The organism is Mycolicibacillus koreensis, assembly GCF_002104795.1.
Taxonomy (GTDB): Bacteria; Actinomycetota; Actinomycetes; order Mycobacteriales; family Mycobacteriaceae; genus Mycobacterium; species Mycobacterium koreense.
The window spans coordinates 1-55,374 of the sequence record NZ_NCXO01000023.1 but is presented as its reverse complement, the minus strand read 5'-3'; the positions used below and the strand labels follow the sequence as shown (position 1 = coordinate 55,374).

Annotated in this window: 59 protein-coding genes (1 of these 59 only partly in view); 27 read left to right on the top strand and 32 right to left on the bottom strand. The window is 71.1% G+C overall.

The genetic code is table 11. The annotated features are described in order from the left end of the window. Positions 1–794, bottom strand: partial view of a serine hydrolase gene (locus tag B8W67_RS11500; RefSeq protein WP_069393227.1) — the 5' portion only. Its footprint begins 523 nt before the window's first position; only the first 794 of its 1,317 coding nucleotides appear in the window; its start codon is at positions 792–794; the stop codon falls past the left edge of the window. A gap of 70 nt (positions 795–864) precedes the next feature. After that, positions 865–1,179: an antibiotic biosynthesis monooxygenase family protein gene (locus B8W67_RS11495; RefSeq protein WP_085304078.1), complete on the bottom strand. Its 315-nt coding sequence runs from the start codon at positions 1,177–1,179 to the stop codon at positions 865–867. Positions 1,180–1,236: 57 nt separating this feature from the next. Between B8W67_RS11495 and B8W67_RS11490 the strand changes: the two genes are divergently transcribed. Further along, on the top strand, positions 1,237–2,010 hold the full coding sequence (locus tag B8W67_RS11490) for an alpha/beta fold hydrolase (RefSeq protein WP_069393168.1): 774 nt from the start codon (positions 1,237–1,239) through the stop codon (positions 2,008–2,010). Positions 2,011–2,014: 4 nt separating this feature from the next. Here the strand turns inward: B8W67_RS11490 and B8W67_RS11485 are convergent, their stop codons facing one another. Continuing rightward, the gene (locus tag B8W67_RS11485) at positions 2,015–2,887 is read right to left on the bottom strand and encodes an iron-sulfur binding domain-containing protein (protein ID WP_109470171.1); all 873 of its coding nucleotides are present in this window, start codon (positions 2,885–2,887) and stop codon (positions 2,015–2,017) included. Between the two features lie 52 nt (positions 2,888–2,939). On the opposite strand from B8W67_RS11485, the gene B8W67_RS11480 reads away from it, so the two are divergent. Together B8W67_RS11480 and B8W67_RS11475 are read left to right on the top strand one after the other, a co-directional pair. After that, positions 2,940–3,557 carry a carbonic anhydrase gene (locus tag B8W67_RS11480; RefSeq protein WP_069393170.1) on the top strand — a complete coding sequence of 206 codons (618 nt, stop codon included), beginning with the start codon at positions 2,940–2,942 and terminating at the stop codon, positions 3,555–3,557. 167 nt (positions 3,558–3,724) lie between these two features. Then, complete coding sequence (locus B8W67_RS11475) at positions 3,725–4,534, top strand: hypothetical protein (protein ID WP_234793971.1); 810 nt, start codon at positions 3,725–3,727, stop codon at positions 4,532–4,534. On the opposite strand, the gene disA is transcribed toward B8W67_RS11475, so the two are convergent. The 3 genes from disA to B8W67_RS11460 are packed head-to-tail and all read right to left on the bottom strand — an operon-like array spanning position 4,531 to position 7,668. Next, complete coding sequence (gene disA, locus B8W67_RS11470; RefSeq protein ID WP_069393171.1) at positions 4,531–5,613, bottom strand: DNA integrity scanning diadenylate cyclase DisA; 1,083 nt, start codon at positions 5,611–5,613, stop codon at positions 4,531–4,533. The genes B8W67_RS11475 and disA overlap by 4 nt on opposite strands. Next, on the bottom strand, positions 5,610–7,064 hold the full coding sequence (radA, locus tag B8W67_RS11465; RefSeq protein WP_069393172.1) for a DNA repair protein RadA: 1,455 nt from the start codon (positions 7,062–7,064) through the stop codon (positions 5,610–5,612). Before radA ends, disA begins: the two co-directional genes overlap by 4 nt. A 49-nt stretch (positions 7,065–7,113) precedes the next feature. Further along, positions 7,114–7,668, bottom strand: coding sequence for a copper chaperone PCu(A)C domain-containing protein (locus B8W67_RS11460; RefSeq protein WP_234793972.1), 555 nt, complete (start codon positions 7,666–7,668; stop codon positions 7,114–7,116). 276 nt (positions 7,669–7,944) lie between these two features. Between B8W67_RS11460 and carD the strand changes: the two genes are divergently transcribed. Genes carD through B8W67_RS11430 form a run of 6 tightly spaced genes read left to right on the top strand, consistent with a single transcriptional unit; the run spans position 7,945 to position 12,974 of the window. Then, on the top strand, positions 7,945–8,433 hold the full coding sequence (carD, locus tag B8W67_RS11455) for an RNA polymerase-binding transcription factor CarD (protein ID WP_003921720.1): 489 nt from the start codon (positions 7,945–7,947) through the stop codon (positions 8,431–8,433). A 4-nt stretch (positions 8,434–8,437) separates the two neighbouring features. Then, positions 8,438–9,106: a 2-C-methyl-D-erythritol 4-phosphate cytidylyltransferase gene (gene ispD, locus B8W67_RS11450; protein ID WP_069393173.1), complete on the top strand. Its 669-nt coding sequence runs from the start codon at positions 8,438–8,440 to the stop codon at positions 9,104–9,106. A 5-nt stretch (positions 9,107–9,111) separates the two neighbouring features. Continuing rightward, positions 9,112–9,591, top strand: a complete 480-nt coding sequence (ispF, locus tag B8W67_RS11445) for a 2-C-methyl-D-erythritol 2,4-cyclodiphosphate synthase (RefSeq protein WP_069393230.1) — start codon at positions 9,112–9,114, stop codon at positions 9,589–9,591. 29 nt (positions 9,592–9,620) lie between these two features. Then, positions 9,621–11,039, top strand: coding sequence for a cysteine--tRNA ligase (cysS, locus tag B8W67_RS11440; protein WP_069393174.1), 1,419 nt, complete (start codon positions 9,621–9,623; stop codon positions 11,037–11,039). A 4-nt stretch (positions 11,040–11,043) separates the two neighbouring features. Continuing rightward, the gene (gene rlmB, locus B8W67_RS11435; RefSeq protein ID WP_069393175.1) at positions 11,044–11,988 is read left to right on the top strand and encodes a 23S rRNA (guanosine(2251)-2'-O)-methyltransferase RlmB; all 945 of its coding nucleotides are present in this window, start codon (positions 11,044–11,046) and stop codon (positions 11,986–11,988) included. A 35-nt stretch (positions 11,989–12,023) separates the two neighbouring features. Then, positions 12,024–12,974 carry a glycerophosphodiester phosphodiesterase family protein gene (locus tag B8W67_RS11430; RefSeq protein ID WP_372507504.1) on the top strand — a complete coding sequence of 317 codons (951 nt, stop codon included), beginning with the start codon at positions 12,024–12,026 and terminating at the stop codon, positions 12,972–12,974. A 7-nt stretch (positions 12,975–12,981) separates the two neighbouring features. On the opposite strand, the gene B8W67_RS11425 is transcribed toward B8W67_RS11430, so the two are convergent. Continuing rightward, positions 12,982–13,902 carry an MBL fold metallo-hydrolase gene (locus B8W67_RS11425; protein ID WP_069393177.1) on the bottom strand — a complete coding sequence of 307 codons (921 nt, stop codon included), beginning with the start codon at positions 13,900–13,902 and terminating at the stop codon, positions 12,982–12,984. Between the two features lie 21 nt (positions 13,903–13,923). After that, complete coding sequence (gene kstR / locus B8W67_RS11420) at positions 13,924–14,529, bottom strand: cholesterol catabolism transcriptional regulator KstR (RefSeq protein WP_174254795.1); 606 nt, start codon at positions 14,527–14,529, stop codon at positions 13,924–13,926. A gap of 259 nt (positions 14,530–14,788) precedes the next feature. Here kstR and B8W67_RS11415 point away from each other — a divergent pair, with 259 nt between their 5' ends. Continuing rightward, positions 14,789–16,897, top strand: coding sequence for an acyl-CoA dehydrogenase family protein (locus tag B8W67_RS11415; protein ID WP_069393179.1), 2,109 nt, complete (start codon positions 14,789–14,791; stop codon positions 16,895–16,897). Positions 16,898–16,910: 13 nt separating this feature from the next. Here the strand turns inward: B8W67_RS11415 and B8W67_RS11410 are convergent, their stop codons facing one another. Beyond that, positions 16,911–17,486 (bottom strand): hypothetical protein, encoded by a 576-nt coding sequence (locus B8W67_RS11410; protein WP_069393180.1) that lies wholly within the window; start codon positions 17,484–17,486, stop codon positions 16,911–16,913. A 51-nt stretch (positions 17,487–17,537) separates the two neighbouring features. Next, positions 17,538–18,632, bottom strand: a complete 1,095-nt coding sequence (locus B8W67_RS11405; RefSeq protein ID WP_069393181.1) for a ferredoxin--NADP reductase — start codon at positions 18,630–18,632, stop codon at positions 17,538–17,540. Between the two features lie 153 nt (positions 18,633–18,785). On the opposite strand from B8W67_RS11405, the gene hsaA reads away from it, so the two are divergent. The 7 genes from hsaA (at position 18,786) to B8W67_RS11370 (ending at position 24,472) form a co-directional block, all read left to right on the top strand. Beyond that, positions 18,786–19,976 carry a 3-hydroxy-9,10-secoandrosta-1,3,5(10)-triene-9,17-dione monooxygenase oxygenase subunit gene (gene hsaA, locus B8W67_RS11400; RefSeq protein WP_069393182.1) on the top strand — a complete coding sequence of 397 codons (1,191 nt, stop codon included), beginning with the start codon at positions 18,786–18,788 and terminating at the stop codon, positions 19,974–19,976. A 78-nt stretch (positions 19,977–20,054) separates the two neighbouring features. Then, positions 20,055–20,960, top strand: coding sequence for an iron-dependent extradiol dioxygenase HsaC (hsaC, locus tag B8W67_RS11395; protein WP_069393231.1), 906 nt, complete (start codon positions 20,055–20,057; stop codon positions 20,958–20,960). Then, complete coding sequence (hsaB, locus tag B8W67_RS11390) at positions 20,957–21,523, top strand: 3-hydroxy-9,10-secoandrosta-1,3,5(10)-triene-9,17-dione monooxygenase reductase subunit (RefSeq protein ID WP_069393183.1); 567 nt, start codon at positions 20,957–20,959, stop codon at positions 21,521–21,523. The genes hsaC and hsaB overlap by 4 nt, the downstream gene beginning before the upstream one ends. 160 nt (positions 21,524–21,683) lie before the next feature. Next, on the top strand, positions 21,684–22,910 hold the full coding sequence (locus tag B8W67_RS11385; RefSeq protein ID WP_069393184.1) for an alkane 1-monooxygenase: 1,227 nt from the start codon (positions 21,684–21,686) through the stop codon (positions 22,908–22,910). Next, on the top strand, positions 22,907–23,080 hold the full coding sequence (locus B8W67_RS11380; RefSeq protein WP_069393185.1) for a rubredoxin: 174 nt from the start codon (positions 22,907–22,909) through the stop codon (positions 23,078–23,080). Before B8W67_RS11385 ends, B8W67_RS11380 begins: the two co-directional genes overlap by 4 nt. A gap of 25 nt (positions 23,081–23,105) precedes the next feature. Continuing rightward, positions 23,106–23,288, top strand: coding sequence for a rubredoxin (locus B8W67_RS11375; protein ID WP_069393186.1), 183 nt, complete (start codon positions 23,106–23,108; stop codon positions 23,286–23,288). Further along, entirely contained in the window at positions 23,285–24,472 is a 1,188-nt protein-coding gene (locus B8W67_RS11370) for an NAD(P)/FAD-dependent oxidoreductase (protein ID WP_234806728.1), read from the top strand. The genes B8W67_RS11375 and B8W67_RS11370 overlap by 4 nt, the downstream gene beginning before the upstream one ends. Positions 24,473–24,493: 21 nt before the next feature. On the opposite strand, the gene B8W67_RS11365 is transcribed toward B8W67_RS11370, so the two are convergent. The 9 genes from B8W67_RS11365 to fadD3 are packed head-to-tail and all read right to left on the bottom strand — an operon-like array spanning position 24,494 to position 34,168. Next, positions 24,494–25,762 (bottom strand): hypothetical protein, encoded by a 1,269-nt coding sequence (locus tag B8W67_RS11365; RefSeq protein WP_069393188.1) that lies wholly within the window; start codon positions 25,760–25,762, stop codon positions 24,494–24,496. A 5-nt stretch (positions 25,763–25,767) separates the two neighbouring features. Continuing rightward, positions 25,768–26,154 carry a heme-binding protein gene (locus B8W67_RS11360; protein ID WP_069393189.1) on the bottom strand — a complete coding sequence of 129 codons (387 nt, stop codon included), beginning with the start codon at positions 26,152–26,154 and terminating at the stop codon, positions 25,768–25,770. Positions 26,155–26,194: 40 nt separating this feature from the next. Beyond that, on the bottom strand, positions 26,195–27,331 hold the full coding sequence (locus B8W67_RS11355; RefSeq protein ID WP_069393232.1) for a pyridoxal phosphate-dependent aminotransferase: 1,137 nt from the start codon (positions 27,329–27,331) through the stop codon (positions 26,195–26,197). A gap of 53 nt (positions 27,332–27,384) precedes the next feature. Continuing rightward, complete coding sequence (locus tag B8W67_RS11350) at positions 27,385–28,536, bottom strand: alpha/beta hydrolase family protein (RefSeq protein WP_069393233.1); 1,152 nt, start codon at positions 28,534–28,536, stop codon at positions 27,385–27,387. 29 nt (positions 28,537–28,565) lie between these two features. Then, entirely contained in the window at positions 28,566–29,552 is a 987-nt protein-coding gene (locus B8W67_RS11345; RefSeq protein WP_069393190.1) for a bile salt hydrolase, read from the bottom strand. A gap of 5 nt (positions 29,553–29,557) precedes the next feature. Then, entirely contained in the window at positions 29,558–30,523 is a 966-nt protein-coding gene (gene ipdE2 / locus B8W67_RS11340) for an acyl-CoA dehydrogenase IpdE2 (protein WP_085304076.1), read from the bottom strand. Between the two features lie 2 nt (positions 30,524–30,525). Then, positions 30,526–31,494: an acyl-CoA dehydrogenase family protein gene (locus B8W67_RS11335; RefSeq protein WP_069393192.1), complete on the bottom strand. Its 969-nt coding sequence runs from the start codon at positions 31,492–31,494 to the stop codon at positions 30,526–30,528. Further along, positions 31,491–32,639 carry an acyl-CoA dehydrogenase family protein gene (locus B8W67_RS11330; RefSeq protein WP_069393193.1) on the bottom strand — a complete coding sequence of 383 codons (1,149 nt, stop codon included), beginning with the start codon at positions 32,637–32,639 and terminating at the stop codon, positions 31,491–31,493. The genes B8W67_RS11335 and B8W67_RS11330 overlap by 4 nt, the downstream gene beginning before the upstream one ends. Further along, a complete protein-coding gene (fadD3, locus tag B8W67_RS11325; protein ID WP_085304074.1) occupies positions 32,639–34,168 on the bottom strand; it encodes a 3-((3aS,4S,7aS)-7a-methyl-1,5-dioxo-octahydro-1H-inden-4-yl)propanoate--CoA ligase FadD3 in 1,530 nt (509 codons plus the stop codon). The genes B8W67_RS11330 and fadD3 overlap by 1 nt, the downstream gene beginning before the upstream one ends. Before the next feature lie 86 nt (positions 34,169–34,254). Between fadD3 and ipdE1 the strand changes: the two genes are divergently transcribed. Genes ipdE1 through fadA6 form a run of 4 tightly spaced genes read left to right on the top strand, consistent with a single transcriptional unit; the run spans position 34,255 to position 38,012 of the window. Then, on the top strand, positions 34,255–35,418 hold the full coding sequence (gene ipdE1 / locus B8W67_RS11320; RefSeq protein ID WP_085304072.1) for an acyl-CoA dehydrogenase IpdE1: 1,164 nt from the start codon (positions 34,255–34,257) through the stop codon (positions 35,416–35,418). Further along, entirely contained in the window at positions 35,415–36,209 is a 795-nt protein-coding gene (gene ipdF, locus B8W67_RS11315) for a (5R,7aS)-5-hydroxy-7a-methyl-1-oxo-2,3,5,6,7,7a-hexahydro-1H-indene-carboxyl-CoA reductase (protein WP_069393196.1), read from the top strand. The genes ipdE1 and ipdF overlap by 4 nt, the downstream gene beginning before the upstream one ends. A gap of 7 nt (positions 36,210–36,216) precedes the next feature. After that, positions 36,217–36,831 (top strand): TetR family transcriptional regulator KstR2, encoded by a 615-nt coding sequence (gene kstR2 / locus B8W67_RS11310; RefSeq protein ID WP_069393197.1) that lies wholly within the window; start codon positions 36,217–36,219, stop codon positions 36,829–36,831. Positions 36,832–36,851: 20 nt separating this feature from the next. Beyond that, the gene (gene fadA6 / locus B8W67_RS11305; RefSeq protein WP_109561775.1) at positions 36,852–38,012 is read left to right on the top strand and encodes a steroid 3-ketoacyl-CoA thiolase FadA6; all 1,161 of its coding nucleotides are present in this window, start codon (positions 36,852–36,854) and stop codon (positions 38,010–38,012) included. On the opposite strand, the gene B8W67_RS20855 is transcribed toward fadA6, so the two are convergent. After that, complete coding sequence (locus tag B8W67_RS20855; RefSeq protein WP_163797280.1) at positions 37,996–38,166, bottom strand: hypothetical protein; 171 nt, start codon at positions 38,164–38,166, stop codon at positions 37,996–37,998. The two genes, fadA6 and B8W67_RS20855, sit on opposite strands and share 17 nt — an antisense overlap. A gap of 200 nt (positions 38,167–38,366) precedes the next feature. Here B8W67_RS20855 and B8W67_RS11300 point away from each other — a divergent pair, with 200 nt between their 5' ends. After that, positions 38,367–39,659: a PucR family transcriptional regulator gene (locus tag B8W67_RS11300; RefSeq protein WP_085304068.1), complete on the top strand. Its 1,293-nt coding sequence runs from the start codon at positions 38,367–38,369 to the stop codon at positions 39,657–39,659. Between the two features lie 6 nt (positions 39,660–39,665). On the opposite strand, the gene B8W67_RS11295 is transcribed toward B8W67_RS11300, so the two are convergent. From B8W67_RS11295 to echA20, 7 genes are all read right to left on the bottom strand, one after another. Beyond that, positions 39,666–40,268 carry a PepSY domain-containing protein gene (locus B8W67_RS11295; RefSeq protein ID WP_084228983.1) on the bottom strand — a complete coding sequence of 201 codons (603 nt, stop codon included), beginning with the start codon at positions 40,266–40,268 and terminating at the stop codon, positions 39,666–39,668. Positions 40,269–40,333: 65 nt separating this feature from the next. Beyond that, a complete protein-coding gene (locus tag B8W67_RS11290) occupies positions 40,334–41,485 on the bottom strand; it encodes an NAD-dependent formate dehydrogenase (protein WP_085304066.1) in 1,152 nt (383 codons plus the stop codon). Between the two features lie 101 nt (positions 41,486–41,586). Continuing rightward, entirely contained in the window at positions 41,587–42,510 is a 924-nt protein-coding gene (locus B8W67_RS11285; protein WP_085304064.1) for a LysR family transcriptional regulator, read from the bottom strand. A gap of 36 nt (positions 42,511–42,546) precedes the next feature. Beyond that, positions 42,547–43,614, bottom strand: a complete 1,068-nt coding sequence (ipdC, locus tag B8W67_RS11280; RefSeq protein WP_234806727.1) for a (3aS,4S,5R,7aS)-5-hydroxy-7a-methyl-1-oxo-octahydro-1H-indene-4-carboxyl-CoA dehydrogenase — start codon at positions 43,612–43,614, stop codon at positions 42,547–42,549. Then, positions 43,611–44,360, bottom strand: coding sequence for a cholesterol ring-cleaving hydrolase subunit IpdB (gene ipdB, locus B8W67_RS11275; RefSeq protein ID WP_069393202.1), 750 nt, complete (start codon positions 44,358–44,360; stop codon positions 43,611–43,613). Before ipdB ends, ipdC begins: the two co-directional genes overlap by 4 nt. After that, complete coding sequence (gene ipdA, locus B8W67_RS11270; protein ID WP_264033578.1) at positions 44,357–45,262, bottom strand: cholesterol ring-cleaving hydrolase subunit IpdA; 906 nt, start codon at positions 45,260–45,262, stop codon at positions 44,357–44,359. The genes ipdB and ipdA overlap by 4 nt, the downstream gene beginning before the upstream one ends. After that, positions 45,262–46,017 carry a (7aS)-7a-methyl-1,5-dioxo-2,3,5,6,7,7a-hexahydro-1H-indene-carboxyl-CoA hydrolase gene (gene echA20 / locus B8W67_RS11265; RefSeq protein ID WP_085304060.1) on the bottom strand — a complete coding sequence of 252 codons (756 nt, stop codon included), beginning with the start codon at positions 46,015–46,017 and terminating at the stop codon, positions 45,262–45,264. Before echA20 ends, ipdA begins: the two co-directional genes overlap by 1 nt. A 68-nt stretch (positions 46,018–46,085) precedes the next feature. Here echA20 and B8W67_RS11260 point away from each other — a divergent pair, with 68 nt between their 5' ends. Continuing rightward, the gene (locus B8W67_RS11260; RefSeq protein ID WP_084228985.1) at positions 46,086–46,862 is read left to right on the top strand and encodes an SDR family oxidoreductase; all 777 of its coding nucleotides are present in this window, start codon (positions 46,086–46,088) and stop codon (positions 46,860–46,862) included. A 44-nt stretch (positions 46,863–46,906) separates the two neighbouring features. Continuing rightward, positions 46,907–47,815, top strand: coding sequence for an SDR family oxidoreductase (locus tag B8W67_RS11255; RefSeq protein ID WP_069393205.1), 909 nt, complete (start codon positions 46,907–46,909; stop codon positions 47,813–47,815). Positions 47,816–47,837: 22 nt separating this feature from the next. Here the strand turns inward: B8W67_RS11255 and B8W67_RS11250 are convergent, their stop codons facing one another. Then, positions 47,838–49,736 (bottom strand): hypothetical protein, encoded by a 1,899-nt coding sequence (locus B8W67_RS11250; RefSeq protein WP_085304058.1) that lies wholly within the window; start codon positions 49,734–49,736, stop codon positions 47,838–47,840. A 93-nt stretch (positions 49,737–49,829) separates the two neighbouring features. Then, on the bottom strand, positions 49,830–50,420 hold the full coding sequence (locus B8W67_RS11245) for a hypothetical protein (protein ID WP_085304056.1): 591 nt from the start codon (positions 50,418–50,420) through the stop codon (positions 49,830–49,832). A 103-nt stretch (positions 50,421–50,523) separates the two neighbouring features. Between B8W67_RS11245 and B8W67_RS20550 the strand changes: the two genes are divergently transcribed. Then, positions 50,524–50,838, top strand: coding sequence for a hypothetical protein (locus tag B8W67_RS20550; protein WP_131814693.1), 315 nt, complete (start codon positions 50,524–50,526; stop codon positions 50,836–50,838). Here B8W67_RS20550 and B8W67_RS11240 read toward each other — a convergent pair. Genes B8W67_RS11240 through B8W67_RS11230 form a run of 3 tightly spaced genes read right to left on the bottom strand, consistent with a single transcriptional unit; the run spans position 50,825 to position 52,861 of the window. Then, positions 50,825–51,304: a nitroreductase family deazaflavin-dependent oxidoreductase gene (locus tag B8W67_RS11240; protein WP_069393208.1), complete on the bottom strand. Its 480-nt coding sequence runs from the start codon at positions 51,302–51,304 to the stop codon at positions 50,825–50,827. The genes B8W67_RS20550 and B8W67_RS11240 overlap by 14 nt on opposite strands. Positions 51,305–51,314: 10 nt before the next feature. Further along, positions 51,315–51,707: a DUF8021 domain-containing protein gene (locus B8W67_RS11235; protein WP_069393209.1), complete on the bottom strand. Its 393-nt coding sequence runs from the start codon at positions 51,705–51,707 to the stop codon at positions 51,315–51,317. A gap of 2 nt (positions 51,708–51,709) precedes the next feature. Next, positions 51,710–52,861, bottom strand: a complete 1,152-nt coding sequence (locus B8W67_RS11230) for a steroid 3-ketoacyl-CoA thiolase (protein WP_069393210.1) — start codon at positions 52,859–52,861, stop codon at positions 51,710–51,712. A gap of 119 nt (positions 52,862–52,980) precedes the next feature. Between B8W67_RS11230 and B8W67_RS11225 the strand changes: the two genes are divergently transcribed. Both B8W67_RS11225 and B8W67_RS11220 read left to right on the top strand, forming a co-directional pair. Beyond that, positions 52,981–54,237 (top strand): cytochrome P450, encoded by a 1,257-nt coding sequence (locus B8W67_RS11225; protein ID WP_069393211.1) that lies wholly within the window; start codon positions 52,981–52,983, stop codon positions 54,235–54,237. A 28-nt stretch (positions 54,238–54,265) separates the two neighbouring features. Next, the coding region (locus B8W67_RS11220; protein WP_085304054.1) for a cytochrome P450 at positions 54,266–55,374 on the top strand (1,109 nt) is incomplete at its 3' end.

The following is a 55,374-nucleotide window of genomic DNA, read 5'->3' as shown; positions in this document are numbered from 1 at the left end:
CCGGTGTCGACAAGCGCCTGCTCGACGGCGTGGGTGCCGACCCGGTCGATGAGCAGGTCGGTGGCCATGTTGTCGCTGGTGGCGATCATCTTCTCGGCGGCGGTGCGCACCGTCACCTGCGCCCCGGCGGGCAAGTCCTGAAAACCCGAGGACCCCACCGCCTTGGACCGGTGGGTGATGGTCAACGGGTCGTCCCAGCTCACGGTGCCGGCCTTCACCGCCGAGGCCACCGCGTAGAGCACGTACAGTTTGAAAATCGATGCCAGCGGCAGGGATTCGGTCGTGTTGGCGCCGGCGACCGGCTCACAGCGACCGTCGACGACCTTGGCCGCCTGATAGGAGTAGCGCGCCCCGGTGCCGGCGAGCACCGCGTCGACGTCGGCGAAGGAACCCACCTGCGGCTTATGGGTGGTGACCTCGAACTGGCGCACCAACCCGTCGTCGCCGACCCGCAGTTCGACGTCCTGGCGGGCACCGTAGGAAGCCCGCAGGTGCAACGTGGCGCTGCTGGCGCGCACCTCCACGTCGTCGACGGTGTAGGGGCGGTCCCACCACAGCGAGTCGAGTCGTTCGACGACCTCGTCGACCTTCTTCGGAGTGGCCAGGGTGGCCACCGACTGGGGCCCGATCGGCCAGTCGGAGTTGAGCATGTCCAGGGTCTGCTGGGCCCGCAGCCCCGGCGGGGTGCCGGTGTTGACCTGGGTCACCCGCGCACCGGGTTGGTTCGCGCCCGGCGACGGGGCGGCCGGTGAGGTGCATCCACCGACCAGCGCCGCGCTCACCGCGACAACCAGTGCCGCCGCCCCCGAGCGTCCGGCGCCGACCCGCCCGCAATGCCCGAAGGGCCAGGAACGGCTGAAACGGCTAAGCCTGGGCACCGGCTGGCGTGACGTCGAGGACCACCTCGAATTCCAGCAGGGAAGCACCGGTCGCCACCGCGGAGCGGTCGCTGCTGTGGGCGTCGGCGGCCCGGCCGGTCGCCCAGGCCTGAAACGCCTCATCGGACTCCCACTGGGTGACCACGAAGTAGCGGTCGTCCCCCGCGGTGGGGCGCAGCAGCTGAAACCCGAGGAAACCCGGCGAGGTCTCCACCGTGTGGGCGCGCTGGGCGAACCGCTTCTCCAACTCGGGACCCGCACCGGGCGGCACATCGATAGCGTTGATCTTCACCACTGGCATGCCCGCCAGGCTACCGTGCCTGCCGGGACGCTCCGGTGGGCACGCAAGACTGGCCACATGGGTATCACCGCATCGGAGCTGTTGACCTACCGCGGCGGGCAGGGCGCTCCGCTGGTGCTGGTGCACGGTCTGATGGGCCGGGGCGCCACCTGGTCGCGGCAGTGGCCGTGGCTGGCCGGTTTCGGGGCGGTCTACACCTACGACGCGCCCTGGCACCGGGGCCGCGACGTCGACGACCCGCATCCGATCGACACCGACCGGTTCGTCGCCGACCTCGCCGACGCGCTCACCCCGCTGCGCCGACCCGCCACCCTGGTCGGTCACTCGATGGGGGCGCTGCACTCGTGGTGTCTGGCCGCCGCCCGGCCCGAGTTGGTCACCGCGCTGGTCGTCGAGGACATGGCGCCGGACTTCCGGGGGCGCAGCACTGGACCGTGGGAGCCGTGGCTGCGTGCCCTGCCGGTGGAATTTCCCACCGCAGACCAGGTTTACGACGAGTTCGGCCCGGTCGCCGGGCGGTACTTCCTGGAGGCCTTCGACCGCACCGAAACCGGGTGGCGGCTGCACGGTCATCCGCAACGCTGGATCGAGATCGCCGCGCAGTGGGAGCGGCGCGACTACTGGCAGCAGTGGCGGGCGGTCACCGCCCCGGCGCTGCTGCTGGAGGCGGGCAACTCGGTCACCCCGCCGGGGCAGATGCGCACCATGGCCGAGATCGGGGCGCACTGCAGCTATCTGGCGGTTGCCGACGTCGGTCACCTGATCCACGATGAGGCGCCGCGGCGCTACGGCGAGGCGGTGACGGCGTTCCTGCACGCCCACCACCGGTGAGGCCTCAGCCCTCCCCGGGCAGAGCGAACCGGCCGTCGCCGGTGCGGCGCACCAGCCCGTCGGCCAGAAGTGACGCCAACGCCCGCTGCCGTTGCTCGTCGTCGGCCGGCCACGCCAGGTCCAGGTCGTGTTGGCCCACCGGGGATGTGGCGGCCCGCAACACGTCGAGCAAGCGACCCCGGACCTGACGGTCGGTGCCGGCGTAGCGCTGGGCGGGCCGCGGCGGCGTCGTCGACGCCGGGTAGTCGCGTTCGCGCCACGCGCAGCGCGACAGCGGGCAGACCGTGCAGCGCGGCTTGCGGGCGGTGCACACGATCGCGCCGAGCTCCATCAACGCCGCCGAGTACACCGGGGCACGGCCGTCGTCGGGCAGCAGGGCGGCGACCTCGGCGTGGTCGCGTCCCGGCGCGGGGGACGCCGCGTCGGCCACGCCGCGCACCGCACGCGCGATCACCCGGCGCACGTTGGTGTCGACCACCGGAACGGACTGGCCGTAGGCGAAACACGCCACCGCCCGCGCGGTGTAGGCGCCCACCCCGGGCAGCGTGAGCAACGTGTCCACCGCCCGCGGCACCTCGTCACCGTGATCCTCGGCGATGACCCGCGCGCATGCGTGCAGTCGGGTGGCGCGGCGCGGATAGCCCAGCTTGCCCCAGGCGCGCAGCACGTCGGCGGGGCTGGCCGCCGCGGTCGCCGACGGTGTCGGCCAGCGGGTCACCCACTGCGTCCACACCGGAAGCACCCGTGCCACCGGGGTCTGCTGCAGCATGAACTCGCTGACCAGGATCTTCCACGGGCTCACCGCGGGATCGCGCCACGGCAGATCCCGGCGCGACCGGCCGTACCAGTCGCACAGTTCGGTGGCCGGGATCGTCATTGGGGGGCACTGGTGTGTGGGCGCCGCCGGGCGGCGGTGCAGAATGTCGACCATGCCGAATTCGAATCCGAGGTCCGCGTGGAAGGCACTCGCCGAGGGTAACCAGCGCTTCGTCGCCGGCACCCCCGAGCACCCCAGTCAGAGCATCGAGCGCCGCGCCAGCCTCGCCGGCGGGCAGGCCCCGATCGCGGTGGTGTTCGGCTGCGGCGACAGTCGGGTGGCCGCCGAGATCATCTTCGATCAGGGCCTCGGCGACATGTTCGTGGTGCGCACCGCCGGCCACGTCATCGACTCCGCGGTGCTCGGCTCGATCGAATTCGCGGTGACCGTGCTCGACGTGCCGCTGGTCGTGGTGCTCGGCCATGACCGCTGCGGTGCGGTCAAGGCCGCCCGCTCCGCGCTCGATGACGGCGTCATTCCGGGCGGCTACCTGCGCGATGTCGTCGAGCCGGTGACCAGCTCGATCCTGCTGGGCCGCCGCGAAGGCCTCGAGAGCATCGACGACCTGGAGGCCCGCCACGTCAACGAGACCGTGGTGCAGCTGCGGGAGCGCTGCCCGGTCATCGCCGAACGGCTCGACGCGGGCGCGCTGGCGATCGTCGGGGCGACCTACCATCTCGCCGACGGGGCGGTGGAGCTGCGCGACTATCTCGGCGACATTGGAGTCTAGAGGAGTCTAGAGGCCGCCTAGAGGCCGTCTGAGGCCGTCTGGGGCCGCCTGAGGCCGCCTGAGGCCGTCTGAGGGGCGGGCGCGTTAGCGCGCCGAGGTCACGGTGAGGTTGCGACACGCCGAGAGCGATCGGACGTGTTGTGCTGACCTGGGCTTACCGTGATGAGGTGTTGGATTTGGAACCGCAAGGCCCGCTACCACCGAAGATCTATTGGCGGCGCCGGGGGCTGGCGCTCGGCATCGTGGCGGCGGTTCTCGCCGTGGTGGTCGCGATCGTGTTCGCGATCATGCACGGCGGCTCCGACTCCTCGGATAACCCCGACGCCGCCGGCACCGAGCAACCGGAGGCCGTGCCGCCGGAGGGCAAGACCCCGGTGGTGCCGCCCGCCTCCGAGAGCGCCCCGCCCCAACCGACCCCGACCGAGGCGGTGACACCGCCGCCGGTGCTCAAAGACGGCGACGACTGCCCGGATTCGGCGCTGGCGGTCAAGGGGCTGACCAGTCAGCCGGGTTACACCGTCGGCGAGCAACCGAAGTTCACCATGGTGGTCACCAACATCGGGCTGGCCACCTGTAAACGCGACGTCGGCGCGGCGGTGCTGGCCGCCTACGTGTACTCGCTGGACAACCAGCGACTCTGGTCCAACCTCGACTGTGCCCCCTCCAACGAGACCCTGGTGAAGGATTTCACCCCCGGCGAGCAGGTGGTCACCAACGTCACCTGGACCGGCACCGGGTCCAAGCCCCAGTGCCCGCTGCCGCGGGAGCCGATCGGCCCGGGCACCTACAACCTGGTGGTGCAGTTGGGCAATCTCCGGTCGGCGGCGGTGCCGTTCGTGTTGGCCGAGCCCGGCGCGGAGAACCCGCCCGCCCAACCCGAGCAGCCGCAACAACCCGGCGAGCAGCAGCCCGGCGAGCAGCCGACCGGCCCCCCGCCGGGGCCGGTGCCGGAGGTGCCGCACATGCCCGGCGGTTAGCCGGGCCGGTCGACGATCGTCGACTCCGCGAGCTGGGAGAGCCCCTCGCGGACGTGGCGGGCCCACATGGCCCCGATCCCCTCCACCGACTGCAGGTCGGTGGCGCTGGCCGCCAGCAGGCCCTGCAGCGAACCGAACGCGCGCACCAGCAGATCGGCGTGGGCGAACTGCAGCCGGGGGATCCCGGCCATCGCCCGGTAGCCGCGCGGGCTCACTGCGGAATCCTGGGCGGCGTCGGTGGAGGGGTAGCCGAACACCCGCGCCAGCACCGTGAAGTCCAGCAGTTCGGTGTCGGTGAGCGCGTCGAGCTCATCGAGCACGCAGGTCAGCTGCGCCTCGCTCAGCGGTTGCGGGTTGGCGTGGTAGTCGCGGACGATCAGCGCCCGCGCGGAGTCGTTGTCGCCCATCAGCTCCTCGAGCTGTAGGCGCAGCTGCCGCCCGTCGGTGCCCAGCTCGACCACGTCGTAGTCGATCTCCAGGCCGATGCGCCGGACCAGCTCCAGGCGCTGCACCACGGTCATCGCGTCGCGCAGCGTCGCGAAGTCCTCGATCTCGGCGCCGGAGAGCTGCCGGCTCACCTCGTCGAGGCGGGCCCGGAACCGCTCCAGGGTGGCGATGGCCTGGTTCGCGCGGGACAGGATCGTCGCCGAGTCGGTCAACACGTGGCGCTCCCCGCCGGCGTAGACGGTGACGATGTTCATCGAATGGCTCACCGACACCACCGGCAGGCCGGTCTGCACGGCGGTGCGCTCCGCCGACCGGTGTCGGGTCCCGGACTCGTCGGTGGGAATCGACGGGTCCGGCACCAGCTGCACGTTGGCGCGCAGGATCCGGCTACCGTCGGTGGACAGCACCACCGCGCCGTCCATCTTCGCCAGCTCCCGCAGCCGGGTCGGTGCGTAGCGCACGTCCAGCGAGAAGCCACCGTCGCAGATCGCCTCGACCCCGTCGTCGTGGCCGAGCACGATGATCGCCCCGGTGCGCCCGCGCAGGATGCGTTCCAGCCCGTCGCGCAGGGCGGTGCCCGGGGCCAGCCGGGCCACCACCTCCCGCAGCGGGGATGCACTCTCAGCGGTCACAGCAGACCATTGTGCTCGTCGTGCCCGTCGCCGATGTGCGGTGGCGGCGCATCCACCAGACGCAGCGGCGCCGGCCGGGGCCGGCGGGGCCGGGCGAGGTCGCTCAGGTGGCGCAGCGCGGTGACGATGTCGGCGGCCTCACGCACCCGCAGCCCGGCCGGGACCTTGCCGGCGCCGCGCCCCGGCGGGGCCAGCGCGGTGTGAAAACCCAGCCGAGCGGCCTCGGCGAGGCGCCGATCCATCCCGGCCACCGGCCGCAGGTCACCGGCGAGCCCGACCTCGCCGATCATCACCACGCTCGACGGCAGCGGCAGGTCGGCGTGCGCGGAGGCCAACGCCGTCGCGACCGCCAGATCGGTCGACGGGTCGGTCAGCCGCATCCCGCCGACCGTGGACAGATAGATGTCGCTGGCCGCGACCGGCAGGCCGGCGTGCTTGTCGAGCACCGCGGCGATCATCGCGGTGCGGGCCGGGTCGATGCCGCTGACCGCGCGCCGCGGCGGCCCGCCGGCCGGCGTGGTCAACAACGCCTGCACCTCGCCGACCAGGGGGCGCTTGCCGTCGAGTTTCACCGTGATCGCGGTGCCGGGCACCGGGTCGCCGCGCTGGTCGAGGAAGAGCCCCGACGGGTCGGCCACCCCTTCGATGCCGTCCTCGAGCAGCAGAAAGCAGCCCACCTCGTCGGCGCCGCCGAACCGGTTCTTGATGCCGCGCACCATCCGCAGCGACCCGTTGCGGTCCCCCTCGAAGTGCAGCACCACGTCGACGAGATGCTCCAGCGAGCGCGGGCCGGCGATCGCGCCGTCCTTGGTGACGTGGCCGACCAGGATCAGCGCCGTACCGGAGGATTTCGCCGCGGCGGTCAGCGCCGCGGTCGCCGCGCGCACCTGGGTGACCCCACCGATCACCCCGTCGGTGCCGGCGTCGGCGACGGTCTGCACCGAGTCGACGATCGCCAGGCTCGGCGCCACCGCGTCGAAATGCCCGAGGATGGTCTGCAGATCCGATTCGGCGGCCAGGAACACCTCGGGGTGGGTGCAGCCGGTGCGTTCGGCGCGCATCCGGATCTGACCGCCGGTCTCCTCACCGGAGACGTAGAGCGCGCGCCGTCCCGCCGCCGCCCACCGGTGGGCGGCCTGCAGCAGCAGTGTGGACTTGCCGACGCCGGGATCACCGGCGAGCAGGGTCACCGACCCGGGCACCACACCCCCGCCGAGCACCCGGTCCAACTCGTCGACGCCGGTCGGCTGATGCCAGGTCGGGTCGGGTTCGATCGTGCTGATCGAGACCGCCGGGCGAACCGGCGGGGCCGCGGCGCGGGCTCCGCCGGTGGTGAGCACGGCCACCTCCTCGACGCTGCCCCAGCTGCCGCAGTCCGGGCAGCGTCCCACCCACTTGGCGGTGACGTGCTGACACCGCGAACAGCGGAATTGCGAGCGTGCCTTGGCCACCCGATGACCGTATCGGCCGGCTCCGACAGGGCTGTAGCCGACGCGGCGCTTAGTCGGCGGGGACCTGCTGCGGTTCCAGCCCGGCCGAGACCGGCACCGCCAGCTTGATCGTGCCGACCTTCTCGAACTCGAATGTGAAGTCGTAGTTGATGCCGTTGGTGATCGGCTTTTTCAGCTCGAGCATGGCGGTGGCGTTGGTGACGTTGTCCTGCTTGGGGGTGCGGGTCTGGCCGGCCGGGGTGCCGATCAGCAGCCGTCCCGCCACCGGCACCTCCGGTTTCTTCGGCGACAGCGTCACCTTGCCGATCGGGGTGGTGACGTCGACGAGGTGTTCGACGGTCTCCAGCGAGTCGTTGGCGACGACCAGCACCAACTCCACCGTGGTGCCCGGCTGCAGGAAGTCGCCGCTCTGCTGGGCCTGGATGCGCACGTCGCGCAGCGCGATGTTCTTCGTCGTGGCCTCCGAGCCGTCCACCGCGGGCGCCTGGTCGGCGGTCTGGGAATGCTGCCCGGTCCCACAGCCGGACAACAGGGTGGCCAGCGCCAGGGCGCAGGCGGCCAGCCCGGCGGAGACGGCCGACGGGCGAGTGGTGGTCGATTTCACGGGATGGCCTCCTGCTCGGCGCTGCAGATCGCGCGGTGGCGTATCTGAACTCTCTCGAGAGTGCAGCGTAGTTGGTGGGCTCACCGGCACCCAAGAGGAGGTCGACAACCCGGTGTTCGCGGGCGGTCCCCTCGGCCGCCCGCGGGGTGCTGTGTACATGTATTTGCCGAGTTGTCAAGCCCCTTGAACCGACCGCCGTGCCCCTGACCTGCACCGTTGTTCAACGTGTGTCAGAACACCGTGTTAGCATGGAGGGGCGAAAGGGGCTCAATTCAGATGATTTTTAAGGTCGGAGACACGGTTGTCTATCCACACCACGGTGCCGCGCTGATCGAGGCGATTGAAACCCGGACCATCAAGGGCGAGCAGAAAGAGTATCTCGTCCTCAAGGTGGCGCAGGGCGACCTCACCGTTCGCGTGCCCGCCGAGAACGCCGAATACGTCGGTGTTCGCGATGTGGTCGGGCAGGAGGGTCTGGACAAGGTCTTCCAGGTGCTGCGGGCCCCCCACACCGAGGAGCCGACCAACTGGTCGCGCCGGTACAAGGCGAACCTGGAGAAGTTGGCGTCCGGTGATGTGAACAAGGTCGCCGAGGTGGTGCGCGACCTGTGGCGGCGTGACCAGGAGCGTGGTCTGTCCGCCGGCGAGAAGCGGATGCTGGCCAAGGCGCGCCAGATCCTGGTCGGGGAGTTGGCGTTGGCGGAGAACACCGACGACGCCAAGGCCGAGACCATTCTCGACGAGGTGCTCGCCGCCGCATCCTGACACGATGAGCACGGTTGCGGTGATCCCGGCCGCCGGGGCGGGCAAACGCCTCAAGGCCGGTGTTCCCAAGGCGTTCTTTCAGTTGGCCGGGCACACCCTGGTCGAGCGCGCGGTGGTCGGCATGCAGAAGTCCGGGGTGATCGACCGGGTGGTGATCGCGGTGCCCGCCGGGCGCACCGACGAGGCGAAGCTGATCCTCGGCGGTGCCGACGTGCCGGTCGAGGTCGTCGCCGGCGGCGCCACCCGCACCGAGTCGGTGCGCCTGGCCCTCGCGGCGGCCGGTGACCCGCGGTTCGTGCTGGTGCACGACGCCGCCCGCCCGCTGACCCCGCCGGAGCTGATCGTGCGGGTGGTCGAGGCGCTGCAGGCCGGCCACGAGGCGGTCATCCCGGGAATGGCGGTGGTCGACACGATCAAGGCCGTCGACGCCAACGGGGTGGTGCTGGGCACCCCGGAACGCTCCGGGCTGCGGGCCGTGCAGACCCCGCAGGGCTTCACCGCCGAGCTGCTGGCCCGCGCCTACGAGCGGGCCGGGGACACCGCGTTCAGCGACGACGCCGCGATGGTGGAGACCGTCGGCGGGCAGGTGCAGGTGGTCGACGGCGATCCGCTGGCGTTCAAGATCACCAACCCGTGGGACCTGAAACTGGCCCGCGCCCTGCTGGAGCGGTGAACCCGGTGGCGCCGCTGCCGCGGGTCGGACTGGCCAGCGATGTGCACCCGATCGAACCCGGTCGGCCCTGCGCCCTGCTCGGGCTGCTGTTCGACGACGCCGACGGCTGCAGCGGGCACTCCGACGGCGACGTCGCCGCCCACGCCCTCTGCGACGCGCTGCTGTCGGCGGCCGGGCTCGGCGACATCGGCGCGGTGTTCGGTGTCGACGACCCCCGCTGGCGCGGGGTGTCCGGGGCGCAGATGCTGCGCCACGTGCGCGGGCTGCTCGCCGACGCCGGGTTCACCGTCGGCAACGCCGCGGTCCAGGTGATCGGCAACCGGCCCAAGATCGGGCCGCGCCGCGAGGAGGCCCAGCGGCTGCTCTCCGGGCTGCTGGACGCCCCGGTGTCGGTCTCGGCGACCACCACCGACGGGCTCGGGCTCACCGGTCGCGGTGAGGGGATGGCCGCGATCGCGACCGCGTTGGTGGTGGGCAGCCGATAGCGCACGCCAGCCCGGTAAGCTGGCACGTCGTGACCGATCCCGCCCGTCTCCGGCTCCATGACACCGCGGCCGGTGCCGTGCGCGATTTCCAGCCGCTGCGGCCCGGGCACGTCTCGATCTACCTGTGCGGGGCGACCGTGCAGGATGTGCCCCACATCGGGCACGTCCGCAGCGGGGTGGCCTTCGACATCCTGCGCCGCTGGCTGACCGCGCGCGGCTACGACGTCGCGTTCATCCGCAACGTCACCGACATCGACGACAAGATCCTCACCAAGGCCGCCGCCGCGGGCCGGCCCTGGTGGGAGTGGGCGGCCACCCATGAGCGGGCCTTCACCGCCGCCTACGACGCCCTCGGGGTGGCACCCCCGTCGGCCGAACCGCGCGCCACCGGCCACATCACCGAGATGGTCGAGCTGATCGAGCGGCTCATCGCCGGCGGGCACGCCTACCGGGATCTGCGCGAAGGCGGCGGGGACGTCTACTTCGACGTGACGAGCTTCCCCGACTACGGGCAGCTGTCCGGGCACCGCATCGACGACGTGCACCAGGGCGAGGGCGTGGCCACCGGTAAACGCGACCAGCGTGACTTCACCCTGTGGAAGGGCGCCAAGCCCGGCGAGCCGTCCTGGCCGACGCCGTGGGGGCGCGGCCGGCCCGGCTGGCATCTGGAGTGTTCGGCGATGGCCAGGGCCTACCTCGGTCCGCAATTCGACATCCATTGCGGCGGCATGGATCTGATTTTCCCGCACCACGAGAACGAAATCGCCCAGAGTCGCGCCGCCGGTGACGGCTTCGCCGCATACTGGCTGCACAACGGCTGGGTCACCATGGGCGGGGAGAAGATGAGCAAATCGCTGGGCAACGTGCTGTCGATGCCGGCGGTGCTCTCCCGGGTGCGCGCCGCCGAACTGCGCTACTACCTCGGCAGCGCCCACTACCGGTCGATGCTGGAGTTCTCCGAGACCGCGCTGACCGACGCGGCGAAGGCCTACAGCGGCCTGGAGGACTTCCTGCACCGGGTGCACCGGCGGGCCGGATCGGTGCCGGTCGGCCAGTGGACCCCGCAGTTCGCCGCGGCCCTCGACGACGACCTGTCGGTGCCGGTCGCGCTGGCCGAGATCCACCACGCCCGCGCCGAAGGCAACCGGGCCCTCGACGCCGGGGACACCGACACCGCGCTGGCGCACGCCGGTGCGATCCGGGCGATGATGGGCATCCTGGGCTGCGATCCGCTCGACCAGCGGTGGGAGTCCCGCAGCGAATCGGCGGCGGCGCTGACCGCCGTGGACGTGCTGGCCCGCGCCGAGTTGGAACGGCGCGAGAGCGCTCGCGCCGACCGGGACTGGGCGCTGGCCGACGAGATCCGCGACCGGCTCAACGCGGCCGGCATCGAGGTCACCGACACCGGCGACGGCCCGCAGTGGTCGCTGGCCGAGCAGGGCGGATAGCGCGATGGCCGGCAACTCCCGACGTCGCGGCGCGGTCCGCAAACCCGGCACCAAAAAGGGGCCCACCGTCGGCTCCGGCGGGGTGCGCCGGCGCGGGCTGGAGGGCCGCGGCCCCACCCCGCCGGCCCACGAGCGGGCCTATCACCCGGCCGCCAAACGGGCGAAAAAGGCCGCCGCGGCGCAGGCGTCGCGGGCCGGGCGTCGCGGTGGTGACACCGAGACGGTGCTGGGCCGCAACCCGGTGCTGGAATGCCTGCGCGCCGGGGTGCCGGCGACCGCGCTGTATGTCGCGCTGGGCGCCGACGCCGACGAACGGCTCACCGAGGCCGTGCGCCGGGCCGCCGACTCCGGCATCGCGATCCTGGAGGTGCCCCGCACCGACCTGGACAAGCTCACCACCAACGGGCTGCACCAGGGGGTGGCGCTGCAGGTGCCGCCGTATGACTACGCCCACCCCGATGATCTGCTCGCCGTCTCCGCCCGGGCCGGCACCGCGCCGCTGATCGTGACGCTGGACAACATCTCCGATCCCCGCAACCTGGGGGCGATCGTGCGCTCGACCGCCGCGTTCGGCGGCGACGGGGTGGTGATCCCGCAGCGCCGCTCGGCGGCGGTCACCGCGGTGGCCTGGCGGACCAGCGCCGGTGCGGCCGCCCGGATCCCGGTGGCGCGGGCCACCAACCTCACCCGCACGCTGGTCGGCTACGCCCAGGCCGGTCTGCAGGTGGTCGGCCTCGACGCCGACGGTGACACCGCCGTCGACGACCTCGACGCCACCGGTCCGCTGGTGGTGGTGGTCGGCTCCGAGGGCAAGGGGCTCTCCCGTCTGGTGCGCCAGACCTGCGATCAGGTGGTGTCGATCCCGATGGTCGGTGCGACCGAGTCGCTCAACGCGTCGGTGGCCGCCGGGGTGGTGCTCGCCGAGGTGGCCCGGCAGCGCCGCCGGTGAACCCCGGGCGCTGGCGCGGCGCCGTCGCGACGCTGCTGGTGGGGCTGGTCGGGCTGGTCGGGCTGACCCTGCCGGCGGCTCCCCCCGCCGGAGCGGACCCGGGCGCCTTCGATCTGCAGGCCCACCGCGGCGGTCGCGGCGAAACCACCGAGGAGTCGCTGCCGGCGTTCGCCCACGCCCTGCAGGTCGGCGTCGACACCCTCGAGCTGGATGTGGTGCTCACCGCCGATGATCGGCCGCTGGTCTGGCACGACCCGGTGATCGAGGCGACGAAATGCCGCGACACCGCCCCGGCGGTCCCCGCCGACCCGCAGTTCCCCTACGTGGGCCGGGCCGTCGCGGAGCTGACGCTGAGCCAACTGCGCACCCTGGACTGCGGGCTGCCCCAGGCGCAGTTCCCGCAGGCGCGGGTCATCGCCCCCAACCGGCTGGCCACCCTGCCCGAGGTGTTCGCGCTGGCCGAGGGATACCGGGCGGCGGTGCGGTTCAACATCGAGACCAAGGTGTCCCCCGACGATCCGGCCGGTGCCCCGCAGGCGTCCGTCGCGGCGATCCTGGCGGCGGTGCGCGCCGCCGGTGTCGGCGACCGGGTGAGCATCCAAAGCTTCGACTGGCGGACCCTGCCACTGGTGCGCGCCGCCGACCCGGCGATCCCGCTGGTGGCGCTCTGGGAACCGCAGACCTGGCGACCCGGCTCGCCGTGGCTGGCCGGCATCGACCCGGCGGCGGTGCCCGATCCGCTGGCGGCGGTGAACCTTCTCGGCGCCGAGGTCGCCGCCCCGCCCTATCAGCTGGTCGACGCCGATTTCGTCGCCCGCGCCCACCGGATGGGGTTGACGGTGGTGCCGTGGACGGTCAACGACCCCGCCGCACTGCACACCCTGATCGACGCCGGCGTCGACGGGGTCATCACCGACTACCCGACGATGGCGCGCGGTGTGCTCGCCGAGCGCGGCATGCCGCTGCCACGTCCCTATGGTCAGTGAACCCCGGTCAGCCCCAAGGGTTTTCGCGTTGCCACAGGGTGGGGAAATGCATGGTCACCCCGTCGCGGCGGGCCAGCACGTCGAGCACCCGCAGGGTCGCGTCGAGGTCGTCGACGGCGTAGGGCAGCGCGCGCAGCCCGGCGGTGAGCGGACGGAAGAAATCGTCCCAGTGGGTGAGCACCACGGTGTGCGCGCCGACCGCGCCGACCGTCTCGTCCCAGTAGTCGCGCACATAGTGCTGCGGTTGCACGCCGAGCTGGCCGACGCCGAGATACACCACCTCGGCGCGGATCCCGTGCAGTGCCCCGCGGCGAAACCCGGCGCTGCCGGCCACCAGCAGCCGTCGCCCCGACGGCCGGTGGGCGATGAGCACCGACCACGCCTCCCCGCACCGGTACGCCGAGGCCCGCACCGGCGGGACCACCGGCGCGGCGATCACCCCGGGAAACCGGTCCGGCGGGCAGTGCGCCGACTCGATCAGCGTCACGGTGTAGCCGTCGAGGTCGATCGGCTCACCGGGCACCGCCACCGTCACGCGCTCGGCGGGTAGCCCGGCGCCGGCGCCGAGCTGGGCGGCCGATGAGCCCCCGACCAGCCGGGCGCCGGTGCGTGCGGCCACCACCGCCGAATCCAGCGCATGGTCGAGGTGGGTGTGCACCGGGATCACCGCGGCGAGCCGGTGGGCGCCGAGGCGGGCCAGGGCGCCGTCGATGCGGGCCGGTGCCGGGGCCACCGTCCCCAGCGCCACCCGGGCGAGTCCCGGGCGGCTGAAATAACCGTCGGTGAGCAGCATCGTCGCCCCGTCGTCGACGAGCAGCGTCGTCACCCCCGCCCAGGTGACCGCGAGCGGATCGTCGGGGCGCGCGGGCTCCACGGTGAACCGGCCCCGCAGGCGGGCCAGATCGGGACGACCGGGTTTCAGTCGCATCGGCGGGTGCGGTGAACCGGCTCAGACCTTGGGCACATCGCCGTCGCCGACCAACAGACGCACCGCCAGGTCCAGGCGCTTGGCCACGTCGGTCGCCGAAGCGCGGCGGGTCAGCCAGGCCAGCAGGTTCGACAACCACACATCGGAGATGACCCGGGCGATGTGGTACTGGTCCTCGGTCGGGTCGCCGTCGGCCATCGCCCGGGCGAACATCGAGTCGATGATCTTCTCGACGTGGTCGACCTCGGCGGCCGCCGAGGCGTCGGCGAACACATAGGCGCGGGTCATCGCCTCGGTCAGCAGCGGGTTGCGCTGGTTGGCGCGGTTGAGGCTGTTGATCAGCGAGCTGAGCCGCTCGAACGGGGTGTCCCCGCCGAGGGCGGCGCGGTCGGTGCGCTCGTCGATGCGCTCGAATTCCCGGCCGAGCGCGGAGACCAGCAGGTGCACCTTGGACGGGAAGTAGCGGTACAAGGTGCCCACCGCCACGTCGGCGCGGTCGGCCACCGCCCGCATCTGCACCGCCTCGTAGCCGCCCTTGGACGCGATCGCCATGGTGGCGTCGAGGATGCGTTTACGGCGTTCCCGCTGCGCCTCGGAGCCCAGCGCCGCTTCGGTGGGGGCGGCCACGTCAGCGCCCGCCCGGGACGTCGGCGCGGCGGTGCCGACGGTGGCGAACACGGGTCATCGGACACCTCCTCGTCTGCGCTGGCCGGCGGCGGCCCCGGCGACCGCCGATTTGACGGTCGACTCCTCACGCTATTAGAACACGTTCTAGTCTGGAGGTGATCCGGGTTGCGCGCAACCCGCCGACGCACCGCAGAATACAACCCGGTGGGCCGCAACCGACCGCCCGCCGCCGGTCCCGTGACCTACAGAGGAGCCCGCCGTGACCCCAACCACCCCCGACGAGCAGACCGCGGCCCGGGAGCTGGTGCGTGACTGGGCCGCCGCGGCGACACCGGGCGACGTCATCCGGCAGGTCGAGGCCGGCCAGCCCGACGCGTGGCGTCCGCTGTTTACCGGGCTGACCGAGCTGGGGCTGTTCGGCGTGGCGGTGTCCGAGGAGCACGGCGGCGCCGACGGCACCGTCGCCGACCTGTGCGCGATGGTCGACGAGGCGGCCGCGGCGCTGGTGCCCGGACCGGTGGCCACCACCGCGCTGGCCACCCTGGTCGCCACCGAGGAGGCGACGCTGACCGCGCTCGCGTCCGGGGACCGCACCGCGGGGGTGGCGCTCGCCGCGGATCTGGAGTTCGCCGACGGGGCGGTCTCCGGTGTCGCGCCCTACGTGCTCGGCGCCGAGGAGGGCCAGCTGCTGGTGCTGCCGGCCGGCGCGCACTGGGTGCTCGTCGACGCCGCCGCCGACGGGGTGCAGGTCACCCCGCTGACCGCCACCGACTTCTCCCGGCCGCTGGCGCGGGTCACCCTGCGCGACGCCGCGGCGGTCGAGCTGGCGGTCGCACCGCAGCGGCTGGTCGATCTGGCGGCCACGATCGCCGCCGCCGAGGCCGCCGGGCTGGCGCGCTGGGCGCTGCGCACCGCGGTGGACTACGCCAAGGTGCGCGAACAGTTCGGCAAACCGATCGGCAGCTTCCAGGCGATCAAGCACCTCTGCGCCGAGATGCTGCTGCGCACCGAGCAGTCCGCGGTGGCCGCCGCCGACGCGGCCACCGCGGCCGACGCCGGCGACGACCCGCAGCTGTCGATCGCCGCGGCGGTGGCCGCGGCCACCGGGATCGAGGCGGCCGAGGCCAACGTCAAGGCCTGCATCCAGGTCCTCGGCGGCATCGGCATCACCTGGGAACACGACGCGCACCTGTACCTGCGCCGCGCCCTGGGCATCGCGCAGTTCCTCGGTGGGCGGCGGCGCTGGCTGCGCCGGATCGCCGAGCTCACCGGCGCGGGGGTGCGCCGGCGGCTGCGCATCGACCTGGAGTCGGTGGCCGACCTGCGTCCGCAGATCGCCGAGGCGGTCGCCGCGGTGGCCGCGGTGCCCGCCGAGCAGCGCCAGGTCGCCCTGGCCGACGCCGGCCTGCAGGCGCCGCACTGGCCGGCCCCCTACGGGCGCAACGCCTCAGCCGCCGAGCAGCTGCTCATCGACGAGGAACTCGCCGCGGCCGGGGTGGAGCGTCCCGACCTGGTGATCGGCTGGTGGGCGGCGCCGACCATCCTCGAGCACGGCACCCCGGAGCAGATCGAACGGTTCATCCCGGCCACCCTGCGCGGGGAGATCTTCTGGTGCCAGATGTTCTCCGAGCCGGGGGCCGGCTCGGATCTGGCGGCGCTGCGCACCAAGGCGGTGAAGGTCGACGGCGGCTGGCGGCTCACCGGGCAGAAGGTGTGGACCTCGGCGGCCCACCGCGCCCAGTGGGGGGTGTGCCTGGCCCGCACCGACCCGGACGCCCCCAAACACAAGGGCATCAGCTACTTCCTGATCGACATGGCCGCCCCCGGCATCGAGATCCGGCCGCTGCGCGAGATCACCGGCGACGACCTGTTCAACGAGGTGTTCCTCGACGACGTGTTCGTGCCCGACGACATGGTGGTCGGTGCGGTCAACGACGGTTGGCGGCTGGCCCGCACCACGCTGGCCAACGAGCGGGTCGCGATGGCCGGCGGCACCGCGCTGGACAATCCGATGGAGGAGCTGCTCGCGACGGTCGCCGAACGTGACCTCGACGGCGCCGACGCCGACCGGCTCGGCATGCTGATCGTCTCCGCCCAGGTGGGGGCGCTGCTCGACCAGCGCATCGCCCAGCTGGCGGTCGGCGGGGCGGACCCGGGTGCGCAGTCCTCGGCCCGCAAACTCATCGGGGTGCGCTACCGCCAGGCGCTCTCGCAGTTCCGCATGGAGCTCTCCGAGGGCGCCGGGGTGGTGGTCAACTCGACCGTGTTCGACTTCCTCAACACCCGCTGCCTGACCATCGCCGGCGGCACCGAGCAGATCCTGCTCACCGTGGCCGCCGAGCGGCTGCTGGGGCTGCCCCGCGGGTAGACCGCCCGGGCGGCTACTCGTAGACGGTCTGCGCGCAGGTGGCCGGGCCGGTGATGTTGACACCGGTGTAGACCACCTGGATGTGGGTGCACAGGATCACGCTGGCGCCGACCTTGGGTTGGCCGGTGGCCAGGTCGCTGACCACGATCGTGCCGTGGGTCTGGTACTTCTCCGGCGGTCCCGCACCGCCGTAGAGGCTGGTGATCTCCGACGGCCCGCCGTCTTTGAACACCTTGGTGCCCGGCCCGCCGCGGTCCCCCCACGGACCCTCCCCGCCGGCGGTGTGCACATCCATGTAGGCGGTGCGCTGCAGCGAGCGGATGACCGTGCTCTGGCGCGCCCACAGGTCGGCGGGGAACCCGGTCAGCCCGTCGGGGGTCTGCAGTGCGGCCCCGACGGTGAAGTTGCACAGCCCGGCGGAGGCCTGGCAGTCCAGCCACGCGTGGGTCTGCAACTGGGTGGCCGGATCGATCGGGAACAGTTTGCTCGCGTCGGCGGTGCCGGCGGCGGCCACCGCCGGTTGCCCGCCGATCATCAGCGCCCCCACGGCCGCCAGAACCCACCCTGCTGACCAGGCCCGCCGCTTCATCGCGCTCCCTTACCCGTGCCGAACCACTCCCGGATGAACCTAGCCGCCGGGCTAATCGTCGTAGGTGACTTCCACCGAATCGGTCTCTGGGTGCGACTGGCAGGCCAGGATCAGACCCTCGGCCAGGTCCTGCTCGTCGAGCACGTCGTTGACCTCCATCGACACCTTGCCGCTCTTCATCGTGCAGGCACATGCCGCGCAGTGCCCCTCCCGGCAGGAGAACGGTGCGTCCAGGCCGGCGTCGAGCAGCAGATCGAGCAGCTTGACGTGCCGCGGCCACGGCAGCGTGGTGGTCTGACCGTCGAGTTCGACGGTGACGCTGGCCGGCGGCGCGGCGTCCTCGGGGGCCTCCTCGATGGTCACCGCGGCGAACGGGTCGCTCGCCAGCGACTTGAACACCTCGATGTTGATCTGGGTCTCGGGCACCGACAGCTGCGCCAGCGCGTCGCTGGCGGCCTGCATGAACGGGCCCGGCCCGCAGATGAACACCTGCCGGTCGGTGTGGGCGGCGGCCAGCCGGGCCAGCGCCGACGCGGTGGGCCGGCCCTGCACCGACTCCAGCCAGTGCACGACGGTGAACCGGTCGGGGTGCTCGGCGGCCAGCGTCCGCAGCGCCTCGGCGAAGATCACCGAGTTCTCGTTGCGGTTGGCGTAGAGCAGCGTCACCTGCCCGCCGCCCTGCGACAGCGCCGACTTCGCGATCGCCATCATCGGGGTGATGCCGCTGCCGGCGGCGATCAGCAGGAAATCGTCGTCGAGGTTTCTGGGCACGAAGGTGCCCGACGGTGCGAGCACGTGCACCCGCATGCCGGGGTGGGCATGATCACACAACCAGTTCGACGCGTAGCCCTGCCCGTCGCGTTTGACGGTGACGGTCAGGTTCTCCTCGGAGAACGGCGAGCTGCACAGCGAGTAGCAGCGGGCCACCGAGCCGGTCTGCTCGCTGGGCACCCGCAGGGTCAAAAACTGCCCCGGGGAGTACCGCAGCCGCTCGGCGGGGATGGGGGTGTCGTCGGGCCCGTCGGGGGCGGTGAACACCAGCGATCGCGCGTCATCGGTCTCGTCGATGACGTCGGCGATCTGCAACTCCAGCACGTGGTCGCCCAGCGGTTCGTCGGGCGCAGATTCGGTTACGGAGTCCGACACGGCGTGATCCTCTTTCCGGTCATAACTAGAACAGGTTACAGAAACCCGGCCACCCATCGCTACCAGCCGCAGGGATACCCCACTCGACACGAATCAGAACGTGTTCTAATCTCTGTCTGTATCCGAGTGCCCGACTCCCGGGAGGCAATAGCAGTGACGTCCATTCAACAGCGCGACGCGCAGGCGGTTCTAGCCGGTATCGATGAGTTGCTGCCGCAGTTGCGGGAGCGCGCTCAGGAGACCGAGGACCTGCGCCGTGTCCACGACGACAACATCAAGGCGCTCCAGGACGTCGGATTCTTCACCTTGCTGCAGCCCGAACAGTGGGGCGGGCTGCAGTGCGACCCGGCGATCTTCTTCGAGGCGGTGCGCCGGCTGGCCTCGGCGTGCGGTTCCACCGGCTGGGTCGCCTCGATCATCGGGGTGCACAACTGGCACCTGGCGCTGTTCGACCAGAAAGCCCAGGAAGAGGTGTGGGGCACCGACCCGAACACCCGGGTGTCCTCGTCGTACGCCCCGATGGGGGCGGGCACCGTGGTCGAGGGCAAGGACGGCTACCTGGTCAGCGGCGCCTGGAATTGGTCGTCCGGCTGCGACCACGCCACCTGGGCGTTCCTCGGCGGTCCGGTCATCAAGGACGGCCGGCCGGTCGACTTCGGCAGCTTCTTGATCCCGATCAGCGACTACGAGATCGACGACGTCTGGCATGTGGTCGGGCTGCGCGGCACCGGCTCCAACACCATCCACGTCAAGGACGTGTTCGTGCCCAAGCACCGGTTCTTGTCCTACAAGGCGATGAACGACCACACCGCCGGCGGGTATGAGACCAACACCGCGCCGCTGTACAAGATGCCGTGGGGCACGGTGCACCCCACCACGATCTCCGCGCCGATCGTCGGGATGGCCTACGGCGCCTACGACGCCCACGTCGAGCACCAGGGCAAGCGGGTCCGCGCCGCCTTCGCCGGGGAGAAGACCAAAGACGACCCGTTCGCCAAGGTCCGCATCGCCGAGGCGGCCAGCGACATCGACGCCGCGTGGCGTCAGCTCATCGGCAACGTCTCCGAGGAGTACGCGCTGCTCGTCGCCGGCGAGGAGATCCCGTTCGCGCTGCGGGCTCGGGCCCGCCGCGACCAGGTGCGCGCCACCGGCCGCGCGATCGCCTCGATCGACCGGCTCTTCGAGGCGTCCGGGGCGACCGCGTTGGCCAACGACGCTCCCGTGCAGCGGTTCTGGCGTGACGCCCACGCCGGTCGGGTGCACGCCGCCAACGACCCCGAGCGCGCCTACGTGATCTTCGGCAACGACGAGTTCGGGTTGCCGCCCGGCGACACCATGGTCTAACCCCCGGTTTTCGGGCAGGCTGGACACCAGCGCCCGCCGACGGCGGGTTTCAACAGGAGTTTCAACAGGAGGCGCGTGATGGGCATCCGGTCGCTGGGGTACATGCGCATCGAGGCCACCGACATGGCGGCCTGGCGTGAGTACGGGCTCAAGGTGCTCGGCATGGTCGAGGGCAAGGGCACCACCGAGGGGGCGCTGTACCTGCGGATGGACGAGTTCCCGGCCCGGCTGGTGATCGTGCCCGGCGAGCACGACCGGCTGCTGGTCTCCGGGTGGGAGTGCGCCAACGCCGCCGAACTCCAGGACGTCCGCGACCGGCTCGACGGGGCCGGCACCCCGTACAAGGAGGCCACCGCCGCGCAACTCGCCGAGCGGCGCGTCGACGAGATGATCGCCTTCGAGGACCCCTCGGGCAACTGTCTGGAGGCCTTCCACGGCGCGGCGCTGGAGCATCGCCGACTGGTCAGTCCGTACGGCCACCGGTTCGTCACCGAGGAGCAGGGCCTGGGCCACGTGGTGCTGTCGACCAAGGACGACGCCGAGGCGCTGCGCTTCTACCGCGACGTGCTCGGCTTCCGGCTGCGCGACTCGATGCGGCTGCCCCCGCAGTTCGTCGGGCGCCCCGCCGACGGCGACCCCGCCTGGCTGCGGTTCTTCGGGTGCAACCCGCGCCACCACAGCCTGGCGTTCTTGCCGATGCCCACCCCCACCGGCATCGTGCACCTGATGGTGGAGGTGGAAAACGCCGACGACGTGGGGCTGTGCCTGGACCGCGCGCTGCGCCGCAAGGTGCCGATGTCGGCGACGCTGGGACGCCACGTCAACGACAAGATGCTGTCGTTCTACATGAAAACCCCCAGTGGCTTCGACGTCGAATTCGGTTGCGAGGGACTCGAAGTCGACGACACCGACTGGATCGCCCGGGAATCCACCGCGGTGAGTCTGTGGGGCCACGACTTCACCGTCGGTGCGCAGAACCCGTGAGTGACGCAGCGATCGATCCCCGCGCGTTCCGGAACGTGCTGGGCCAGTTCTGCACCGGGATCACCATCATCACCACCGTCCACGACGATGTGCCGATCGGGTTCGCCTGCCAGTCGTTCGCCGCGCTGTCGCTGGACCCGCCGCTGGTGCTGTTCTGCCCCACCAAGGTGTCCCGGTCCTGGCAGGCGATCGAGGCCAGCGGACGGTTCTGCGTGAACATCCTCACCGAGGCGCAAAAGCACGTCTCGGCGCGGTTCGGGTCGCGCGAACCGGACAAGTTCGCCGGCATCGACTGGACGCCGTCGCCGTTGGGGTCGCCGATCATCGACGGGTCGCTGGCCCACATCGACTGCACCGTCGACTCCGTGCACGACGGCGGTGACCATTTCGTGGTGTTCGGCGCGGTGAACTCGCTGTCGGAGGCGCCGAGGATCAAACCGCGGCCGCTGCTGTTCTACCGCGGCGACTACACCGGCATCGAGCCGGACAAGACCACCCCGGCGCAGTGGCGCGACGACCTCGAGGCGTTTTTGACCGCCACCACCGACGACACCTGGCTGTAGGAACCTGCAGGACCTGCCGGAGCCCCGGGCACGGTTGTCTCCGGGCGACGAAGACGCGGTCAGTTGTCGGCCTTTGGCGACATAGCCGGGGCACCTTGAGCTCCCTACCGTGGGCGATACCGGAAGAAATCCGCGCTCACCAGGGAGGTTCTGCAAGACCATGGTCACTTCTCAACCGGCCGCCGCGGCGGTCTGGCGCGACAAGAAGCGGCACCTGTGGCTGCTCGGGCTGTTCGTGCCCACGATGCTGTTCACCGTCCTGCCGATCGTGTGGGGGCTCAACCAGCTCGGCTGGCACACCGCCGCACAGATCCCGCTGTGGATCGGGCCGATGCTGATCTACGCCCTGCTGCCCGCCCTGGACCTGCTGATCGGCGCCGACGGGCAGAACCCGCCCGACGAGGTGATGGCGGAGCTGGAAAGCGACCGCTACTACCGCTACGCCACCTACGCCTACATCCCGTTCCAGTACGCCAGCGCGATCTTCGGCGCGTACCTGTTCACCGCCTCGGACCTGTCCTGGCTGGGCTACCCCGAGGGTCTGGGCTGGCTCGGCAAGATCGGGGTGGCGATGACCACCGCCACCGTCGCCGGGGTGGGCATCAACACCGCCCACGAACTCGGCCACAAGCGCGACACCCTGGAGCGCTGGCTGTCCAAGATCACCCTCGCCCAGGTCTGCTACGGCCACTTCTACGTCGAACACAACCGCGGCCACCACGTGCGGGTCGCCACCCCGGAGGACCCCGCCTCGGCGCGCTTCGGTGAATCGTTCTGGGAGTTCCTGCCGCGCAGCACCTTCGGCGGTATCCGCTCGGCGTGGCAGCTGGAAGCGGCGCGCGTGCGGCGCACCGGCAAGAACCCGTGGAACCCGACAACCTGGCCGGGCAACGACGTGGTGAACGCCCTGGCGATGTCGATCGTGTTCTGGGGCGCGATGATCGCGGTCTTCGGCCTCGGGCTCATCCCGTACCTGGCGATCAACGCGATCTACGGCTCGTCGCTGCTGGAGTCGGTGAACTATCTGGAGCACTACGGGCTGGTGCGCCAGAAGCTGGACAACGGCCGCTACGAGCGCTGCACCCCGCAGCACAGCTGGAACTCCGACCACATGGTCACCAACCTGTTCCTCTACCACCTGCAGCGCCACTCCGACCACCACGCCAACCCGACCCGGCGCTACCAGACGCTGCGCAGCTTCGACGATTCGCCGAACCTGCCGGCCGGCTACGGCGCGCTGATCGGGCTGACCTACCTCACCCCGCTGTGGCGCCGGCTGATGGATCACCGGGTGCTGGACCACTACGACGGTGACATCAGCCGCGCCAACATCGTCCCGCGCCGGCGCGAGAAGATCCTCGCCCGCTACCCGGTGGCGGCGTCGTGACCGCCGCCTACCGGTGCCCCGGCTGCGGCTACGTCTACGACGAGGCCACCGGCGCACCGCGGGAAGGATTCCCGGCCGGCACCGCCTGGGCGCAGATCCCCGACGACTGGGCCTGCCCGGACTGCGCGGTGCGCGAGAAGTTCGACTTCGAACCGGCGAGCACCCACTAGCCGCCGACAACGACAAGGAGGACCGATGAACGACTACAAACTGTTCCGCTGCCTGCAGTGCGGCTTCGAGTACGACGAGGCGCAGGGCTGGCCCGAGGACGGCATCGAGCCGGGCACCCGCTGGGCCGACATCCCCGAGGACTGGAGCTGCCCGGACTGCGGTGCGGCCAAGGCCGACTTCGAGATGGTCGAGGTGGCCCGGCCGTGACCGCCACGGTGATCGTCGGCGCCGGGCTCGCCGCGGTCCGCACCGCCGAAGCGCTGCGCCGCGGCGGCGACACCGGCGCGATCACCCTCGTCGGCGCGGAACCGCACCCGCCCTACGACCGGCCCCCGCTGTCCAAGCAGCTGCTGCGCGGGGAGCTGGCCGGTCCCGCCGAGGTCGCCCTCAAACCGGCCGAGTTCTACCGCGACAACGACATCACCCTGCGGCTGGGGGCCGCAGCGACCCGGCTGGACCCCGACGCGCACACCGTGGTGCTCGCCGACGGCGCCCGCATCGGCTACGACCGGCTGGTCATCGCCACCGGGGTCACCCCGCGGTGGCTGCCGGGCTGCCCGCCGCTGGCCGGGGTGCACCTGCTGCGCTCGGTGGACCAGGCGGTGGCGCTGCGGGCGGGCGTCTCGGCGGCGCGGCGCGCTGTCGTCGTCGGCGCCGGGTTCATCGGCTGTGAGGTCACCGCCGCGCTGCGCGCCGCCGACGTCGCGGTGACCCTGGTGGATCCCGCACCGGCGCCGCTGGCGTCGGTGGTCGGCCCGACGGTGGGGGCGCTGATCGCCCGCCTGCACCGTGACGAGGGCGTGAGCGTGCGCACCGGGGTCGGGGTCGGCGAGGTCACCGGCGCCGGCCACGTGGAGTCGGTGACCCTCGACGACGGCACCACGGTGCCCGCCGACCTGGTGGTCGTCGGCATCGGTTCCCGCCCGGTCACCGACTGGCTGGCCGGCAGCGGCGTGCGGATCGACAACGGCGTGGTCTGTGACCCTGTGGGGCGCACCAGCGTTCCCGACGTGTGGGCCCTCGGCGACGTCGCCGCATGGGCGTACGGCCGGACCCACCGCCGCATCGCACACTGGAGCAACGTCGCCGATCAGGCCCGCACGGTGGCCGCCGTTATGGCGGGCGGGGACCCGCCGGCGCGGGCGACGGTGCCCTACGTGTGGAGCGACCAGTATGAGCTCAAACTGCAGTGCCTCGGCGACCCCGACCCCGGCGACGCCGTGCACATCGCCGAGGACCGCGGCCGGGAGTTCCTCGCCTACTACGAACGTGACGGCATGCTCACCGCCGTGGTCGCCGCGGGCATGGCAACCCAGATCCGTTCGGCCCGTAAACAACTCACCGCACCCACCCCGATCGCCGAGGCGCTCGGCGCAGTGACCGCGGTCTGAAACTATGTGAAGCGGGTCCGGTCAACCGCCGTGCCAGCGCCGCTGGTGCTCGGCGTGGGTGCGCAGATAACCTCCGGCGTCGAAGAACTCGTCGTAGAAGTCGGTGTCGAGATGCTGTGCCTGCAGATACATCAGCACCTGCACGGTCGGCACCGTGCCAGGCAGCTTGCCGAACTCCTCGACGATGTAGGTGCCCTGGTGGGTGACCAACTCAGCGATCCCCTCCGGCGGTAGCGCACTGGCGCGCACCGCTGCGGTGTCGGCCCACGGCCCGGCGGTGTCGCGGTGAAACGGGCCGCCGGGTGCGAACTTTCGGTCCACCAGCATGTCCACGGCGGCGGCAACCGAGCCGGTGTGCGCCGGGCACAGCGTCTCGAAATAGCCCGGCAGGCCCGTGGGATTGGCCATCGCCCAGCGGTCGTCGTGCTCGGCGTGAAACCCCAGACCGGGTGCGCGCGGGTCCCCGGATCCGCCGAGCACCGACACCCGGTCGAGTCCGTCGAAGATCCACCCGCCCAGCCCGATCGCCTGCAGCGCCAGCATCCCGTTGTGCGCGGCGATCGCCAGCTCGGCGCTGGCCTCGCTGAGCGTGTACTGCTCGACGAACGACAGCGGCACCGGGTCGTCGGCGTGCGCCAGCGACGCGAACCGTCCCATCCCGGGCAGCGCTCGGCCGTGGATGTCGTCGATGATGGGGTAGCCGTTGGCGGCGAAGAACCACAGGTTCTCCAGCAGATGCTCGGCCAGATCGGCCACCGGGAACGCCAGCAGGCTGCCCGGATGGTTGGCGACCCAGGTGTTGTGGCCCTCCATGTAGGGCTCCTCGCGGGGCAGCTCCAACCGGTGCGGCGAGATCTGCACGTACTGCTCGGCGGTGGCGCCGATCCAGTCGGCCAGATCGGTGATCGGCGCCGGCGCCCGGTCGCGGGTGTCGAGCAGATAGATGCCGCTGTCGTCGGTGAAGAACACCCGGCTGGTGTGGAACCCGGCCGCCGAGCTGAAGGTGCGCCCGGTGGCGCTGCCGGAGTAGTTGGGCCACGCCGGGGCGTAGCCGGGATGGTGGGTGATGCCGTCGTGCCAGCCGGTGACCCCGGCGACGAACGACAGCACCAGCGCGCGCTCGACCTCGCTCAGCGGCGCGACCGGCCGGCGGCTGGTGAACGCCAACGCACCCGCCGGGATCCGCCCGCCCACCGGGAAACGCCGGGAGCGGCGCCCGACGACGGCGTCGGCCAGCGGGAACCGCGCGACCTCGGCCAGTGCTGCGCGCTCGTGCGCACCGAGCCTCAATGGCGTTACTGGGTGATCGTCTCGATCAGGGTGGCCAGATGCCCGGGGGTGAGTTCCACCCCGCACTCGTTGCGCATGTCGGTCAGCGGGCGGGCGATGCCCTGCAGCTCCAGCAGCTCACCGGGGTGGCCGGTGAAGTAGCCGCGCACCGAGTTGCGGGCGTCCTCGGGGGACTGCTTGGCGGCCGCGGTGACGACGTCGTTGGCCTCCGGGTGGGTGTCGAAGAACCCGGAGACCTGGTTGAGCACGCCGCTGGCGGTGGCCGACAACGCCCCGGCGGTGCACGGCGGCGCCGCGGCGGCGGGTGCGGCGGCGGCGATTCCCCCCGCCAGACCGATCGCGGCCACACCGACTGCGAGGTGGCGAATGGGGGTCCGGCGGCTGCTCGTCATGGCGATCCTTAGAAACGTGTGGGCGGGAACCTCCGCCAACCTACCCCAGCGGTCCGCGGTGCCGCAGCCAGTCACCGAGGCGGTCGAGGCCCTCGGTGATGTCGGCGGTCGGACCGGCGAACGACAGCCGTACCCAGCTGTTCCCGCCGGCCGGATCGAAATCGATCCCCGGGGCCACCGCGACCCCGGTGCCGGCCAGCAGATCCGCGCAGAACCCCAGCGAATCGTCGGTGTGCTCGGCGACGTCGGCGTAGACGTAGAACGCCCCGTCGGCAGGGGCCAGCCGGGTCAACCCCAGCGCGCGCAGACCGTCGAGCAGCAGCGTGCGGTTGGCGCCGTAGTGGCGCAGGTGCCCCTCGGCCTCGGCGATCGCATCCGGGGTGAACGCCGCCACCGCGGCGTACTGGGCCAGCGCCGGCGGACAGATGGTGAAGTTGCCGGTCAACCGGTCCACCGCACGGCGCAGCTCCGGCGGCACCAGCAGCCAACCGAGCCGCCATCCGGTCATCGCGAAATACTTGGAGAAACTGTTGACCACCACCGCGTTTCGTGAACTCTGCCAGGCGCAGCGGGTCTGTGGCGCACCCGGATAGACCAGCCCGTGATACACCTCGTCGCTGATCAGCCGGGCCTGCTCGCGGTCACACCACGCGGCGATCGCGGCCAGTTGCTCCGGGGCGATGACGGTGCCGGTGGGGTTGGCGGGGCTGGCCACGATCACCCCGGCCAGCGGCGCGCTCGCCGCAGCGGCGTCGAGCATCGCCACCGTCGGCTGGTAGCGGGTCTGCGGCCCGCACGCGATCTCGACGACCTCACAGCCCAGCGCGGTCAAGATGTTGCGGTAGCACGGGTAGCCGGGGCTGGCGATCGCCACCCGGTCACCGGGGTCGAAGCAGGCCAGAAACGTCAACAGGAACCCGCCGGAGGAGCCGGTGGTGACCACCACGTCGTCGGAGCCCACCGTCAGGTCGTAGCTGCGGCGGTACGACTCGGCGATCGCCTCGCGCAGCTCCGGGATCCCCAGTGCGACAGTGTATCCCAGTTCATTGCGGTCCAAGGCGGCGGCCGCCGCGGCACGCACCGGCTGCGGTGCGCCCACACTCGGCTGGCCGGCGGAGAGGTTCACCAGGTCGCCGTGGCTGCGCTGGCGCTGCGCGGCGGCCAGCCACACGTCCATGACGTGAAACGGCGGGATCCCGGCGCGCAGCGCCACCCGGTCCAGCGGCCCGTTCACCCGGCCATCACCCGCTGCAGAAACGCGGTGGAGTCCGGGATCGAGGCCAGCACCGTGCCGGAGTGGTCCTCGTCGGGGTAGATGTGCAGCTCCACCGGCTGGCCGTTGGCGCGCAGCTGTTCGTCGAGCAGCTGCGAGGACCGGGCCGGCACGTCGGTGTCGCGCAGCCCGGCGCCGAGGAAGATCGGCCGGTCGTAGCCGTCGACCGGGGTGCCCATGAAGGCGCCGAGCGCCTCGTCGATCCCCGGCAGCGACGCCACCGGCGCGACGAACAGCTCGGGCAGGGTGGTGGTGCCGGCCAGCGTGTCCAGGGCGGGTTTGCACACCGTCTCGGCCGCGTCGACGAGCTCGCGTCCCCGGGGGCTCAGCACGGCGTCGACACCGAGGTCCGGGCGCGCCTCGCGCAGCGCGGCGAGGATGTAGGAGGTGTAGCTGATCGCCGCCGGCGGCAGCGGGCCCGGGTCGAAGTCCGGGCCGGCCTGCACCACGACCTGCTCGATGTTGGCCGGTGTGCCGGTGGCGACCACGCCCCGGTAGTCCAGGCCGTCGCCGGCGGCCAGACGGTTGGCCCACCAGGCGCTGTTGACCGCCGCGCCGCCGCCCTGGGACTGCCCGACGATCGCCCACTTCGCCGACAGCGGCAGATCCAGCTGGTGGGCGGCCTTGACCGAGTCGATCACCGAATGCGCCTCGGTGACGCTGTTGAGATAGCTCATCAGCCCTGGCGTGCCCAGCCCGGCATAGTCGGTGCCGACCACCGCGTACCCCTGGTCCAGCCAGTGCGACAGGTACTCGTCGTCGCGCGCGCTGCGCGGGTGCGCCGACGGGGTGCAGTCGTCGCCGAGCCCGACGGTGCCGTGCGCCCAGGCGATCACCGGCCACCCGTCCGGCGGCGGGGCGGCGTGCGGGACGAACACCGCCGCGGTGCTCACCGCCGGCTGGTCGTGCTGGTCGGGGGTGGCGTAGAGGATCCGCAGGGCGCGCGCCGCACCGGGCACCGACAGTGCGGGATCGAGGTCCACCGCGGTGATCAGGGTCCCGGCCGGCGGGATCGGCCCGTCGTAGTGCCGGGCGTCCAGACCCGACCAGTTCGGGGCGGTGTCGGCGTGCGCCCACGGCGTCGCGGCGCCGAAGACGACCAGAACCACCGCGGTCAGCACCGCGGCCGCCGGCCGGCTCACCGCGGGACCCCCAGGAACTGAAACGGCTCGGATTCGACGAACGCCGCGGAGCTCTCCCCGGCGAACGTGTTCGACTCGTCGTGGCCGAGATCGAGTTTGCGCACCGCGGAGGATTCGCCGAAGTCGAGTTTGTTCAGATCCACCCAGAACACGTTGGGGGTCAGCGCCGATTCGAAGAAGTACAGCCCGCGGGTGTGGTGGGCGACCGTACGCCACCGCGTCGAGGAGATGTTCGGCTCGTCGGGCGTGGCGATGCCGAACGGCACCGACACGTTGCGCACCACACTGAACACCGATGCCAGCGCGATGCGCGGATCCTCCGATTTCGGTACGGCGTTGACGTAGAACGCCGCCCGGGCGAACCGGTCGGCGGCCCGGTTCGTGCCGGGCAGCATCACGGTGCCGCCGAGCTGGGACCAGTAGGTGTTGATGGCCAACTGCTCGGCGAAGATCGGCGAGTTGGTCATCACCTGGTAGTCGCGGTGGTGGTGGATGGTCTGCGCCCCGCCGATGTACTCCACGATCGCGGAGTCGCCGGTGGCGTCGGACAGCGACAGGTGCAGGGTGGCCAGCCGTTGCTCACCCGGCACCCCGTCGGTCACCACGTCGAACGGCTCGGCGGACAGTGCGGTGACCGCCTCGGCGACGGTGGCGAAGTTGTCCAGCATGTACTGCGCCCATGCGGCGATCGTCAGCCCCGGCCGGTCGGTGTCACGGGCCGGATACTGGGATTCTGCCAGCCACAGCAGGTTTGCCGACAATCCCGCCTCGTTGAGGCCGTCGGTGGTGCACAGGTCGTAGGCACTGGCCACCACGCTGCCGTAGCGGGCGGTCCACTCGATCGAGTTGTCGCCGGCCTGGCCGTGGCGGTGGACACCGCGCGGCAGCGCCCACAGGTTGGTCATCAGATCCAGCTTCCAGTCCATCGACCGGCCGGTGATGATGTTGCCGGCGGGCCCCAGGTAAACCAGTCGGGTGCACATGGCCCCTACCGTACTGAGGCGGAGAGCACCTCGGCTTCCAAACGGCGCAGTTGTTCGATCGGCGCGCCGAGCAGCTGCGAACTGCCGTGTGCCCGTTTGAAATACAGCTGAATGTCACTCTCCCAGGTGATCGCGATACCGCCGTGCAGCTGAATCGCCTCGGCAGCAACGGCGTTGAACGCCTCGCTGGCGGTGAACCGGGCCAAAGCGGCGGACGTCGCGGTGGGCTGCGCGACGGCGTCGGCGACGACCGCGCGCGCCGAGGCGACCGCCACGTGCAGATCGGCCATGCGGTGTTTGAGTGCCTGGAAGCTTCCGATCGGGCGGCCGAACTGCACCCGGCTCTTGGTGTAGTCGACGGTGAGCGCCAGGCAGCGGGCCGCGGCCCCGATCTGTTCGGCGGCCAGCAGCACCGCCGCGTAGTCGCCGATCCCCGGGTCGGGGGCCACTGCGGCGGTGGTGCCGGGACTGATCCGGCCGAGCCGGCGGGTGGGGTCCATGGTGGCCAGCGGGGTGGCCTCGAAGGTCTCCCACCGGACGAGTTGGCCGTCCTCGACGCCGATCACCACATCCTCGGGCCCGACCAGGTCGCCGTTGAGCGCGTAGTCCGGGTCGAGGGCAACCGTGCCGATCGCCTCCCCGGCGGCGAGGCGCTCCAGCGCCGCGGCATCGGGCTCGTCGGCGGCCAGCAGCGCCAACTCGGCGAGCGTGGTGCCCAGCAGGGGAGTGGGCACCAGGGCTTTGCCCAGTTCCTCGATCACCGCGGCGGCGTCGCCGAGCTGGCCGCCGGCGCCGCCGAACTCCTCGGGCACCACCAGCGCCGCGGCCCCGACCTGTTCACACAACAGGGTCCAGAGCGCCTCGTCGTAGCCGCGCTCGGAGTCCATCGCGGTGCGCACCGCCTCCGGCCCGGCGTGTTTGTCGACCAGCGCGGCCACCGTCGCGGCCAGCAGCGCACGTTCCTCGCTCATGTCTAGATCGCCTCCAATACCCGACGCCGGTGGGCGGCCGGATTGCCCCACGCCGGTCGCAGCGCCTGCACCCGCAGCAGCCACAGCGACAGGTCGTGCTCGGCGGTGAATCCGATCGCGCCGTGGGTCTGCAGCGCGGACTGGGCGGCCAGCAGCGCCGCGTCGGCGGCGGCGACCTTGGCCGCGCTGACGTCGCGGGCGGTGTCGGCGCTGCCCTCGGCCAGCGACAACGCGGCCCCGTAGATCAGCGGGCGGGCCATCTCCACCGCGATGTGGACATCGGCCAGCTTGTGTTTGATCGCCTGGTACGAGCCGATCACCCGGCCGAACTGGGTGCGCTGCTTGGCGTACTCGACCGAGGCGTCGAGCAGGGCGGTTCCGGCCCCGACCAGTTGCGCGGCGGTGGCCAGCGCCCCGAACTCGTAGGCGGTGGCGGTGTCGGCGTCCCAGCGTGCCCCGGTGGGGCTCACCTCGAATCCGGTGCGGGTGGGGTCGACCGAGGCGTGGGCGGCGCCGGCCTCGGCGACGGCGACCGACCCGTCCGGATCGGCGGCCAGCACCAGCCCGGCGATGTCGGCGTTGACCGCGCGCGGCACCGACGGCGGGGCGGCCACGGTCGCGATCAGGTCCCCGGCGGCCAGCGCCGCGCAGCGCTCGGCCTCGTCGGGGGCGCCGGCGAGCAGCAGCGGCGCCACCGCGATCGACTCGGTGACCGGGCCGGGCACACACCAGCGGCCGAGCCGCTCGAGGGCGACCATCAGGTCGACCGGGTGCGCCTCGATACCGTCGTGGCGTTCGGGCACCATCAGCGCGGTGACCCCCAGCTCGGCCAGCTGGGACCAGATCCGCCGGCCCGGCGCGGTGTCCCCGGCGCCGAAGGCGCGCACCGCGGTCGGGACGTCGGCGGCGCTCAGCGCCGCGTCGATGCTGTTGGCGAAGTCGCGCTGCTGCGCGTCGAGATCAAATTTCACTTCTTCTCCCGGGGCAGGCCCAGCAGTCGCTCGGCGATGATGTTGCGCTGAATTTCGTTGGTTCCGGCGTAGATCGGCCCGCCCAGTGCGAACAGGTAGCCGTGCATCCACGGGTCGGCCAGCTCGCCGTCGGCGCCGCGGATGTCCAGTGCGCTCTGGTGCAGCGCCACATCCAGATCCGACCAGAACACCTTGGTCACCGACGATTCGGCGCCCAGTTCGCCGCCGGCCGCCAGCCGGGTGACGGTGCCGAAGGTGTGCAGCCGGTAGGCCTGCGCCTTGATCCAGGCGTCGGCCACCCGGTCACCGTAGAGCGCCTCCGGTTCGTCGTGGTCGCCCCCGCCGGCTTTCCACAACGCCGCGAGACGCTCGGCGCCGACGAGGAAGCGGGCCGGGCTGCGCAGCGACATGCCGCGCTCGTTGCTCGAGGTGCTCATCGCCGCGCGCCAGCCCTCGTGGGGTTCGCCGATCACGTCGTCGTCGGGCACGAACACGTCGTCGAGGAAGATCTCACCGAAGCCGGTCTCCCCGCCGAGTTGCTCGATGGCGCGCACCGTCACACCCTCGGCGGCCAGGTCGAACATGAAGTAGGTCAGCCCCCGGTGCCGCTGGGCCTCGGGGTCGGAGCGGAACAGCCCGAATCCGCGTTCCCCGAACGGGGCCCGTGAACTCCAGATCTTCTGCCCGTTGAGCCGCCAGCCGCCGTCGACCTTGGTCGCCGTCGACCGCAGCGACGCCAGGTCGCTGCCGGATTCGGGCTCCGACCAGGCTTGTGCCCAGATCTCCTCCCCGGAGGCCATTTTCGGCAGTACCCGGTCGAGTTGCTCTTCGGTGCCGTGGGCGAACAGCGTCGGCGCCAACATCGAGGTGCCGTTGGCGCTGGCGCGCGCCGGAGCCCCGGCACGGAAGTACTCCTCCTCGAACACCACCCACTGCAGCAGGGTGGCGTCGCGCCCGCCGTATTTCTTCGGCCAGGCGATCACCGACAGCCCCGCGTCGAACAGCACCCTGTCCCACCGGCGGTGCTGTTCGAATCCCTCGGCGGTGTCGTAGGAGTGGGTCGGGAACGCCGCGGTGTTGGCCGCCAGGAACTCGCGGACCTCGGCGCGGAACTCCTCGGTCTCAGCGTCGAAATGCAGATCCATCAGGTCATCTCTCTCAACTGGGGTTTGACCACCTTGCCGCCCGGGTTGCGCGGCAACGTGGAAAGGAACGCCACCGACCGTGGCGTCTTGAAGTTGGCCAGATGCTGTTTGGCGTAGTCGATCACCGTCGCCTCGTCGAGGTCGGCGCCGGGCGCGGCGACGACGAACGCCCTGCCGACCTCGCCGAGTCGTGCGTCGGGCACCCCGATCACGGCGACGTCGGCGACGCCGGGCAGGCGGGTGAGCACCTGCTCGATCTCGGCGGGGTAGACGTTGAACCCGCCGCAGATGTACATGTCCTTGAGCCGGTCGGTGATCGCGAGGTTGCCGGCGGCGTCGAGGGTGCCGACGTCGCCGGTGTGCAACCAGCCGTCGGCGTCGATGGCGGCGTCGGTGGCCGCCGGGTCGTCGAGGTAGCCGAGCATCACATTCGGCCCGCGCAGCAGCACCTCGCTGGTCTCGGCGTGCAGCGCCAGTTCGAAGTCGGCGATCGGGCGACCGCAGGTGGTGGCCACGGTGACCGCGTCGTCGTCGGGGCGGCACATGGTGCCGAAGCCGCTGGCCTCGGTGAGCCCGTAGGCGGTGAGCACGACGTCGATGTCGAGTTCGGACTGCATCCGTTCGATAAGCACCACCGGCACGGTCGCCGCGCCGGTGACCGCGAACCGCAGCGAGGTCAGGTCGAACTCGCCGCGGCGCGGATGATCCAGCAGCATCTGATAGATCGTCGGCGGGCCGGGCAGCACCGTGACCCGCTGCTCGGCGACCGTGCTCATCGCCGCCACCGGGTCGAACGTGATCGCGGGGATCAGCGCCGCCCCGGTCTGCAGGCAGGCCAGGATGCCGGCCTTGTACCCGAAGTTGTGGAAGAACGGGTTGATCGCCAGGTAGCGGTCGTCGCTGCGCATCTGCCCGCACGCCGCCCAGGCGGCGGCACCGGCCAGCGACTGCCGGTGCGCGCAGAGCACGCCCTTGCTGCGGCCGGTGGTGCCGGAGGTGAACAGGATGTCGGCGACGTCGTCGGCGCCGACCTGCGCGGCCCGGGCGTCGACCTCGGCCTCGGCGACCGCCGACCCGCCGGCGAGGAACGCCGCCCAGGTGCCGTCGTCGGCCTCCACCGGCACCCGCACGATCGTGCGCAGCGCCGGCAGCGCGGCCGGGTCGAGGTCGCCCGCCCGGTCGGCGCCGAGGAAACGGCCCGCGGCAAACAGCAGCGGCGTCTCGGTGCGGGCCAGGATGTCGGTCGCCTCGGCGGCGGTGTAGCGGGTGTTCAACGGCACCATGACCGCGCCGGCGTAGTGGATGCCCAGCGCGGCCACCACCCAATGCCAGGTGTTCGGCGACCAGATCGCCACCCGATCCCCGGGATGGACGCCGGCGGCGATCAGCGCGGCGGCCGCCCGGCGGACCTCGGTGCGCAGCTGCGCGTAGGAAAGCCGACGGTCGGTGTCGAGCACCGCGGGCGCGTCGGGCAACTCCGCGGCGATCCGGTCGAGCACCGCAGGGGTGGTCCGCGGATCGCTCGTCATGACGCTCCTCGGAATTCTCCGCCCAGCACGGGCTCACACAGCAAGTGGGCTAACAAAGCAAGTGCTTGGTAGGTTAGCCTACAGGGGTGCAAGAGGTCGAGGAGTTCCGGGCCGAGGTCCGGCAGTGGCTGGCCGACAACCTGGTCGGCGAATTCGCCGAGCTCAAGGGGCTGGGCGGTCCGGGGCGCGAACACGAGGCGTTCGAGGAGCGGCTGGCCTGGAATCGGCACCTGGCCGCGGCCGGGCTGACCTGCCTGGGCTGGCCGGTCGAGCACGGCGGGCGGGGACTGTCGGTGGCCCACCGGGTGGCGTTCTACGAGGAGTACGCCCGCGCCGATGCCCCCGACAAGGTCAACCACCTCGGCGAGGAGTTGCTCGGCCCGACCCTGATCGCGTTCGGCACCCCCGCCCAGCAGCAGCGTTTCCTGCCCGGCATCCGCGACGTCACCGAGCTGTGGTGCCAGGGCTACTCCGAACCCGACGCCGGATCCGATTTGGCCAACGTCGCCACCACCGCGGTCCTGGACGGCGACCGCTGGGTCATCAACGGCCAGAAGGTGTGGACGTCGCTGGCGCACCTGTCGCAGTGGTGTTTCGTCATCGCCCGCACCGAGAAGGGCTCAAAGCGCCACGCCGGGCTGTCCTACCTGCTGGTGCCGCTGGACCAGCCCGGCGTGCAGATCCGCCCGATCAACCAGCTCACCGGCACCTCGGAGTTCAACGAGGTGTTCTTCGATGACGCGGTCACCGACGCCGACCTGGTGGTCGGCGAGCCCGGCGACGGCTGGAAGGTCGCGATGGGCACGCTGACCTTCGAACGCGGTGTCTCCACGCTCGGCCAGCAGATCCGCTACGCCCGTGAACTCACCGCGCTCGCCGAGCTCGCGCAGCGCACCGGCGCCGCCGACGACCCGGCGATCGCCGAGCGGCTCACCCGGTCGTGGGTGGGGCTGCGGGTGATGCGCTCCTATGCGCTGGCCACCATGGACGTCGAGCAGCCCGGGCAGGACAACGTCTCGAAGCTGCTGTGGGCCAACTGGCACCGCGACCTGGGTGATCTGGCGATGGACATCATCGGCAAACCCGGGCTGGTGCTCGGTGACGCCGACGGCGGCGATCCCGCGTTCGACGAGTGGCAGCGGCTGTATTTGTTCACCCGCTCGGACACCATCTACGGCGGCTCCAACGAGATTCAGCGCAACATCATCGCCGAGCGTGTTCTCGGCCTACCCCGGGAGGCGAAGGGATGAGCACCGGATTGAGTCAGGCACCGGCCGAGATCGACGGGCACGGGCTGCTGACCGGCAAGGTCGTGGTGGTCACCGCCGCGGCCGGCACCGGGATCGGCTCGGCGGTGGCCCGCCGCGCCCTGGCCGAGGGCGCCGACGTGATGGTCTCCGACCACCACGAGCGCCGGCTCGGCGAGACCCGCGACGCGCTGGCCGCCCTGGACCTGGGCCGGGTCGAGTCGGTGGTGGCCGACGTCACCTCCACCGCGCAGGTCGACGCGTTGATCGCCTCGACCACCGCCCGCCTCGGCCGCCTCGACGTGCTGGTCAACAATGCCGGGCTGGGTGGGCAGACCCCGGTGGTGGAGATGAGCGACGAGGAATGGGACCGGGTGCTCAACGTGTCGCTGACCTCGGTGATGCGCGCCACCCGCGCCGCGCTGCGGTATTTCCGTGACGCCGGGCACGGCGGGGTGATCGTCAACAACGCCAGCGTGCTGGGCTGGCGCGCCCAGCACTCGCAGTCGCACTACGCCGCCGCCAAGGCCGGGGTGATGGCGCTGACCCGGTGCTCGGCGATCGAGGCCGCCGAGTACGGGGTGCGCATCAACGCGGTCTCCCCGTCGATCGCCCGGCACAAGTTCCTGGAGAAGACCAGCTCCACCGAGCTGCTGGACCGGCTCGCCGAGGGCGAGGCGTTCGGGCGGGCCGCCGAGCCGTGGGAGGTCGCCGCCACCATCGCGTTCTTGGCCAGCGGCTACTCCAGCTACCTGACCGGTGAAGTGATCTCGGTGTCCTCCCAGCACCCGTGAGCCGGCCATGACAGCGATGAGTCGCAGGGAGGAACTGCTGGACCTGGCGGCGGAGATGTTCGCCGAACGGGGTCTGCGGGCCACCACCGTGCGCGACATCGCCGACGGCGCCGGAATCCTCTCCGGCAGCCTCTATCACCACTTCTCCTCCAAGGAGGAGATGGTCGACGAGGTGCTGCGCAGCTTCTTGGACTGGCTGTTCACCCGCTACCAGCAGATCGTCGCCGAACAGCCGAACCCGCTGGCCCGCCTGCGGGGACTGTTCATGGCGTCGTTCGAGGCGATCGAGCACCGCCACGCCCAGGTCGTCATCTACCAGGACGAGGCCAAACGGCTCTCCACCCAGCCCCGCTTCGCCTACCTGGAGGAACGCAACCGCCAACAGCGGCGGATGTGGGTCGACGTGCTCACCGAGGGCATCGCCGCCGGTGCGTTCCGCGCCGACCTCGACGTCGATCTGGTCTACCGGTTCATCCGCGACACCACCTGGGGGTCGGTGCGCTGGTACTCCCCGGGCGGGCCCTACACCGCCGAACAGGTGGGCCGCAAATACCTCGCGATCGTGTTGGGCGGGATCACCGCCCCGCAATCAACCCCGCAATCAACCCCAGAAGGAGTCTAGAAATGTCCGACGCCCCCCAGATCTCCCCGGCCTATGTCGTCGACGCGGCACGCACCGCGATCGGCAAACGCAACGGCTCGCTGGCCGGTCTGCACCCCATCGATCTGGGTGCCACCGCGTTTCAGGGACTGATCGACCGGGTCGGGGTGGACCCGGCAGCGGTCGACGACGTCATCGCCGGCTGCGTCGACGCGATCGGCGGGCAGGCCGGCAACATCGGCCGGCTGGCCTGGCTGGCCGCCGGCTACCCCGAAGGCGTTCCCGGCGTGACCGTCGACCGCCAGTGCGGGTCCAGCCAGCAGGCCATCTCGTTCGGCGCCCAGGCCATCATGAGCCGCACCGCGGACCTGATCCTGGCCGGCGGCATGCAGAACATGAGCCAGATCCCGATCTCCTCGGCGATGATCGTCGGCGAGCAGTTCGGCTTCACCTCCCCGACCAACGAGTCGGCCAAGTGGCTGGCCCGCTACGGCGACCAGGAGATCTCGCAGTTCCGCGGCGCGGAGATGATCGCCGAGCGCTGGGACCTCTCCCGCGAGGAGATGGAGCGCTTCGCGCTGCGCAGCCACGAGCGGGCGTTCGCCGCGATCGCCGCGGGCCGCTTCGCGGACGAGATCATCCCGGTCGACGTCGACGGCACCACGTTCGCCACCGACGAGGGGCCGCGGGAGTCCACCCTGGAGAAGATGGCCGGACTGAAGACCCTGGTCGAGGGCGGCCGGCTGACCGCGGCGCTGGCCAGCCAGATCTCCGACGGAGCCTCGGCGGTGCTGCTCGCCTCCGAGCAGGCCCTCGCCGACCACAACCTGACCCCGCGGGCCCGCATCCATCACATCAGCGCCCGCGGCGACGACCCGGTGCTGATGCTGACCGGCCCGATCCCGGCCACCCGCTACGCCCTGGAGCGCTCCGGGCTGTCCATCGGCGACATCGACGTCGTGGAGATCAACGAGGCGTTCGCCCCGGTGGTGCTGGCCTGGCTCAAGGAGTTCGACATCGACCCGGCGAAGGTCAACCCCAACGGCGGGGCGATCGCGCTGGGCCACCCGCTCGGGGCGACCGGGGCGAAACTGTTCGCCACCATGCTCAACGAGCTGGAGCGCACCGGCGGGCGCTACGGGCTGCAAACCATGTGCGAGGGCGGCGGCACCGCCAACGTCACCATCATCGAGCGTCTCTAGCGGCCACCACCCGGGCGGCCGCCGAGGGGGTCGCCGTCGCCCGGCGGGACCGGGTCAGCGCGTGGTAGCCGGAGATCACCACCGGCACCAGCGCGGGCAGAAGCACCAGCAGGATCACCGACAGCGGGGCGAGGTAGGTGGTCAGATAGGTCATGGTGGGCGGAGCCTTTCGGGGTCGTGGGCGGTCGGGGTGCGGTGATCTCCGACGGTAGGAACGACCACGGCGCACCGCGACGTCGCCGGCCGACGAAGCCGGCGCCGCGGGTTGTCCCCGGGTGACAACGCCGGCCGCCCCCGCGGCGCACCGCGGATATACCCCCGCCCGGCGGGCGGCACCGGCTAGCGTCGGCGGTGATGACTCCCCGCGACGGTCCCGCCGGCCCCGCCGTGGCGCAGCACGCCGCGGCGGTGGTCGCGCGCCTGGGTGACCGGCTCGCCGAGGTCAGCGACGACATCCAGGAGCTGGTGATCGGGGAGGTCGCCGAGCTGCGCGGCGACCCACAGCTGGTGCAGCTGCTGCGCGAGACCGTCACCAGCAGCGTCGAGGTGTTCTTCGCGGCGATCCGCCACGACATCCCGGTCGCCCACCTCGACGCCCCGGCGGCGGCACTGGAGTACGCCCGGCGCCTGGCCCAGCGCGACATCTCGGTCAACGCCCTGGTGCGCGGCTACCGGCTGGGGCACCGGGCGGCGCTGCGCGCGGTGATCGAGGCGGTGCGCGCGCCGGACCTCGAGGGCAACACCGACGCGCTGGATCCCGCCCTCGGCTTCGCCGTCTACGACCTCATCGAGGACGTCTCCTTCGACTACATCGACCGGGTCACCGAGCAGGTCGTCGCCGGCTACCAGGACGAACGCGACCAGTGGCTGCAGAGCCGCAGCACCCTGCGGGCGCTGCGGGTGCGCGAGCTGCTCGCCGGCGGTGAGGTCGACGTCGATGCGATGACCACCGCGCTGCGCTATCCGTTGCAGCACCGCCACCTCGCGGTGGTGCTGTGGTGCCCGGACGGCTGCGAGCAGGCCGGGTCGGCGGCCCTCGAACAGCTGCTGCGCCGCCTCGCCGCGGCGGTCGACGCCCCGGCGGCCCCGCTGTTCGTCGCTGTCGACGCGGTCACCGGGTGGGGCTGGATCCCGCTGCCCGACGCGGTCGCCGACCCGGTGCCGGTGCTGCGGGCGGCCCTGGCCGCCGACGGGCCCGTGGTGGCGGCGGGGCGCCCGCTGGCCGGGGTGGCCGGGTTCCGTCGCTCCCACCGGCAGGCACGGGCGGTGCGCGCGGTCGCGCTCGGCGCGGGCCCCGGCGCCGCACCGCTGATCGCGGTCACCGATCCCGGGGTGGCGCTGGCCGCCCTGCTCGGCGGGGACGTGGAGGCGGCGGCCGGGTTCATCACCGACCAGCTCGGCGCGCTGGCCGCCGACACCGACGCCGACGCGCGGCTGCGCCGCACCCTGCTGGTGTTCCTGCAGGCGGGCTCCAGCTACACCGCGGCGGCCGAGCAGCTGCACCTGCACTACAACTCGGTGAAATACCGGGTGCAGCGCGCCGTCGAGCGCCGCGGCCAGCCCCTGGGCGGCGACCGCCTCGACGTGGAGGTGGCGCTGCTGCTCTGCGACCGGTTCGGGTCCGCGGTGCTCGACGGGCACGCCTGAGCGCGGTTACGGGCTGAGGATCTCCCCGGTGTGGGCGTCGATGGCGTACTCGGTCTTCGCGGCGTCGGCGTCGACCAGCTCGACCTCCCAGATCACCGCGCCGTCGGCGTTGGTGTCGATCTCCAGCTCGTTGAACAGCGCGCCCTCCAGGTCGTCGGCGGCGGTCTGCAGCGCCTGCTCGGCGGTGACGGTGATGCCGTCCAGCTTGGCGATGTCGTCGTCGGGTTTGTCGACGGGCTGCTGGGAGATCACGGTGTGGCCGGTCTCGTCGATGATCACCGTGGTCTCGGCCCCGTCGGCGGCGACCTTCGCCTCGAACTGCAGCTGATCGCCGGCGCGCTCGGTCTCCAGGTCGAACACCTGCCCGCCGGGCACCGCCCCGGCCGCGGTGCCCAGGGCGTTGAGCGCCGACTCGATCGCCGCGGCCTCGCTGGCGGCCTCGCTGTCGGCGGTGGTGCTGGTCGGGGAGGCCGGCGCGGTGGACACCGAGGTGCTCACCGTCGTCTCGGTCAGCTCCGGGCTTGCCGGCTCGTCGCTGCTGCAGGCGGCCACGGTGAACGCGGCCAGCCCGGCGGCGGCGGTGGCGGCAGTGGTGCGGGCGAATCTCATCGGACACTCCTCACTGATCGGGTTCCCTACCGTTCTACCCGATTCCCGCCGCGGCTATACCCCGCTCAGCGGTAGGAGCGGGCGCCGGTGCCGGCCAGGGCGCCGTCGGCGACGATCAGGTACTCGGGGCGGATCGGCCGACCGGCCAGCCAGTCCTCCAGGATCTCGCGGGTCCCGGCGGCGTAGCGGGCCTGCGCCGACAGCGTGCTGCCCGAGACGTGCGGGGTCATCGCCTGATGCGGCATGCGCCGCCACGGGTGATCCGGCGCCGGCGGCTGCGGATGCCACACGTCACCGGCGTAGCCGGCCAGCTGGCCGCTCTCCAGTGCGGCGACGATCGCCTCGGGCACGGTCTCCTCGGCGCGGGCGGTGTTGACCAGATACGCCCCGCGGCGCATCGAGTTCAGCAGCGTCGCGTCGAACATGCCGCGGGTGCCGGCATACAGCGGGGAGTGCACCGAGACGATGTCGACCGCGGCGGCCAGTGACGCCACGTCGGGGTGAAACGTCAGCCCCAGGTCGCGTTCCACCGCGTCGGGAAGCCGGTGGATGTCGGTGTAGTGCAGGTGCACCCCGAACGGTTTCATCCGCTCGAGCACCGCCCGGCCGATCCGCCCGGCCGCGATCACCCCGAAGTCCATGCCCTCCACGTCGTAGGCGCGGGACACGCAGTCGGCGATGTTCCAGCCGCCGTCGACGGCGTAGCGGTGCGACGGCACGAAGTTGCGCACCAGCGCCAGCGTCTGCATCACCGTGTGCTCGGCGACGCTGATGGAGTTGGAGTAGGTCTCCTCGGCGACGGTGATGCCGCGGGCCTTCGCCGCGTCCAGATCGACGTGGTCGGAACCGATCCCGGCGGTCAGCGCCAGCTTCAGCTTGGGCGCCTTGGCGATGCGCTCGGCGGACAGGTACGCCGGCCAGAACGGCTGGGAGATGACGATGTCGGCGTCGGGCAACTCCCGCTCGAAGACGCTGTCGGGGCCGTCCTTGTCGCTGGTCACCACCAGCTCGTAGCCGGCGTCGGCGAAGAACCGGCGCAGCCCGAGCGCCCCGGAGACGCAGCCGAGCAGCTCCCCGGGGGTGAAGTCGATGCCCGACGGGGTCGGCAGGGTGCTGCCGTCGGGGTAGGAGTCGAGCACCGGGATCGTGTCGCGGGCGTAGGTCGGCGGGTAGCCGTCGACCGGGTCGGGGTAGAGCACCATCACACATTTCGCCATGCCGCCAGTGTTGGCCGCGGTGCCCGGCGCTGTCCAAGACCGATTCGCGACCAGGTGATAGGCAGCGCCGATCAGGGCCGATCAGCGCCGATCAGCGCCGATCAGAGCTGGTCGGCGTCGGTGCCGGGGACGGGTCCGGTGGTGGTGGCGTGCTCGGCGGCGACGGCGCGAAACGCCCGCGCCAGCACCGAGCCGGGCTCGTTGGCGGCGGTGGCCACCACCACCGTCGCGGTCACCGCCGGTTCCAGCCGCACCGCCTGAATCCGCCCCGGCCGGTCCAGCACGGTCAGCCAGGTGTGCGGGATGATGCTGGCCCACCGCCCGGTGCGCACGTGTGCCAGCAGCGTGGCGATCGAGTCGGTCTCCACCTGCGGGGTCACCGTGAGTCCACGGGCGGCCAGCGCCGCATCCACCAGCCGGCGTCCCCGCATCCCGGCGGTCAGCAGGCACAGCGGCAGCCCGGGGACCTCCGGCCAGCCCAGCTGCGCGGGCTGCCCGTCGAGCAGCCCCGCCGCGGCGATCAGCACATGGCGTTCGGTGTAGAGCGGGGTCAGCCTCAGCGCGCTGGTGTCCTGGGCGTCGGGGTAGATGATCCCGGCGTCGAGTTCGAACCGGCGGATCCGCGCGATCACGTCGGCGGAGCGCAGGCTGGTCTCCAGCTGGACGCGCACCAGCGGGTGGGCGGCGCAGAACACGTCGGTCAGTGGCGCCACACTGGCCGCGGCGGCCGGGATCACCCCGAGCCGCAGCTGGCCGGTCAGCCCGGTGCGCAGCGCGGTGACCTCGTGTCTGAGCGCGTCGTGGTCGGCGAGGATCCGCCGCGCCCACAGCACCAGCCGCTCCCCTTCGGCGGTGAGGCCCTCGAAGCGCTGATCGCGGTGCACCAGCGGGACACCGAGTTCGTGCTCCAGTTTGCGGATGGCCTCCGACAGCGCCGGCTGCGAGACATGGCAGGCGGCCGCGGCGCGGGCGAAATGCCGTTCCCGGGCCAACGCCACGAAGTACTCCAGTTGGCGCAGCTGCATGCCCCTATTCGACCACGGGCGCGCGCCGCGGGATCCTCAGCGGATCAGCGCTGAGGCGGCCCGCAGATGCTCGACGGCCTCGACCACGATCTGTTCGATGAGCTCCGCGCACGACGGCAGGTCCCCGACGATCCCGGCCACCTGCCCGGAGGCGAGCACCCCGGCGTCGGTGTTGCCCTCGACCAGCCCGGCCTTGAGCAGCATCGGGGTGTTGGCGGCCATCACCACCTGCGACCAGGTCAGCTCCTTGCCCGACCGCATCGCCAGGCCGTCTTTGACCATCGAGCCCCAGCTCATCTGCGACATCTTCTTGAACTTGGCGGCGTTGCGCACCGCGGCGGTGAACCCGCGCAGCCGCGAGCCGCTCTCCAATTTCTCCACCAGCCCGGTGCGCAGCACCCGGTGCGGCATGCCGTCGACCCGGGTGGAGACCACGGTGCCGTCCAGGCCCGCGTCCAGATACCGCTGTTTGACCGCGTCGGGCACCGTCGAATCGGAGGTGAGCAGGAACCGGGTTCCCATCGCCACACCGGCCGCCCCGTAGCTCAGCGCGGCGGCCAGGCCGCGGCCGTCGAAGAAGCCGCCCGCGGCGATCACCAGCATGTCGGTGTCGGCGACGGCGTCGAGCACCGACGGCAGCAGCAGGGTGGTGGCGACCGGGCCGGTGTGCCCGCCGCCTTCGCCGCCCTGCACGATCACCGCGTCCGCGCCCCACGACGCCACCTTCTTGGCGTGTTTGGCCGCTCCCACCGACGGGATCACCACCGCGCCGGCGCTTTTGAGTTTCTCGATCAGCTCCGGCTTGGGTGCCAGCGCGAACGAGGCGACCTTGACCCCTTCGCGGATCATCAAATCCACCCGGTCGCCGGCGTCGGCGGCGTCGGCGCGGATGTTGACCCCGAACGGCTTGTCGGTGCCGGCCTTGACCTTGGTGATCGCCGCGGCGAGCTCGTCGAGGGTCATCGTCGCCGACGCCAGGATGCCCAGCCCGCCGGCGTTGGCGGTGGCGGTCACCAGCCGGGCACCGGCCACCCACCCCATCCCGGTCTGCACCACCGGGTGCTCGATCCCGATCAGGTCGGTCAGCGGGGTGCGCAGCCTCACGATCGGACTTCCTTGTCGCGCAGCGATTTCGGGTCGATGACCTCGCGGATCAGCGTGAGTTCGTCCTCGGTGGGCGGGCGGGTCTCCTCGGCGGTGTCGAGTCCGGCCACCGCGAACGAGGTCTTCTCGGTGACCTCGTCGGCGCTGACGCCGGGGTGCAGGCTCAGCGCCCGCATGGTGTTCTGCGGCCCGCCGAAGTCGAACACCCCGAGGTTGGAGACCACCCGGTAGATGTTGACGAACCGGTAGGCGGGGTTGTCCGGGTCGATCTTGTCGTAGCCGATCCCGGAGACCACGTCGACGGCATCGGTGAAGACCCGGGTGGAGTGGTTGCCGACGAAGTAGCTGGTGGCGTGGTTGATGGTGTTGCCCGGCGCGCCGCGCACCCCGAACATCTGCCGGGTGGGCTGCTGCAACGGCCCGAACGCGGAGATGTTCTGGTTGCCGTACCGGTCGATCTGGTTGGCGCCCATCACCACATGACGCCGGCCCCAGGCCAGCGTCTCGAACACCCGGTTGAACGGCATCCAGCCCTCGATGGCGCCGGCGGCGCCGATGGCCGGGGTGTCGGCCAGAATGCGGGCCTCCCCGTCGGTGAGCAGGATGTCGGGGGAGAACGTCAGCCGCGCCAGCCGCGCCCCGATACCGACCACGGTGGTCATCGGCGAGACCATGATCTCCCCGGCGTCGCGGAACATCTCCGCGCAGGCGGTCACACAGATTTCTGCTCGGCTGGCCATGCTCATGATTCCTCCTGGAAACGGCGCACCGCGGCCTGGTAGTCGGCCTCGCTGCCGGACAGATAGGTGGCGGTGAACTGCGCCCAGCCCTCCTCGGAGCCGGCCGCCTCGGCGTAGTGCCGCTGGAAATTCTCGTCGCGACGGTAATCCGGTTCGGCGGTGGTGAAATGCGCCCCGCCGGGAGCCTCGACCACCACGTCGGTCATCATCCGGTTGACCAGCAGTGCCTGCGGCGGCACCGCCTCGACGAGCTCGGCGGTGGGGACCACCTTCTCCACCGACAGGATCCGACGTTCGGCGGCCATCAGGTACAGGTCGTCGAAGTAGGGGTCGATGCCGGTGTAGGCGGCGTTGCCGCGCGCGTCGCCGAGGTTGAGGTGCACCAGGGCGGCGTCGAGGTTCAGCGCCGGCATCGCGATCAGGGTCTCGTGCTGTGCCGCCCCGGGGGTGGGGCAAGGCGTGGGGTAAGGCGACGTGACGGTCTTGAGCTCGCCGTCCCAGAAGTCGGGCACCGAGCTGCCCAGCCCGGCGCGGGTGGGCAAAAACGGCAGCCGGGCGGCCGCGGCCTGCAGTCCGCAGCGCAGCATGCCCTCGTCCATCTCGCGGGCCTCGACGGTCCCGGCGGTGCGGGCCCGCGCGAACCACGGGTCGTAAAACGGGGGGGAGTCCAGCGAGACGAACCCGTAGTACACCCGCGACACCTTGCCCGCCGAGCACAGCAACCCCAGGTCCGGGCCGCCGTAGGTGACCACGGTCAGGTCGGTGACGTCGGTGCGCAGCAGCGCGCGCACCAGCGCCATCGGTTTGCGCCGCGATCCCCAGCCGCCCAGGCCGATCGTCATGCCGCTCTCGATGCCCGCGACGGCCTCGTCGAGGCCGGTCAGTTTGTCGGTGCTCGTCTGGCCCACTACTTCTTCCCCTTCTCGGTCCCGGCGAACTCGTCGCGGTGCTCGTCGGCCACGCCGGACAGGTTGAGCTCGAAGGTGAAGCCCTGTTCCATGCGGTAACTGGAGTTGACCTTCTGCACGTCGATGAGGTTCAGCGCCTCCTTGGCCGCCCGGATCACCCGGGTGTCCTTGGCGGCGATGTCGCGGGCCACCCGCAGCGCGGCCTCGTCGAGATCCTCGCGGGCCACCACCTCGTGCACCGAGCCGTAGTGGGCCAAGGTGGCCGCGTCGACGGTCGCGGCGGTGTAGAACAGCCGGCGCATCATGTGCTGGGGCACCAGCCGGGACAGGTGGGTGGCCGCGCCCAGGGCGCCGCGCTCGACCTCCGGCAGCCCGAACTTCGCGTCGTCGGAGGCCACGATGACGTCGGCGTTGCCGACCAGCCCGATGCCCCCGCCGACGCAGAATCCGTTGACCGCGGCGATGACCGGCACCGCGCACTCGTAGACCGCCTTGAACGCGGCGAAGCAGCCGCGGTTGGCGTCGATCAGCGCGGTGAAGCCGTCGGTGTTCTGCATCTCCTTGATGTCGACCCCGGCGTTGAACCCGCGGCCCTCCGCGCGCAGGATCACCGCGTGGGTGGCCATGTCGGCGCCGGCGGCGGTGATCGCCTCGGCCAGCTCGAACCAGCCGGCCGACGGGATCGCGTTGACCGGGGGGTAGTCGACGGTGACCGCGACGATGCCCGGTTCGACGGTGGTGGATGTGATCGGCATCTGGATTTCCCTAATCGATTCTCGGGGCACGAGTACCTGAGCAAGCACTTGCTTGGTACGCTAGCACAGTGGCTGATCCTGGTGTAGACGCGATCAACCTCGGCCTGCGCGGCCGGGTGGTGCTGGTGACCGGCGGGGTGCGCGGTGTCGGCGCCGGTATCTCGGCGGTCTTCGCCGAGCAGGGCGCGACCGTGGTGACCTGTGCGCGCCGGCCGGTGGACGGCCTGCCGCACGAGTTCCACGCCTGCGACGTGCGCGACGACGCCGCGGTGGCCGCGATGATCACCGCGATCGCCGAACGGCACGGCCGCCTCGACGCGGTGGTCAACAACGCCGGCGGCTCGCCCTACGCGCTGGCCGCCGACGCCTCGGCGAACTTCTCCCGCAAGATCGTCGAGTTGAACCTGCTCGGCCCGCTGTCGGTGGCCCAGCACGCCAACGCGGTGATGCAGACCCAGGACGGCGGCGGGACGATCGTCAACATCTCCAGCGTGTCGGCCCACCGGCCGTCGCCGGGCACCGCGGCCTACGGCGCGGCCAAGGCCGGGGTGGACAACCTGACGACCTCGCTGGCGGTGGAGTGGGCGCCGAAGGTGCGGGTCAACTCGGTGATCGTCGGGATGGTCGAGACCGAGCAGTCCGAACTGTTCTACGGCGACGCCGACTCGGTGGCCGCGGTGGCCGCCACCGTGCCGCTGGGCCGGCTGGCCACCCCCGCCGACGTCGGCTGGGCCGCCGCCTATCTGAGCTCACCGCTGGCGTCCTACGTCAGCGGCGCCGCCCTGGCGGTGCACGGCGGCGGGGAGCCGCCGGCCTACCTCGACGCCTCGAGCGCCAACAAGTAATCGCCAACAAGTAATCCCGCCCTCGGTAACTAAGGAGACAACACATGGGACTTCTCGACGGCCGCGTGGTCATCGTCACCGGCGCCGGCGGCGGCATCGGCCGCGCCCACGCGCTGGCGTTCGCCGCCGAAGGCGCACGCGTCGTGGTCAACGACATCGGTGTGGGCCTCGACGGCTCCCCGGCCGGTGGCGGCAGCGCCGCGCAGAACGTGGTCGAGGAGATCGTCGCCGCCGGCGGTGAGGCGATCGCCAACGGCTCCAACGTCGCCGACTGGCAGCAGGCCGAGCAGCTGATCCGGGCCGCGGTCGACGGGTTCGGTGGGCTGGACGTGCTGGTCAACAACGCCGGCATCGTGCGCGACCGGATGCTGGCCAACACCAGCGAAGAGGAGTTCGACGCCGTCATCGCCGTGCACCTCAAGGGGCATTTCGCCACCATGCGCCACGCCGCCGCCTACTGGCGCGCCCAGGCCAAGGAGGGCAACAGCGTCGATGCCCGCATCATCAACACCACCTCCGGCGCCGGCCTGCAGGGCAGCGTCGGGCAGGCCAACTACTCGGCGGCCAAGGCCGGGATCTCCGCGCTCACCCTGGTGGCCTCGGCGGAGTTGGGCCGCTACGGGGTGACCGTCAACGCGATCGCGCCGGCGGCGCGCACCCGGATGACCGAGACCGTCTTCGCCGACATGATGGCCACCCAGGAGGCCGACTTCGACGCGATGGCCCCGGAGAATGTCTCGCCGCTGGTCGTCTGGCTCGGCAGTGCGCAGTCCCGCGACGTCACCGGCCAGGTGTTCGAGGTCGAGGGCGGGCTCATCCGGGTCGCCGAGGGCTGGGCGCACGGCCCGCAGGTGAACAAGGGAGCGCGCTGGGACCCGGCCGAACTCGGCCCCGTGGTCACCGACCTGCTGGGCAAGGCCCGCGCCGGCGTGCCGGTGTACGGCTCGGCCTGAGCGGCGCCGGTGACGCCGCGCATCACCGGGACGGTGGGTCACCGGTGACCCGCAGCGGGGTCAGATCGTCACGGCTCAGGTGCATCCCGACTGGCCTGGTGCCGCCGGCGACGCAGGTGAGGCCGTCGCGCTCCATCCGGCACGCGGTGGGGTCGGGCCCGTCCTCGAGCCAGATGGTCGACCCGTAGGGCAGTACCTCCGACTCCGCGTAGATGGGCGGGTCCTCGGCGACCACCCCGTTGACGACGCGTTCCCAGCCGAAGTTGACCACCGAATCACGCCAATCATCTTCGTGGCCGGGCGGTTTCGGTGTTCGCGGGTATGTCCCCGCCGGGACGTCGCAGAACAGCGAGTATTTCCGCCAGGTGCAGACGATGGACCCGGTCGGTGAGCGGAAGTGCAGATAGTCCGGGGTCCGCGTCGCCGGGTCACCCGGCAGGTAGCCGCCGACGTGGTAGCGCTCGGCGTCGACGATCGTCCCTTCGGTGACCTCTGCCAGCTTCCGGGCCTCCTCGGCCGAGGGTTCACGTAGCGGCATCTCCCCGGGTGGATCGTCGAAGGGGACGCGGGAGGGCCCCGGATACCGGTGATAGTCCAGTGGGGCGGGCGCGGTGTCGAACGAGGCGTCCCGAAGGTGTTCCACGGTGGCGCGCAACAACTCTCCCGGCTCCTCCGAAGGGGAGAGCGCGGTGACCAGGACGCCGCGTACCCGGGTGAGGATCGTCCAGAAATCGAAGTTCGTCGGCAGGGAGCGCTTCAGGTGGATCGCGTACGCCTCGTGCCCGGCCACCGTCGTCGCCACCAGATCGACCGACCCGTCTGAGGCCCTCTCGTCGACACCGCGGTAGGTCGCGCACTGCTGTGCCCAGCGCTTCGTCGCCTCGATCACGTCGACGGCTGGGTCCTCGATGTTGAGCCGGACCTGCCGGGCCGTGGACTGCCACTGGTCGAGGCCGCCCGGCAGACCGACGGGGGCCTCGGATCGTGCTTCGGCGGTGGCGATCTTACGGAAATCGCGACCGATGTCGGCGCGGGGTGCGCGCTCGTTGAGGAACGGGATGGTGGCGCAGTCAGGCGGATCGGTCCGGCCCTCGGGGCCGTAGTCGTCGATCCGGGCCGCGACGGTCGGGGAGGTGTGGCCGACGCTCCAGCCGGCCGGTAGGTCGGCGGCGACAGGCAGGAGCCGGCTGAGGTCGGCGTCGGAGTACCCGCGCAGATCCGCGGTGCCGGCGGTGTCGGCCAGCGGGCGCGGCGCGGGACGATTCTCGGTCAGGCGTCGCAGCGTGGCGGCGAATACGTCGTCGAGCACCGAACCGCTGTCGTGGCGGCGTCCACCCACCACGACGTCACCTACTCGGGCCAGGTACACCACGCTCTCCCGCGACCCTTCGGGCTGGAACCGCCGCTCCCGGTTGTCGGTGAAAAGCAGGCGCAGCACGTCGACGCCGGCGATGCGGTGCGGCGCCAGGACGCTGACCGACGTCGGCATCCCCGGGCCGCGGTCCTCGCCTGAGGCGCCGTACCACTCGACGTAGTCGGCGCAGCGCTGCGCCCAGGCGCGGGTGTCGGCGATGAGGTCGCGCGAGGCCTGCGGATCGAACAGGACGACGGACGCTTCGCCGCCGAACCCGGTGGGGCCCAAGCTGGTGTGCCGGGCGACCGCGCGGGCGGCGATGCGGCCGGGCTCGGCGAACGGCGCCCGCGCACAGTCGGCCGGTTCGGCGGTGCGCTCGGGGACTGTGTCGGTGTCTGAGGCCGAACCGATCTGCTGCACGATGTTCCAGCCGGTCCACGGATAGTCGGCCAGACTGGGCAGGAACGCCGTCAGCCCCGCTTCCGGGGGCGTCGCCGGCGGGGATTCCGCTGGGGCGCATCCGGCCAGCAGTGCTGCTGCGACGATGCTGTGGGCTGCTCGACGCACTCGGGGCCCCCTCGTCGGGTCGGCCGGCGTCCTTGACGGCTCGAAAGTGGCTGGGATGTCAGCATAACCAGCCGTCACCGCCGGTGATATCGGCTATTTTCGCGCTGTCGGGGGGAGTTGGGCCAGGGCTCGTCCGGTGGTGCGGATGGATTCGAGGTTGGCGGGGTCGTAGTCGGCGGCCTGAATGTAGACGTAGTACTGCAGGACGACCGGTCGGTCTTTTTTGTAGTTGACCTCGACGCTGGTGATCAACCCGCAGCGCCCCACACCGGTGGAGACAACTTGCCGGTATTCGTCGTCACGGTGTTTGGTGACGCCTTTGACCCATTCCTCGACGTTGTCTTTGTTGTAGCCGAAGCGGTCGATGCCGTCGCGGACTTCGGTGATGGCGTCGTCGAGGGTGTCGACCGAGCGCCAGAAGGCGATGTCGTCGAGGGTGCCCGCAAAACGGTCGGCGGTGATGAACAGGGTGCGGGTGCGCAGGACCTCGCGGCAGTGTGGGCCGTCGAGGACGAGAAGTTTCTCCGGTGCTCGCGGGTCGCCGATGGCGAGCGCGTCGTCGGCGTCGAACCCGACGTCGGCCAATCTCACGGTTCCGGAGTGCAGGTCGAACTTGATGATCCGGGTGTCCGCGATCTGTTGGAGGCCTTCGGCATCCAGTCGCGAATAGGGTGAAGCTGTCAATGGAGTCCATGAGTTCCGACACATTGGTATCGGGATCGTTTCCAGTACAACCCGTCAGGGTCATCAGTGCCACGCCGATGAAGAGCAAGCCGAAGACGCGTAGGTGCCGCACTACTTCTCCCACGGCCATTTGAAATCGACATCGACGTCGACATCGGTGGTGCGGTCGATGATTTCGGTCCCGTACGGTGATCTCGGTCGGGAAGACCTCGCCGAACGCACGGGCCTCGGGGATGGAGGGCTCTCCGGCGTCGATCGCGTGCCACGCGTTCCTTCCGTTGTCATCGACGAGACCGACTCGCGCCATCCGGTCAGCGATCTGAGCGTCGGAGGAATCGTGACGATCGGCGTCTTGTGGCTGCCCGCTCGGGCTCGGTCGCTTTGGTGCCACGTCGTGCTGGTCGCTACTCGCAGATGACGATCGGGATCTCGCGGGTGGTGAACGAGCGGTAGTCGGCGAAATCCGGGTACATCGCGTCCAGCTTCGGCCAGTACTGCGCGCGTTCGGCCTCGGTGGCCTCACGGGCGGTCAGCGCCAGCACCTCGCCGCGGATGCGGAACGTCACCGCCGGGTTGGCCTTGAGGTTCAGATACCACATCGGGTTGGTCGCCCGACCGCCCTGGGAGGCCACCAGGATCACCCGGTCGCCCTCGCGCAGATACAGCAGCGGGGACTCCCGTTGCTGACCGGACTTTCGGCCGATCGTGGTGAGAATCCCGACCGGCGGCACGTCGCCGAACCGCTGGTTGCCCAGGCGCCACTTGCCGCCGAGGCGGCCGTTGGTGGCCTTGTAGATCGCGGTGTTGGCCCGCGACATCCATTTGATGATGACGCCGGTGACCGGTGAGTTCAGCGCGCGCGGCGCGGCGGGGGTTTCAGACATGGCCGTGAGCCTAACGGCCGAGGAACGGTCTGAAGGTGGCGCGGATGTGGTGGATGTGCGCCGCCCCGTCGGCGGAGGTGGCCGGGATGATGAACGTCTCGTCGACGCGCGCGCAGACCCGCCGGCCCGCCAGGGCCGGTTTGGTGATGATGTCGTAGACGGCGCGCACCTCGTCGTCGGTGACGCTGTAGTCGGGGGTGGTGGCGGCCTTGATCAGCTTGAACTGCGGGCCGCGGTCGAGGCTGCGGCGCAGATGCGCCCCGGAGAACCCGGTCTTCACGCCCAGTTCGATGCGCACACAGTCGTCGGTGAACGGCACCGCCGACGCGTCGTGGCTGACCAGCGCATCGATGTAGGCCTGGGCGGCGGCGATGCGGGCGGCCTCGGGAACCGGTGCGGACACCGCTAGATCCGCTCGATGATGGTTCCGGTGGACAGCGCCCCGCCGGCGCACATGGTGATCAGCGCGGTCGAGGCGTCGGTGCGCTCCAACTCGTGCAGCGCGGTGGTGATCAGCCGCGACCCGGTGCAGCCCACCGGGTGGCCCAGCGCGATCGCCCCGCCGTTGACGTTGACGGTGTCCATGTCCGGGTTGTGCACCGCCGCCCACGACAGCACCACCGAGGCGAACGCCTCGTTGATCTCGACCAGGTCGATGTCGCCCATCGTCATCCCGGCCTTGGCCAGCACCTTCTCGGTGGACTGCACCGGGCCGTCGAGGTGGTAGTAGGTCTCCGCGCCGACCAGTGCCTGGCTGACGATGCGGGCCCGCGGGGTCAACCCCAGCGCTTTGGCCTTGTCCTCGTCCATCCACAGCACCGCGGCGGCACCGTCGGAGATCTGCGAGGAGGTGCCGGCGGTGTGGCTGCCGCCCTCGATGACCGGCTTGAGCGCCGCGAGGCCCTCGGCGGTGGTCTCGCGCAGACCCTGGTCGCGGCGCACGGTGTTCCACTCGGCGGTGGGTTGCTTGTTCTCGTCGATCACCGGGGCCTCGATCGGGGAGATCTCCCGGTCGAACCGCCCTTCGGCCCAGGCCCGGGCGGCCAGCTGCTGGGAGCGCAGACCGAAAGCGTCGAGGTCGGCGCGGCTGATCCCGCGGCGTTTCGCGATCCGCTCGGCGGCCTCGAACTGGTTGGGCAGGTCGATGTCCCAGGAGGCCGCGCGCGCCCCGCCGCCGTTCTCGCCGAGGCCGACCCGGCTCATCGCCTCGATGCCGCAGGCCACGCCGATGTCGATCGCGCCGGTGGCGATCAGCCCCGCGATCAGGTGGTTGGCCTGCTGGCCGCTGCCGCACTGGCAGTCGATCGTGGTGGCCCCGACCTGTTCGGGCAGCCCCGCCACCAGCCAGGACTGCCGGGTGATGTTGTTGGCCTGCTCGGCGTACTGGGTGACGCACCCGCCGATGGCCTGCTCCACGCTGCCCGGGTCGATCCCCGCCTTGGCGAGCAACGCCTTCTGTACCGCCCCGAGCAACTCGGTGGCATGCAGGCCGGACAACCAGCCGTTGCGTTTGCCGATCGGACTGCGGGTTGCTTCAACGATGACGGGTGTGCCCATGCGGTCAGGCTAGAACACGTTTCATTACGCTGACAAGCGCGGATGTGTCGACGCCTTTTATCCGGGGTGAAGGCATGTTTTACTGGCACTAGAACACGTTGTCATCAAGGAGTGCACCTGTGTCATCTCAGCCCAGCCCCAGCTGTCCCGTCGACCTGACCGACCCGGACATCTACGCCGAGCGGATCCCCCACGAGGAGCTCGCCGAACTGCGGAAGAACTCGCCGATCACCTGGATCGAGCAGCCGGACGGCAAGTCCGGTGGCTTCAACGACGGCGGCTACTGGGCCATCACCAAGCACAAGGACGTCAAAGAGGTCTCGCTGCGCAGCGACGTGTTCTCCAGCGCGGTCAACACCGCCATCCCGCGGTTCACCGACGACATCCCGCGGGAGAACATCGACCTGCAGAACGTGGTGCTGCTGAACATGGACGCCCCGGACCACACCCGGCAGCGTCGCATCATCTCCCGGGGATTCACCCCGCGCGCCATCGGCCGGCTGCGGGAGGAACTGCAGGAGCGCGCCCAGAACATCGCCAAGGAAGCCTTGGCCACCGGCTCGGGCGACTTCGTCGAGCAGGTCTCCGCGGAGCTGCCGCTGCAGGCCATCGCCGGGCTGCTGGGCGTGCCGCAGGAGGACCGCGGCAAGCTGTTCGAGTGGTCCAACCAGATGACCTCCTACGACGACGCCGAGTACGCGCACTACGACGAGAAGGCCTCCTCGATGGAGATCATCGCCTACTCGATGAAGCTGGCCGAGGAGAAGAAGAAGAACCCCGGCGCCGACATCGTCACGACGCTGGTCGAGGCCGACATCGACGGTGAGAAGCTCACCGAGGCCGAGTTCGGTTTCTTCGTGGTGCTGCTCGCGGTGGCCGGCAACGAGACCACCCGCAACTCGATCACCCAGGGCATGATGGCGTTCTCGGAGTTCCCCGAGCAGTGGGAGCTGTTCAAGCGCGAGCGCCCGGAGACCACCGCCGACGAGATCGTGCGCTGGGCCTCCCCGGTCACCTCGTTCCAGCGCACCGCCACCGAGGACACCGAGCTGTCGGGGGTGAAGATCAAGAAGGGCCAGCGGGTGGTGATGTTCTACCGGTCGGCCAACTTCGACGAGGAGGTCTTCGACGACCCGTTCTCGTTCGACATCACCCGCGACCCCAACCCGCACGTCGGGTTCGGCGGCACCGGCGCGCACTACTGCATCGGCACCCACCTGGCGCGCATGACCATCCAGCTGCAGTTCGAGGCGATCGCCGACCACATGCCCGACCTGCTGCCGCTGGCCAAGCCGGACCGGCTGCGTTCGGGCTGGCTCAACGCGATCAAGCACTGGCAGGTGGATTACACCGGCAAGTGCCCGGTGGAGCACTGACCCCCGAGGGCACCGCAGGAGGATAACGGTGGACAGCACGACCGGGCCGGCGCGTCCGGCCGTCGCCGACGGCTTCGACTTCCTTGACCCCGAGGTCATCCTTCGGGGCATCCCCGACGAGGCGTTCGCGGCGCTGCGCGCATCCGCGCCGGTCTGCTGGATCGCCCAACCACCCGGTGAGGGCGGCGGCTTCCACGACGGCGGCTATTGGGCGATCACCAAACACCACGACGTCAAAGAGATCTCGCTGCACAGCGACGTGTTCTCCAGCTTCGAGAACTGTGTGATCCCGCGCTACCCGAACGACATGAAGCGGGAGAACATCGAACTGCAGCGGTTCGTCATGCTCAACATGGATGCGCCGGCGCACACCCGGCTGCGCCGCATCATCGCGCGCGGGTTCACCCCGAGGGCGATCGGGCGGCTGCGCGCCGAACTGTCCGAGCGGGCTCAGAACATCGCCCGGGAGGCGGCCGCCGCCGGGTCCGGCGACTTCGTCGAACAGATCTCGTGCGAGCTGCCGCTGCAGGCGATCGCCGGGCTGCTCGGCGTGCCCCAGGAGGACCGGGACAAACTGTTCCGCTGGTCCAACGAGATGACCGGCAGCGAGGACCCGGAGTACGACGACGTCGACCCGCAGGCCTCGTCGATGGAGTTGATCGCCTACGCGATGCAGTTGGCGGAGGAGAAAAAGAAGAACCCCGGCGCCGACATCGTCACCACGCTGGTGGAGGCCGACATCGACGGCGAGAAGCTCTCCGACGACGAGTTCGGGTTCTTCGTGGTGATGCTGGCTGTGGCCGGCAACGAGACCACCCGCAACTCGATCAGCCACGGAATGGTCGCATTCGCCGAGCATCCCGAGCAGTGGGAGCTGTTCAAACGGGAGCGCCCGGAGACCGCCGCCGACGAGATCGTGCGCTGGGCCACCCCGGTGATCTGCTTCCAGCGCACCGCGCTGACCGACTATGAGCTGTCGGGGGTGACGATCAAGAAGGGCCAGCGGGTGGTGATGTTCTATCGGTCGGCCAACTTCGACGAGGAGGTCTTCGACGACCCGTTCTCGTTCGACATCACCCGCGACCCCAACCCGCACGTCGGGTTCGGCGGCACCGGCGCGCACTACTGCATCGGCAC

What these genes read in the sequence shown, in the direction of transcription:
- B8W67_RS11495 (WP_085304078.1), bottom strand. Translation starts at nt 1,179, where the DNA reads ATGCCAGTGGTGAAGATCAACGCTATCGATGTGCCGCCCGGTGCGGGT.
- B8W67_RS11490 (WP_069393168.1), top strand. Translation starts at nt 1,237, where the DNA reads ATGGGTATCACCGCATCGGAGCTGTTGACCTACCGCGGCGGGCAGGGC.
- B8W67_RS11485 (WP_109470171.1), bottom strand. Translation starts at nt 2,887, where the DNA reads ATGACGATCCCGGCCACCGAACTGTGCGACTGGTACGGCCGGTCGCGC.
- B8W67_RS11480 (WP_069393170.1), top strand. Translation starts at nt 2,940, where the DNA reads ATGCCGAATTCGAATCCGAGGTCCGCGTGGAAGGCACTCGCCGAGGGT.
- carD (WP_003921720.1), top strand. Translation starts at nt 7,945, where the DNA reads ATGATTTTTAAGGTCGGAGACACGGTTGTCTATCCACACCACGGTGCC.
- ispD (WP_069393173.1), top strand. Translation starts at nt 8,438, where the DNA reads ATGAGCACGGTTGCGGTGATCCCGGCCGCCGGGGCGGGCAAACGCCTC.
- rlmB (WP_069393175.1), top strand. Translation starts at nt 11,044, where the DNA reads ATGGCCGGCAACTCCCGACGTCGCGGCGCGGTCCGCAAACCCGGCACC.
- B8W67_RS11425 (WP_069393177.1), bottom strand. Translation starts at nt 13,902, where the DNA reads ATGCGACTGAAACCCGGTCGTCCCGATCTGGCCCGCCTGCGGGGCCGG.
- B8W67_RS11410 (WP_069393180.1), bottom strand. Translation starts at nt 17,486, where the DNA reads ATGAAGCGGCGGGCCTGGTCAGCAGGGTGGGTTCTGGCGGCCGTGGGG.
- hsaC (WP_069393231.1), top strand. Translation starts at nt 20,055, where the DNA reads ATGGGCATCCGGTCGCTGGGGTACATGCGCATCGAGGCCACCGACATG.
- B8W67_RS11385 (WP_069393184.1), top strand. Translation starts at nt 21,684, where the DNA reads ATGGTCACTTCTCAACCGGCCGCCGCGGCGGTCTGGCGCGACAAGAAG.
- B8W67_RS11375 (WP_069393186.1), top strand. Translation starts at nt 23,106, where the DNA reads ATGAACGACTACAAACTGTTCCGCTGCCTGCAGTGCGGCTTCGAGTAC.
- B8W67_RS11360 (WP_069393189.1), bottom strand. Translation starts at nt 26,154, where the DNA reads ATGACGAGCAGCCGCCGGACCCCCATTCGCCACCTCGCAGTCGGTGTG.
- B8W67_RS11355 (WP_069393232.1), bottom strand. Translation starts at nt 27,331, where the DNA reads ATGGACGTGTGGCTGGCCGCCGCGCAGCGCCAGCGCAGCCACGGCGAC.
- B8W67_RS11345 (WP_069393190.1), bottom strand. Translation starts at nt 29,552, where the DNA reads ATGTGCACCCGACTGGTTTACCTGGGGCCCGCCGGCAACATCATCACC.
- ipdE2 (WP_085304076.1), bottom strand. Translation starts at nt 30,523, where the DNA reads ATGAGCGAGGAACGTGCGCTGCTGGCCGCGACGGTGGCCGCGCTGGTC.
- B8W67_RS11330 (WP_069393193.1), bottom strand. Translation starts at nt 32,639, where the DNA reads ATGGATCTGCATTTCGACGCTGAGACCGAGGAGTTCCGCGCCGAGGTC.
- fadD3 (WP_085304074.1), bottom strand. Translation starts at nt 34,168, where the DNA reads ATGACGAGCGATCCGCGGACCACCCCTGCGGTGCTCGACCGGATCGCC.
- ipdF (WP_069393196.1), top strand. Translation starts at nt 35,415, where the DNA reads ATGAGCACCGGATTGAGTCAGGCACCGGCCGAGATCGACGGGCACGGG.
- kstR2 (WP_069393197.1), top strand. Translation starts at nt 36,217, where the DNA reads ATGACAGCGATGAGTCGCAGGGAGGAACTGCTGGACCTGGCGGCGGAG.
- B8W67_RS20855 (WP_163797280.1), bottom strand. Translation starts at nt 38,166, where the DNA reads ATGACCTATCTGACCACCTACCTCGCCCCGCTGTCGGTGATCCTGCTG.
- B8W67_RS11300 (WP_085304068.1), top strand. Translation starts at nt 38,367, where the DNA reads ATGACTCCCCGCGACGGTCCCGCCGGCCCCGCCGTGGCGCAGCACGCC.
- B8W67_RS11295 (WP_084228983.1), bottom strand. Translation starts at nt 40,268, where the DNA reads ATGAGATTCGCCCGCACCACTGCCGCCACCGCCGCCGCCGGGCTGGCC.
- B8W67_RS11290 (WP_085304066.1), bottom strand. Translation starts at nt 41,485, where the DNA reads ATGGCGAAATGTGTGATGGTGCTCTACCCCGACCCGGTCGACGGCTAC.
- B8W67_RS11285 (WP_085304064.1), bottom strand. Translation starts at nt 42,510, where the DNA reads ATGCAGCTGCGCCAACTGGAGTACTTCGTGGCGTTGGCCCGGGAACGG.
- ipdB (WP_069393202.1), bottom strand. Translation starts at nt 44,360, where the DNA reads ATGAGCATGGCCAGCCGAGCAGAAATCTGTGTGACCGCCTGCGCGGAG.
- echA20 (WP_085304060.1), bottom strand. Translation starts at nt 46,017, where the DNA reads ATGCCGATCACATCCACCACCGTCGAACCGGGCATCGTCGCGGTCACC.
- B8W67_RS11255 (WP_069393205.1), top strand. Translation starts at nt 46,907, where the DNA reads ATGGGACTTCTCGACGGCCGCGTGGTCATCGTCACCGGCGCCGGCGGC.
- B8W67_RS11240 (WP_069393208.1), bottom strand. Translation starts at nt 51,304, where the DNA reads ATGTCTGAAACCCCCGCCGCGCCGCGCGCGCTGAACTCACCGGTCACC.
- B8W67_RS11230 (WP_069393210.1), bottom strand. Translation starts at nt 52,861, where the DNA reads ATGGGCACACCCGTCATCGTTGAAGCAACCCGCAGTCCGATCGGCAAA.